Source organism: Citrobacter sp. Cpo126, assembly GCF_030332445.1.
GTDB classification, from domain to species: domain Bacteria; phylum Pseudomonadota; class Gammaproteobacteria; order Enterobacterales; family Enterobacteriaceae; genus Citrobacter; species Citrobacter portucalensis.
Genome location: NZ_JAOWHT010000035.1, coordinates 1 through 48,452, shown reverse-complemented (window position 1 = coordinate 48,452; position 48,452 = coordinate 1). Strand labels below are relative to the sequence as shown.

46 protein-coding genes are annotated in these 48,452 nt (G+C 53.4%); 9 read left to right on the top strand and 37 right to left on the bottom strand.

Translation table 11 applies throughout. The features are described 5' to 3' along the window. From OGY17_RS14285 to OGY17_RS14260, 6 genes are all read right to left on the bottom strand, one after another. Positions 1 to 463 (bottom strand): carbohydrate kinase family protein (locus tag OGY17_RS14285; RefSeq protein ID WP_286607638.1); only part of this gene is annotated, 463 nt, incomplete at its 3' end. Beyond that, on the bottom strand, positions 460 to 1,320 hold the full coding sequence (locus OGY17_RS14280; protein ID WP_008786944.1) for a ketose 1,6-bisphosphate aldolase: 861 nt from the start codon (positions 1,318 to 1,320) through the stop codon (positions 460 to 462). The genes OGY17_RS14280 and OGY17_RS14285, both read right to left, overlap by 4 nt. Positions 1,321 to 1,334: 14 nt before the next feature. Next, positions 1,335 to 2,018 carry a D-lyxose/D-mannose isomerase gene (locus OGY17_RS14275; RefSeq protein WP_204558765.1) on the bottom strand — a complete coding sequence of 228 codons (684 nt, stop codon included), beginning with the start codon at positions 2,016 to 2,018 and terminating at the stop codon, positions 1,335 to 1,337. Between the two features lie 119 nt (positions 2,019 to 2,137). Next, complete coding sequence (locus OGY17_RS14270; protein WP_204558766.1) at positions 2,138 to 3,079, bottom strand: ABC transporter substrate-binding protein; 942 nt, start codon at positions 3,077 to 3,079, stop codon at positions 2,138 to 2,140. 88 nt (positions 3,080 to 3,167) lie between these two features. Next, positions 3,168 to 4,163, bottom strand: coding sequence for an ABC transporter permease subunit (locus OGY17_RS14265; protein WP_008786947.1), 996 nt, complete (start codon positions 4,161 to 4,163; stop codon positions 3,168 to 3,170). Next, positions 4,156 to 5,679, bottom strand: a complete 1,524-nt coding sequence (locus OGY17_RS14260) for a sugar ABC transporter ATP-binding protein (RefSeq protein WP_204558767.1) — start codon at positions 5,677 to 5,679, stop codon at positions 4,156 to 4,158. Before OGY17_RS14260 ends, OGY17_RS14265 begins: the two co-directional genes overlap by 8 nt. A gap of 114 nt (positions 5,680 to 5,793) precedes the next feature. On the opposite strand from OGY17_RS14260, the gene OGY17_RS14255 reads away from it, so the two are divergent. Continuing rightward, positions 5,794 to 8,058, top strand: coding sequence for a hybrid sensor histidine kinase/response regulator (locus tag OGY17_RS14255; protein WP_057068382.1), 2,265 nt, complete (start codon positions 5,794 to 5,796; stop codon positions 8,056 to 8,058). Positions 8,059 to 8,127: 69 nt separating this feature from the next. Beyond that, positions 8,128 to 8,457 (top strand): DDRRRQL repeat protein YjdP, encoded by a 330-nt coding sequence (gene yjdP / locus OGY17_RS14250; protein ID WP_003031807.1) that lies wholly within the window; start codon positions 8,128 to 8,130, stop codon positions 8,455 to 8,457. Here yjdP and OGY17_RS14245 read toward each other — a convergent pair. The 18 genes from OGY17_RS14245 to OGY17_RS14160 all read right to left on the bottom strand — a co-directional run bounded on the left by OGY17_RS14245 (position 8,454) and on the right by OGY17_RS14160 (position 21,004). After that, positions 8,454 to 8,741 carry a type II toxin-antitoxin system RelE family toxin gene (locus OGY17_RS14245; protein ID WP_048227467.1) on the bottom strand — a complete coding sequence of 96 codons (288 nt, stop codon included), beginning with the start codon at positions 8,739 to 8,741 and terminating at the stop codon, positions 8,454 to 8,456. The genes yjdP and OGY17_RS14245 overlap by 4 nt on opposite strands. Next, the gene (locus OGY17_RS14240) at positions 8,738 to 8,989 is read right to left on the bottom strand and encodes a type II toxin-antitoxin system Phd/YefM family antitoxin (protein ID WP_006688247.1); all 252 of its coding nucleotides are present in this window, start codon (positions 8,987 to 8,989) and stop codon (positions 8,738 to 8,740) included. Before OGY17_RS14240 ends, OGY17_RS14245 begins: the two co-directional genes overlap by 4 nt. A 78-nt stretch (positions 8,990 to 9,067) precedes the next feature. After that, positions 9,068 to 9,826 (bottom strand): phosphonate metabolism protein PhnP, encoded by a 759-nt coding sequence (gene phnP, locus OGY17_RS14235; RefSeq protein ID WP_048227466.1) that lies wholly within the window; start codon positions 9,824 to 9,826, stop codon positions 9,068 to 9,070. A gap of 8 nt (positions 9,827 to 9,834) precedes the next feature. After that, a complete protein-coding gene (gene phnO, locus OGY17_RS14230) occupies positions 9,835 to 10,269 on the bottom strand; it encodes an aminoalkylphosphonate N-acetyltransferase (protein ID WP_048215113.1) in 435 nt (144 codons plus the stop codon). Beyond that, positions 10,256 to 10,810: a ribose 1,5-bisphosphokinase gene (gene phnN, locus OGY17_RS14225; RefSeq protein WP_286607629.1), complete on the bottom strand. Its 555-nt coding sequence runs from the start codon at positions 10,808 to 10,810 to the stop codon at positions 10,256 to 10,258. The genes phnO and phnN overlap by 14 nt, the downstream gene beginning before the upstream one ends. A 2-nt stretch (positions 10,811 to 10,812) precedes the next feature. Then, positions 10,813 to 11,949, bottom strand: coding sequence for an alpha-D-ribose 1-methylphosphonate 5-triphosphate diphosphatase (gene phnM / locus OGY17_RS14220; RefSeq protein WP_286607626.1), 1,137 nt, complete (start codon positions 11,947 to 11,949; stop codon positions 10,813 to 10,815). Beyond that, complete coding sequence (gene phnL / locus OGY17_RS14215; RefSeq protein ID WP_003826708.1) at positions 11,946 to 12,632, bottom strand: phosphonate C-P lyase system protein PhnL; 687 nt, start codon at positions 12,630 to 12,632, stop codon at positions 11,946 to 11,948. Before phnL ends, phnM begins: the two co-directional genes overlap by 4 nt. Positions 12,633 to 12,753: 121 nt before the next feature. After that, positions 12,754 to 13,512, bottom strand: coding sequence for a phosphonate C-P lyase system protein PhnK (gene phnK, locus OGY17_RS14210; protein ID WP_003844769.1), 759 nt, complete (start codon positions 13,510 to 13,512; stop codon positions 12,754 to 12,756). Then, positions 13,509 to 14,300 carry an alpha-D-ribose 1-methylphosphonate 5-phosphate C-P-lyase PhnJ gene (gene phnJ / locus OGY17_RS14205; protein WP_049259807.1) on the bottom strand — a complete coding sequence of 264 codons (792 nt, stop codon included), beginning with the start codon at positions 14,298 to 14,300 and terminating at the stop codon, positions 13,509 to 13,511. Before phnJ ends, phnK begins: the two co-directional genes overlap by 4 nt. A gap of 46 nt (positions 14,301 to 14,346) precedes the next feature. Further along, positions 14,347 to 15,414, bottom strand: coding sequence for a carbon-phosphorus lyase complex subunit (locus tag OGY17_RS14200; protein WP_125363588.1), 1,068 nt, complete (start codon positions 15,412 to 15,414; stop codon positions 14,347 to 14,349). Next, positions 15,414 to 16,010: a phosphonate C-P lyase system protein PhnH gene (gene phnH / locus OGY17_RS14195; protein WP_008786957.1), complete on the bottom strand. Its 597-nt coding sequence runs from the start codon at positions 16,008 to 16,010 to the stop codon at positions 15,414 to 15,416. The genes OGY17_RS14200 and phnH overlap by 1 nt, the downstream gene beginning before the upstream one ends. Beyond that, a complete protein-coding gene (gene phnG, locus OGY17_RS14190) occupies positions 16,007 to 16,459 on the bottom strand; it encodes a phosphonate C-P lyase system protein PhnG (protein WP_008786958.1) in 453 nt (150 codons plus the stop codon). Before phnG ends, phnH begins: the two co-directional genes overlap by 4 nt. Next, on the bottom strand, positions 16,460 to 17,185 hold the full coding sequence (gene phnF, locus OGY17_RS14185; RefSeq protein WP_020996086.1) for a phosphonate metabolism transcriptional regulator PhnF: 726 nt from the start codon (positions 17,183 to 17,185) through the stop codon (positions 16,460 to 16,462). Positions 17,186 to 17,205: 20 nt separating this feature from the next. Next, complete coding sequence (gene phnE / locus OGY17_RS14180) at positions 17,206 to 17,985, bottom strand: phosphonate ABC transporter, permease protein PhnE (RefSeq protein WP_016155398.1); 780 nt, start codon at positions 17,983 to 17,985, stop codon at positions 17,206 to 17,208. 133 nt (positions 17,986 to 18,118) lie between these two features. Further along, positions 18,119 to 19,135, bottom strand: a complete 1,017-nt coding sequence (gene phnD, locus OGY17_RS14175; protein WP_060683108.1) for a phosphonate ABC transporter substrate-binding protein — start codon at positions 19,133 to 19,135, stop codon at positions 18,119 to 18,121. Positions 19,136 to 19,158: 23 nt separating this feature from the next. Beyond that, positions 19,159 to 19,947 (bottom strand): phosphonate ABC transporter ATP-binding protein, encoded by a 789-nt coding sequence (gene phnC / locus OGY17_RS14170; protein WP_125363590.1) that lies wholly within the window; start codon positions 19,945 to 19,947, stop codon positions 19,159 to 19,161. A gap of 132 nt (positions 19,948 to 20,079) precedes the next feature. Next, positions 20,080 to 20,529 (bottom strand): VOC family metalloprotein YjdN, encoded by a 450-nt coding sequence (yjdN, locus tag OGY17_RS14165; RefSeq protein WP_032942129.1) that lies wholly within the window; start codon positions 20,527 to 20,529, stop codon positions 20,080 to 20,082. Positions 20,530 to 20,668: 139 nt separating this feature from the next. Then, entirely contained in the window at positions 20,669 to 21,004 is a 336-nt protein-coding gene (locus tag OGY17_RS14160; RefSeq protein ID WP_003031835.1) for a zinc ribbon domain-containing protein YjdM, read from the bottom strand. 541 nt (positions 21,005 to 21,545) lie between these two features. Here OGY17_RS14160 and crfC point away from each other — a divergent pair. Together crfC and OGY17_RS14150 are read left to right on the top strand one after the other, a co-directional pair. Further along, on the top strand, positions 21,546 to 23,903 hold the full coding sequence (gene crfC / locus OGY17_RS14155) for a clamp-binding protein CrfC (RefSeq protein WP_286607623.1): 2,358 nt from the start codon (positions 21,546 to 21,548) through the stop codon (positions 23,901 to 23,903). After that, complete coding sequence (locus OGY17_RS14150) at positions 23,900 to 24,793, top strand: diguanylate cyclase regulator RdcB family protein (protein ID WP_003826733.1); 894 nt, start codon at positions 23,900 to 23,902, stop codon at positions 24,791 to 24,793. The genes crfC and OGY17_RS14150 overlap by 4 nt, the downstream gene beginning before the upstream one ends. A gap of 30 nt (positions 24,794 to 24,823) precedes the next feature. On the opposite strand, the gene kdgT is transcribed toward OGY17_RS14150, so the two are convergent. Further along, on the bottom strand, positions 24,824 to 25,822 hold the full coding sequence (gene kdgT, locus OGY17_RS14145) for a 2-keto-3-deoxygluconate transporter (protein WP_128317538.1): 999 nt from the start codon (positions 25,820 to 25,822) through the stop codon (positions 24,824 to 24,826). Positions 25,823 to 26,521: 699 nt separating this feature from the next. Here kdgT and proP point away from each other — a divergent pair. After that, positions 26,522 to 28,024, top strand: coding sequence for a glycine betaine/L-proline transporter ProP (gene proP / locus OGY17_RS14140; RefSeq protein ID WP_003826737.1), 1,503 nt, complete (start codon positions 26,522 to 26,524; stop codon positions 28,022 to 28,024). A gap of 149 nt (positions 28,025 to 28,173) precedes the next feature. Next, a complete protein-coding gene (gene pmrR / locus OGY17_RS14135; protein ID WP_003826741.1) occupies positions 28,174 to 28,263 on the top strand; it encodes an LpxT activity modulator PmrR in 90 nt (29 codons plus the stop codon). Here pmrR and pmrB read toward each other — a convergent pair. The 7 genes from pmrB to melR all read right to left on the bottom strand — a co-directional run bounded on the left by pmrB (position 28,257) and on the right by melR (position 37,775). Further along, entirely contained in the window at positions 28,257 to 29,339 is a 1,083-nt protein-coding gene (gene pmrB / locus OGY17_RS14130; RefSeq protein WP_071445611.1) for a two-component system sensor histidine kinase PmrB, read from the bottom strand. The two genes, pmrR and pmrB, sit on opposite strands and share 7 nt — an antisense overlap. Further along, complete coding sequence (gene pmrA / locus OGY17_RS14125; RefSeq protein ID WP_008786966.1) at positions 29,340 to 30,008, bottom strand: two-component system response regulator PmrA; 669 nt, start codon at positions 30,006 to 30,008, stop codon at positions 29,340 to 29,342. It lies immediately after the preceding gene. Positions 30,009 to 30,012: 4 nt separating this feature from the next. Beyond that, complete coding sequence (gene eptA / locus OGY17_RS14120) at positions 30,013 to 31,650, bottom strand: phosphoethanolamine transferase EptA (RefSeq protein ID WP_048236317.1); 1,638 nt, start codon at positions 31,648 to 31,650, stop codon at positions 30,013 to 30,015. A gap of 146 nt (positions 31,651 to 31,796) precedes the next feature. Next, positions 31,797 to 33,134 carry an arginine/agmatine antiporter gene (gene adiC, locus OGY17_RS14115; RefSeq protein ID WP_234103561.1) on the bottom strand — a complete coding sequence of 446 codons (1,338 nt, stop codon included), beginning with the start codon at positions 33,132 to 33,134 and terminating at the stop codon, positions 31,797 to 31,799. Between the two features lie 127 nt (positions 33,135 to 33,261). Beyond that, a complete protein-coding gene (locus OGY17_RS14110; protein WP_008786968.1) occupies positions 33,262 to 34,023 on the bottom strand; it encodes an AraC family transcriptional regulator in 762 nt (253 codons plus the stop codon). Between the two features lie 314 nt (positions 34,024 to 34,337). Next, positions 34,338 to 36,605, bottom strand: coding sequence for an arginine decarboxylase (gene adiA / locus OGY17_RS14105; RefSeq protein WP_286607636.1), 2,268 nt, complete (start codon positions 36,603 to 36,605; stop codon positions 34,338 to 34,340). Between the two features lie 237 nt (positions 36,606 to 36,842). Beyond that, entirely contained in the window at positions 36,843 to 37,775 is a 933-nt protein-coding gene (gene melR / locus OGY17_RS14100) for a transcriptional regulator MelR (protein ID WP_048227451.1), read from the bottom strand. 269 nt (positions 37,776 to 38,044) lie between these two features. On the opposite strand from melR, the gene melA reads away from it, so the two are divergent. From melA to OGY17_RS14085, 3 genes are all read left to right on the top strand, one after another. Then, complete coding sequence (gene melA / locus OGY17_RS14095; protein WP_008786970.1) at positions 38,045 to 39,400, top strand: alpha-galactosidase; 1,356 nt, start codon at positions 38,045 to 38,047, stop codon at positions 39,398 to 39,400. Positions 39,401 to 39,492: 92 nt separating this feature from the next. After that, entirely contained in the window at positions 39,493 to 40,923 is a 1,431-nt protein-coding gene (gene melB, locus OGY17_RS14090; protein WP_032942138.1) for a melibiose:sodium transporter MelB, read from the top strand. 2 nt (positions 40,924 to 40,925) lie between these two features. Beyond that, entirely contained in the window at positions 40,926 to 41,180 is a 255-nt protein-coding gene (locus OGY17_RS14085; protein ID WP_032942140.1) for a SemiSWEET transporter, read from the top strand. A gap of 20 nt (positions 41,181 to 41,200) precedes the next feature. Here the strand turns inward: OGY17_RS14085 and OGY17_RS14080 are convergent, their stop codons facing one another. The 5 genes from OGY17_RS14080 to OGY17_RS14060 form a co-directional block, all read right to left on the bottom strand. After that, positions 41,201 to 41,824 (bottom strand): DUF2238 domain-containing protein, encoded by a 624-nt coding sequence (locus tag OGY17_RS14080; protein ID WP_234103563.1) that lies wholly within the window; start codon positions 41,822 to 41,824, stop codon positions 41,201 to 41,203. 147 nt (positions 41,825 to 41,971) lie between these two features. Further along, positions 41,972 to 43,618: a class I fumarate hydratase FumA gene (fumA, locus tag OGY17_RS14075; RefSeq protein WP_057068411.1), complete on the bottom strand. Its 1,647-nt coding sequence runs from the start codon at positions 43,616 to 43,618 to the stop codon at positions 41,972 to 41,974. Between the two features lie 96 nt (positions 43,619 to 43,714). Continuing rightward, positions 43,715 to 45,055 carry an anaerobic C4-dicarboxylate transporter DcuB gene (dcuB, locus tag OGY17_RS14070; RefSeq protein ID WP_003031873.1) on the bottom strand — a complete coding sequence of 447 codons (1,341 nt, stop codon included), beginning with the start codon at positions 45,053 to 45,055 and terminating at the stop codon, positions 43,715 to 43,717. A gap of 717 nt (positions 45,056 to 45,772) precedes the next feature. Next, positions 45,773 to 46,492: a two-component system response regulator DcuR gene (dcuR, locus tag OGY17_RS14065; RefSeq protein WP_008786975.1), complete on the bottom strand. Its 720-nt coding sequence runs from the start codon at positions 46,490 to 46,492 to the stop codon at positions 45,773 to 45,775. Continuing rightward, a complete protein-coding gene (locus OGY17_RS14060) occupies positions 46,489 to 48,120 on the bottom strand; it encodes a sensor histidine kinase (protein WP_191226516.1) in 1,632 nt (543 codons plus the stop codon). The genes dcuR and OGY17_RS14060 overlap by 4 nt, the downstream gene beginning before the upstream one ends. Positions 48,121 to 48,452: the final 332 nt, after the last annotated feature.

Genomic DNA, 48,452 nt, shown 5'->3' with positions numbered 1-48,452 from the left:
ACTCCTCATCCGGCATGTCCAGACTGTCGAGCAGCAGCAGATATCCCAGATGGAAGATTTTCATCGAGGTATCCAGTTGCTCAAACGCAGGCAGATCGAGTAGCCGATTGGCCCCGGGCGAGTGGAAAAAGGTGCGCTGACCGCTGGGATCGGTCATCACCTGCGACATCGACGTGGGGGCGAATGTGGTGCGCTGCACGTGTTGGCGATTAACGTGATACTGCTCCAGCATCGCCATGATGTAGTCGCCGTCGCTGTCCTGACCGATTAACCCCACCGCCTGCAACGGCAGCCCAGTGTGCATTTTTGCCAGCGTCAGCAGCACATTAAGCGGCGCACCGCCCGTGGCGCGTTCGCTACGGGTGATTTCCGCCAGCCAGCCACGTTCCGGCCACTGCACAATTTGATGCACGTGATCGACCAGCATGTTGCCTGCGGCGATAACGCCTTTGCGTTCCATCAGACCCGTCCCGCGCTGCCAAAAATGCGCATCTGTTCCGAAACGGTATCGGTAATGGCCTCTTCAATGCCGAGCAGCAGTTCGGCGAATTCGTCGTACAGCGGCTGGCGATTCGCCATCCGTGTTTCTACCGCCGACAGCGCCGCCTGCGACATGCCGGTATAGAAGTTGATTTTGTGAATGCCGAGTTCAATCGCGCGCTTGAAATCGTCGTCGCTGATACCGGAGCCGCCATGCAGTACCAGCGGGATTGCCGCCTGCTGGCGAATGGCGTCCAGACGCGGGAAGTCGAGCAGCGGTTCGCCTTTGTATTTGCCGTGGGCATTGCCAATGGCGACCGCCAGCGCGTCAATCCCGGTTCTGTCGACGAAATCACGCGCCATCATTGGGTCGGTAAATAGCGACTCGTCGGCATGACCGTACAGCGCGCCGCCCTCATCACCGCCCACCGCACCCAGTTCGGCTTCCACCGACACGCCGACGGCGTGGCACATCTTTACCACTTCGCGGGTCTGGCGGATATTTTCTTCATACTCCAGCGTGGAGCCATCGAACATCACTGAACTGAACCCTAAGCGTAGTGCCCGAACTACCGACTCAAAGTGCAGGCCGTGGTCAAGGTTTAGCACCACCGGAATGTCATGCCGCGCGGCTTCGAACTTGACCGCCTCGACCAGAGAATCCAGCGAGATATATTTAAAATGTACTTCGGCGATATTGATGATAAACGGCGAACGTTCCTGCTTTGCCGCGGCAAACAGCGCGCGCAGGAAGTGTGAATCCAGAACATTAAATGCCCCTAAGGCATAGTGATGCTCACGGGCATGTGCAAGGCCATCAGCGAGAGATATCAACGGCATAATGCGCTCCTTGGTTAGCGGAACAGGCGATATTCGTTACACAGCACCAGCTGCGCCGGCTCGTCTTCTTCAATGTCGTTATAGCGGGCGATCGGTTGCAAAAAGTGGTTATCGTGGTCGTCGTCATTAACAGAAGAAACCTCGCCGACCAGCACGTCGCCAAAACCTTCTTCCGCCCAGAAGCTGTGATACAGGCCCGGCGGCAGGCAGATGCTTTCACCCGGCGTCAGGCGTAACTGACAGCCCGCTGCATGGGTTTGCCGACAGCCGTCAATTACCACGCTGACGTCGGTCTCCTCCGTTTGTTCCCGGATCCCCGCATTCCACAGTTCCACAATTAAATTGCCGCCGCCGCGATTGATAATGTCTTCGCGTTTGCGCCAGTGAAAATGCATCGGCGTGACCTGCGCATCGCGAACATGCATGATTTTCTCGGCGTAGCATTTCTCGTAAGGCATGCCTTTCGGCGAGCCATTACGCAGAGTGAACAGCGTTAACCCTTGCGCGGCGAAATTGTTGCCGCCAAATGCGGTGACATCCCAACCGAGCTTAAGGTCGAACACTTCGCTCCAGGCTGTGGCATCAAGCTTGCGCCATTGGGTCGGGGGGAAGCTGGCAAAAGGGGGGAGATGCACGTCGTGCTGAGAGAAAAACTGGCGCGTGTGGCCAAGGATCTCGTTTATTGCGGAGCGTTTCATCGGCTGAATCCTCCTTAATATAATGCCGGATGGGCCGCGCTTATCCGGCCTACAAATTCATAGCGATCTTGTAGGCCGGATAGGGCATTTTCGCCGCCATCCGGCGTTGTTGTAGCGGGCTATTTAACCGTCCAACCCTTATAACTGCCGACGTTGTTTTTATCGATCATCGTCACCGGGATCAGCACGGGTTCTTTCGGAGCGGGTTTCCCCTGCAATATGTCATAGCCGATTTCGACCGCTTTGGCAGCCATCACCTGAGGATCTTGTGCCGGAGTCGCCACAAATAGTGAGTTTTCGCGCTTCAGCGCTTCTTCACCGTCCGGGGATCCATCTACGCCGACAATAAAGAATTCGCTACGCTGCGCCTGTTTTGCCGCCAGATCGGCACCGATCGCCGTCGGATCGTTAATGGCGAATACGCCGTCGATCTTCGGATTCGCCGCCAGCAGCGCGGTCATGATCTCCAGCCCGCCTTCGCGACTGCCTTTGGCGTTTTGGTTATGCGACAGCACCTTGATGTCCGGGTGGCGTTTGAACTCAGTCTGGCAGCCTTCCACGCGGTTCTGGACGGCGGAAACCGGCGGCCCGTTGATGATGACGACGTTGCCTTTGCCTTTCAGGCGGTCGGTAATGTATTTACAGGCTATTTCACCTGCCTGGGTGTTATCGGAGGTAATGGTCGCGTCTGCGCCTTCCGCTGCCACGTCAACGGCAACCACCACGATCCCGGCGTCTTTCGCGCGTTTTACCGCCGGGCCGATGCCTTTGGAGTCGGCAGCGTTAAGGATAATCATGTCGACTTTGGCGGCAATAAAGTTGTCGATCTGCGACACCTGTTGCCCCAGATCGTAGCCGCTGGAAACCAGCGTTACTTTAACGCTATCACCTGCCAGCTTGCGTGCTTCCAGCTCCGCGCCTTTGGTGATCTGCACGAAGAACGGGTTGGCCAGATCGCCCACCGTAACGCCGATCGATTTCAGTTCTTTTGCCTGCACAAACGGAGCTGCAGCAAGCAGGGCGCCAGCACAGAGCGCGGTTACTAATGGCTTCAAACGCATACTCGTTTCCTCACGTAGGGTATTGTTGTTATACGCCTGATGGCGCTGCGCTTATCAGGCCTACGAATGAGTAGGCCAGTAAGCTTGTCTATGCACTTTGATGGTGTCGGGTACGGTATTTGTCGATCAGCACCGCTATGATGATCACCGCCCCTTTGATCACCAGTTGCCAGAAATAGGAGACGCCCATCAGCGTCATACCGTTATTGAGCGTGGCGATTATCAACGCCCCCACCAGCGTGCCGGTGATGGTGCCGATCCCGCCAACAAAGCTGGTGCCGCCGAGGATCACCGCCGCGATGGCGTCCAGCTCGTAACCCATGCCTAAGTTGCCGTTGGCGCTATACAGCCGCGAGGCGCTCATCACCCCGCCAAGACCTGAGAGCAAACCGCTCATGCCGTAGACGAACAGCAGCACCAGCCACACTTTGATGCCGGTTAAACGTGCGGCCTGCATATTGCCGCCGACCGCGTAGATATGAACGCCGAGCGTGGTGCGGCGCAGAATGAACCAGCACACCACCACCACCGCCAGCGCAATGACCACCAGCCACGGAACCGGGCCGAGATAGTTGTTACCGATCCACTCAAAGCTGATATTGGAGTTAATCACCGTTGTACCGTCGGCCAGCAGATAGGCCGCACCGCGCAGCGCCGTATAGGTTCCAAGCGTGACGATAAACGGCGGTAGTCCGGCAAAAGCGACCAGCGCGCCGTTAAACAATCCCAGCACCAGACCGAGCATCAGCGCCGCCGGAATCGATAGCATGGCGAGCTCAGGAATAAGAGAAACGACCATGGCTGCGACAGCGGTGGTACCGAGAATCGAGCCAACCGAGAGGTCGATCCCGCCGGTCAAAATAATGAAGGTCATGCCAGCCGCCAGCACGATGTTGATCGAGGCCTGACGGGTAATATTCAGCAGGTTACTTTCGGTAAAAAAGTTAGGCGCGATAAAGCCAAATACCGCCACAATCAGGATGAGAATCGGTAAGATGCCGACCGTTTGCATCAGATCGCTCATCAGCATTTTTTTTGCGGAGGCGGATTTTGCCACCTGCTGGGGAGTGGTTGGATTATTCATGGGGTACCGCCTGATGGTGGGAGTCGTTCACGCCGGTTGCCAGCGTCATAATATTTTCCTGGGTAATACTTTGTCCGTTCAGCTCGCCGGCAATACTGCCTTCCCGCATGACGTACACGCGATCGCTCATACCGACGACTTCCGGCAGCTCGCTGGAGATCATCAGGATCGCTACGCCTTTGCGCGCCATATCGTTCATGATCCGGTAGATCTCGCTTTTGGCACCGACGTCCACGCCGCGCGTGGGTTCATCGAGGATCAAAATACGTGGGCCGATCGCGACCCAGCGTGAAATCAGCAGTTTTTGCTGATTTCCGCCGGACAGCCCGCCCGCGCGTACCTGTGCGTGCGGCACGCGGATGTTGAGCAGCTTGATGGCGTCATCGGAAATAGCCTGCGCCTTTTTGCGATCGAGCATGCCCCAGTTGGCGTCACGCTCCAGAGTCGCCATGGTGATGTTTTCTGCCGCTGCCAGCTCTAAAAATAATCCCTGTTCTTTGCGGTTTTCCGTCAGAAAGCCAATGCCGTGGTCAATCGCCTCGCGCGGGGAGTGGATCACTACCGGTTCACCGTCTACTTCAATCATGCCGCCGATGGCTTTACGCACGCCAAAAATAAGCTGAGCCAGTTCAGAACGCCCGGCACCGACTAGCCCGGCCAGGCCGACGATCTCCCCGGAGCGCACCAGCAAGCTGCACGGCTGGACTTTATGGCCGTCGGTCAGGTGATGAACATTGAGGCGTGCTTTACCTAAGGGAATGTCGCGCTCTTTGTTGAACAGATCGCTCAACGGACGGCCCACCATCATGCGTACCAGCTCCGAGGCGTTGAGCTTGTCGCGGGTCAGGCTGCCAACATATTGCCCGTCACGCAGGACGCTGACGCGGTCCGAAAGTTCGTACACTTCCGCCATGCGATGGCTGATGTAGATAATCGCCATCCCCTCATCGCGCAGGCGCATGATCAGTTCAAACAGGCGGTGGGTTTCACGTGAGGAGAGGGCGGCGGTGGGTTCATCCATTACCAGAATGCGGCTGTTACGGTGCAGGGCGCGGGCAATTTCCACCTGCTGCTGTTCGGCGATGGTCAACGTCATCACACGGTCGCTGGCCTTAAACTGGGCGCCGAGTCGGTCGATGACTTTCTGCGACTGCATGACCATCTCTTTACGCTGGACCAGCCCGCCGTGCGACAGCTCGCTGCCAAGAAAGATATTTTCCGCTACCGTCAGGTTCGGCGCGAGCTGCATCTCCTGATAAATCAGCGTGATGCCTGCGCTAAGCGCATCTTTAGGACCGCGAATATGGAACGGCTGACCGTCAATCAGGATCTCACCGCTGGTGGCGGTATAGGCGCCCGCGAGGATCTTCATCAGGGTGCTCTTCCCCGCGCCATTCTCGCCCATCAGGGCATGAATCTCGCCCGGCCAGACCGTTAAATCGACCCCTTTCAGCGCGTAAAATTTGCCAAACGCTTTAGCAATGTTGCGCATCTCCAGAACCGGTGTCCTGCTCATGGCGGATCTCCTGTGGGGTGGCCGATATCAGCAGTCCATCACAGGAATGTAAATGCAAAATGTCAGAAGCCGTTCATATTTGTCATATTGCGATTTTTCTTCACGGAGCGTGATATGCCGCAACCGGGACGTCACTTTCTCGCCAGTGCGCGCGGACGATTGCTGTTCTTCAATCTGCTGGTGGTGGCTGTCACGCTGATGGTGAGCGGCGTGGCGGTGCTGGGTTTTCAGCATGCCAGTCAGATTCAGGAGCAGGTGCAGCAGCAAACCGTTGACGACATGACCGGCAGCATGAACCTGGCGCGGGATACGGCGAACGTGGCGACGGCGGCAGTGCGGTTGTCGCAGGTGGTCGGGGCGCTGGAATACAAAGGGGAAGCGGAGCGGCTGCAGGAGACGCAAAGGGCGCTGAAGCAGTCGCTGGAACAACTGGCTACCGCGCCGCTGGCACAACAAGAGCCGGTGCTGGTCGAGCGTATTATCCAGCGCAGTAATGAACTACAAAGCAGCGTAGAAGGGATGTTGCAGCGCGGGCAGCGGCGACACCTGGAGCGTAACGCGTTGCTCAGTTCGCTGTATCAAAATCAAAGCTATTTACGTCATCTGCAAAAGTTGACCGGCGCGCAGGATGATGCGCTGCTGGGGCAGATGGACCGCTTAATTGTTGCCGCCATCGACACGCCCACGCCGCGTTCGGTGGTGAAACAACTGGATGCGGCGATGCCTGCGCTTCCCTTGCGCCATGCTAGTCCGCTGATTAGCGGTATCCTCAACGACTTCAACCAGGAGCTGCATAAGCTGGAGCCGCTCTCTTCCGCGCTGGAGCAGAGCGATTTGGCCATCAACTGGTATATGTTTCATATCAAAGCGCTGGTGGCGATCCTCAACAGCGATATCAATCAGTATGCCTCGCAGGTGGCGCTGATCTCAGAGCAACGGGTGGCGCAAAGCCATCAGGAACTGCAATCCGGCGCGTTGTTTATTTTAGTGTTTGCGCTGCTGGCGGTGGTGATCACCGGTTTTGCTGGGTGGTATATCTACCGTAATCTCGGTTCCAACCTGACGGCCATTTCACGGGCGATGACCCGGCTGGCGCACGGTGAATCAGACGTCAGCGTCCCGGCCCTGCAGCGTCGCGATGAGCTGGGCGAGCTGGCCCGCGCCTTTAGCGTCTTTGCCCGGAATACGGCGTCGCTGGAGCACACCACCCGACTGCTCAAAGAAAAAACCAGCCAGATGGAAATCGATCGCACCGAACGTCAGGGGCTGGAAGAAGCGCTGTTGCACAGCCAAAAGCTTAAGGCGGTGGGGCAACTGACGGGTGGATTAGCACATGATTTCAATAACCTGCTGGCGGTTATTATTGGCAGTCTGGATCTGGTGAATCCGGAGTCGCCCGATGCGCCACGGGTAAATCGGGCGCTAAAAGCCGCCGAGCGTGGGGCGTTGCTTACCCAGCGACTGCTGGCCTTTTCGCGCAAACAGTCGTTGCACCCTCATGCGGTGGAGCTGAAAACGCTGCTGGAAAATCTGGGCGAACTGATGCGCCACTCTCTTCCGGCCACGTTGACGCTGGAGATTGAAGCCCAGTCTCCCGCCTGGCCCGCGTGGATTGACGTCAGCCAACTGGAAAACGCCATTATCAATCTGGTGATGAACGCCCGTGACGCCATGGACGGGCAGGCGGGCACGATTAAAATCCGTACCTGGAATCAGCGGGTCACGCGCAGCGATGGGCGCAAGCAGGATATGGTGATGCTGGAGGTTGCCGACCAGGGAAGCGGGATGTCACAGGAAGTGAAAGCCCAGGTCTTCGAGCCGTTTTTCACCACCAAACAGACCGGTAGCGGCAGCGGACTGGGGCTGTCGATGGTTTACGGTTTTGTGCGCCAGTCCGGTGGTCGGGTGGAGATTGAAAGCGCTCCCGGGCAGGGAACGACGGTCAGGCTACAACTGCCTCGCGCCGTTGTGCCGGTGCAGGCTCAGGCAGAACCGGTGGCGGTACATGCGGCGAACAGCGGTGAAAAACTGGTACTGGTGCTCGAGGATGAGGACGATGTACGCCAGACGTTGTGCGAGCAATTACACCTGCTGGGCTACCTGACGTTAGAGGCCGCAAACGGGGAACAGGCGATGCATATGCTGGCGGCTTCATCCGAGATTGATATTTTTATCAGCGACTTAATGCTGCCAGGTGGTTTAAGCGGCGTGGATGTGGTTAACCATGCTCAGGCACATTATCCGCAGTTGTCCATCCTGCTGATAAGCGGTCAGGATTTACGTCCGGCGCATAACCCGGCGTTGCCGGATGTGGCGCTATTGCGTAAGCCTTTTACTCGGGGAGAGCTGGCGCAGGCGCTGCGGCATTCGCGTAATTGAGATTCCTCCGCTACCCGCGTAAATACGCTTTGATTACCGTGGGGCGAGTTTCTTGATGAGGCTGGTTTTATGCAACGCTCCGCGACATTCCTTCTTTTTAGTTTGCTAATGCTGACCACCGTATCGGCACAGGCGGATATTATCGATGACGCCATTGGTAATATTCAGCAGGCGATTAACGACGCATACAAACCGGACAACGGGCGGGATTATGATGACTCCCGTGATGAAAGCTGGCAGCGCCAGATGAGTGACGACCGGCGCAGGCAATATGACAATCGCCGCCGCCAGTTTGAAGATCGACGTCGCCAACTGGATGACCGCCAGCGCCAGCTCGATCAAGAACGGCGTCAGTTAGAAGACGAAGAGCGCAGAATGGAAGAAGATTACGATCGTTAGCGAAATCTTTCGCTGGCAAGATTATAGACTTCACTACGCTCGCGTTTACCGACGGCAACGACCACGATGACCAGGGTGTCGTCAATGACTTGATAAACAAGACGAAACCCTGATGTTCGTAGTTTGATTTTGTAGCAATCTTTTATTCCCCTGAGCTTTGCTGAAGGAATATGCGGATTTTCACAGCATTTCTTTAGTTTTTTGGCAAATTGCTGCTGAATAGCTTTATCAAGTTTTTGCCATTCTTTCAGCGCATCTTCCCTGAACTTTACCGTATAACTCATAAGTAGCTGTCCAGATCCACATCCACCAGGGGTTGTTGGCTACGTTCATGGACTAATTTAACCAGCTGTTGATCGTCCAGCGCATCGAGCATTTTTTCGTAAAGCTCTGCTGGCACGCAATAAAAAGCGGGCTGGTTACGGTTCAGAATTGCGACCGGAAACCCATCTCCTGCGCTAACAGTCGCCATCGGGTTCTTTTTTAGCTCACTCACACTCGCGGTGGTATCGCTTAAAATGATATGCGGCATAACCTCTCCTAAAGACCATTTAACTGGTCTTAATATAGGATTTAAGAGACCTGTTAACAAGTCTTATTGTCCGGGAAATTACTCCAGCACAATCTCCATTCCGTCATATCCTGCCTCAATCCCTACTGGTAGCGGATGTTCCATCATCCACAGGTCAAACTGATGGCTGATATGCGTCAGGATCACCCGTGGGCAGCGGATAACTTCGTTTAAGGCGATAACGGTGTTTAAATCACAATGATTGCGCGGTGGCTCGGCGCGCGGGGCATGGCTGCAGTCGATGATAATCACCTGAGGCTGGTTATTGTGGAGAAACTTCAACGTCTTGTCGGGAAGTACGGCGGTATCGGAGAGCCACGCCACGCGGCTATGTGCGGTCTCCAGCAGATAACCAAACGTCAGCTTTGAATGGTTGAGCGGTAGCGGCGTTACCTGCAATCCTTGCAGGTCGAACACCACGAACGGTGCCACGGTATGGCTAAAATCGAGGATGCCGGGATGCTTAAACAGATCGTCGCAACCCTGTTCATCCGACGGACCGTACACCGGGATAGTCGCCCCCACACCCCAGCGCAACGGAAACAGCCCTTGCACATGATCCATATGATAGTGGGTCAGTAGAAACTGCTGGAAGCTGCCCGCTGGCCAGTCGTCCATCAGATGTGGGAGCCCCGCGTCCAGCAGCGTCACCGTATTATTGAACTTGACCACCCCGCTACAAGGGCGTCGACGGTATTGCGCCTGTAAGCGTGCTCGTTGGCAGGCCGCACAGTCGCAGCCATATGTCGGCACCAGCTGCGCGCCGCCCGTTCCCGTCAGCGTAATGGTCAGACTCATGGCTCCCCCTACAACGGTTTAGTGAAGCGAAAATGGCTCTGGGTATAGCCTTCGCGCTGATAAAAACGGTGAGCGTTAAGGCGTTGAGTGCTGGTGGAAAGCTCGGTCATCTCTGCACCCGCTTCGCGCGCGGTGGCTTCGGCCCAGGCCAGTAACTGACTGCCTACCGTTAATCCTCGCGCCTGCGGCATCACCACCAGTTCCTGTATTTCGCCAATCCAGTTAGCGTGGTGCAGATGAAACTGCAGGTGCAGACCGATCAAGCCGACGACCTGTCCGTCGAGCAGCGCTAGTTGGTAGTGCATATTGGGATCTTGCAGATTTGCGGCGTATCCGGCACTAAAGGCCTGCAGGTCGAATTGACCCTGTTTCAACTCACAGATGAGCGCATAAACCGCATCGGTATCGTATAGCGTTGCGCGGCGTAATTCACAGACAGACATGTTTCTTCTCCTTGCGTCCCATCAGTGTGAGTAGTGTATCGACAGACTGTAGCAAACTTCCATCGTTGTTCAGGACGTGGCAGTCATACGGGGCGTAGCGGGCTGCGCGCTCAAGACGGGCGGCGATTTCCGTTTCGCTCTCCCGTCCACGAGTCTGCAAGCGCTGGCGTAAAATCGCCGGAGAAACCTGTAAGCAAATGGGGAGTAAAGATGTGCCGTAACGGGCCTGCGCCTGGGGCAGATGCGCCCGTGAGCCGTTGACCACCACATCAAAACCGGCGTGTAGCCAGAGGTCAATCTCCACGCCAACGCCGTAGTAGAAGCCATTGGCGTGCCAGCTCAGTGCCAGCAGGTTCTGCCCGGCGCGGGTAAAAAATTCTTGTTCGCTCAGCGCAATATGATTTTCATTCCCGGCGTTGGCGGCGCGGGTGATGTAACGGTGCGCCACCAGCAGTTGCGCCGGTTCCTGCTGGCGGAGTTCGGCCAGCAGACTGTCCTTACCGGAGCCGGATGGCCCCATCAGCCAGATCAGTTTACCCATAGTCAGAATACCCTTTTGCCCTGACGCCAGACGTGGTCGATATGGATGTTGCCGCCTTTGCGGTGTGCCAGCACCAGATCCGCGCGTTTGCCTTCGGCTACAACGCCACGATCGTCGAGATTTAATGCCCGCGCCGGATTGCGGGTCACCATGTGAATGGCCTGCGGCAGGGTAAAGCGGTTGGCGTCGTCATCCGCCACGCGAAATGCCGCGTCGAGCAGGCTGGCGGGGTAGTAATCGGAAGAAAGAATATCCAGTAGCCCCAGCTCAGCCAGCTTATGCGCCGCCACATTGCCGGAATGAGATCCTCCGCGCACGATGTTCGGCGCGCCCATCAGCACGTTCATACCATGCTGGCGCGAGGCTTCAGCTGCTTCGAAGGTGGTGGGAAATTCGGCGATCACGCTGCCAAGCTGGTGCGATTCCAGCACATGATCATGGGTGGCATCATCATGGCTCGCCAGCGCAATCTGGCGCTCACGACACATCTGGGCAATCGCCGTGCGATTGGGCTGTGACCAACGCGCCGCCAGCGCTAACTGTTCTTCTTCATAGCGGGCCATCTGCTCGTCGGTGAGCGAATACTTGCCTTGATAATACTCGCGGTACTTCTCACGATTGGCGAACTGACGCTGGCCTGGCGAGTGATCCATCAGCGACACCAGCGTTACCGGCTCGCGGCTGACCAGTTTTTCAAACAGCGGCAGGGTAGTGTGATGCGGCAGCTCACAGCGCAGGTGCAGGCGATGCTCGGCGCGATTGACCCCGCGCTTTTGCGTCTCTTCGACCGCATTGATCATCTTCTCCAGATTTTCCAGACGGTCGCCGCCGTCGCGCACATCGCCAATTGCCACCGCGTCCAGCACGGTGGTAATGCCGCTGGCGACCATTAGCGCGTCGTGGCTGCTCATCGCCGAGTGGGCAGGCCAGTCTACCTTCGGGCGCGGGGTGAAAAATTTGTCGAGATTATCGGTATGCAGCTCGATAAGCCCTGGTAGCAGCCAGCCGCCTTCGCCGTCCAGCGCCTCAGGTAGGCTGCTCGGACTTTCTGCAAAGGTGCGAATGACCCCGCCCTCGATTTCCAGCGATCCTTGCACCACTTCATCTTCCAGTACCAGCTTTACATTATTGATAATCATGCTGTTGTTCCCATCAGATGCAGACGATCCGCTACGCGGTCGCGCACGGTTTGATCGTGAAAAATGCCGACAATTGCTGCGCCGCGGGCTTTCGCCTCTTCAATTAATGCGACGACGGCGGCGCTGTTTTTGGCGTCCAGCGAGGCGGTAGGCTCATCGAGCAGCAGAATTGGGTAATCGACGATAAACCCGCGGGCGATGTTGACGCGCTGCTGTTCGCCGCCGGAAAAGGTCGACGGCGCCAGGTGCCACAACCGCTCCGGCACGTTCAGGCGGGTAAGCAGGTTAGCTGCTTTGGCTGCACACTCCTCACGGGAGACCCCCAGATCCAGCAGCGGTTGCATCACCACATCCAGCGCGGAAATCCTGGGGATCACGCGCAGGAACTGGCTCACCCAGCCGATGGTTGAACGGCGAACCTCCAGTACTTTGCGCGCCGGGGCCTGCACCAGATCGACCCATTCATCGCTGTGGCGGATGTGGATGTGTCCTTCATCCGGCAGGTAGTTGGCGTACAGCGAACGCAGCAATGTGGATTTGCCGCTGCCCGAGTGACCGTGCAGCACCACGCATTCGCCGCTTTTAACGTCCAGAGTGGCGTTTTGCAGCACCGGCAGACGCACGCCGTTTTGCTGATGCAGGACAAAGGTTTTACTGACATTTTCAACGCGGATCGCGTTCATTTTTAGCCTCTTTAGACATTTTTGCGTTCGATTGCCTGATGGCGCTTCGCTTATCAGGCCTACAACCAATGCCGCTCCGTAGGCCGGATAAGGCGTAGCCGCCATCCGGCACAACAAAAAATCAGTTCTGCAACACCGACGACACCAGCAGCTGGGTATACGGATGATGCGGATCGTCGAGCACGCGGTCGGTTAACCCACTTTCCACCACCTGACCTTGCTTCATCACCAGCAAGCGGTCGGCCAACAGGCGCGCGACGCCCAAATCGTGGGTGACAATCACTACCGCCAGATCCAGTTCCACCACCAGGCCGCGCAGCAGGTCCAGCAGTTTGGCCTGTACCGAAACGTCCAGCCCGCCGGTAGGTTCGTCCATAAACACCAGTTTGGGATGGGTGACGAGGTTGCGGGCAATCTGCAGGCGCTGCTGCATGCCGCCGGAAAAGGTGGTGGGCAGATCGTCGATACGCGAGGCAGGGATCTCTACCTCCTCCAGCCAGCGCTGCGCGGTGGCGCGGATGTCGCCGTAGTGACGTGCGCCGGTGGCCATCAGACGTTCGCCGATATTGCCGCCTGCGGAGACCTGACGGCGAAGGCCATCCAGCGGATGCTGATGCACCACGCCCCATTCGGTGCGCAGCAGACGGCGACGGTCGGCTTCGTTCATGCCGTACAGCGAACGGTTCTGATACAAAATCTCACCGCTCTGCGGCGTCAGCCGTGAAGAGATCGATTTCAGCAGCGTGGTTTTGCCGGAACCGGACTCGCCGACGATACCCAGCACTTCGCCTGGCCACAGGTCAAAAGAGACATCGCTGAAGCCCTTGCCCGGCGCGTAGAGATGGGTCAGGTTGTTGACTGAAAGCAGCGGTTGCGTCATTTGCTGAGGGCCTCGCTCTGTTGGCGGCAGTAGTCGGTGTCGGAGCAGACAAACATGCGTTTGCCGGTGTCATCGAGCACCACTTCATCGAGATAGCTGTGGGTTGAGCCGCAGATGGCGCAAGGCTCATCCCAGCTCTGCACGGTAAACGGGTGATCGTCGAAATCGAGGCTTTCCACGCGGGTGTAAGGTGGAACGGCATAGATACGCTTTTCGCGGCCAGCGCCAAACAGTTGCAGGGCTGGCATCATGTCCATCTTTGGATTGTCGAATTTCGGGATGGGCGACGGGTCCATGACGTAGCGGTCATTGACCTTCACCGGATAGGCGTAAGTGGTGGCGATATGGCCGAAGCGGGCGATATCTTCATACAGTTTCACCTGCATGATGCCGTACTCTTCCAGCGCGTGCATGGTGCGAGTTTCCGTTTCACGCGGTTCGATAAAGCGCAGCGGCTCAGGGATCGGTACCTGGAAGATGATTATCTGATCTTCCACCAGCGGCGTTTCCGGGATGCGGTGGCGGGTCTGGATCAGCGTCGCATCTTCCGTACGCTCAGTGGTATTCACCCCGGTCACACGCTTGAAGAAATTACGAATCGACACGGCGTTGGTGGTGTCATCCGCGCCCTGGTCAATCACCTTCAATACGTCCGGCTCGCCAATCACGCTGGCGGTGAGCTGGATGCCGCCGGTTCCCCAGCCGTAGGGCATCGGCATTTCACGTCCGCCAAACGGGACCTGGTAACCCGGGATTGCCACCGCTTTCAGAATGGCGCGGCGGATCATGCGTTTGGTCTGCTCATCAAGATAGGCAAAGTTGTAGCCGGAGAGGTTAGTGGTCACGGGTGGCCTCCTGTTGCAGGCGTTTGAGCAGTTCCAGTTCGGCCTGGAAATCGACGTAATGGGGAAGTTTGAGGTGCGAAACAAAACCCGCCGCCTCGACGTTATCCGCATGCGCCAGCACGAACTCTTCGTCCTGCGCCGGTCCTGTGACCGTTTCATCGTATTCGGCTGCCTGTAGGGCGCGGTCCACCAGCGCCATCGCCATCGCTTTACGTTCGCTCATACCGAACACCAGCCCGTAGCCGCGGGTAAAATGGGGGGATTCGTTTTCTGGTGCGACAAACCCGTTCACCATTTCACATTCGGTCATCAGCAGTTCGCCGACGTTAACCGCAAATCCCAGCTCTTCCGGTACGGTTTCCAGTGCCACATAGCCGCTGCGGATTTCGGCGGCAAACGGGTGATTGCGCCCGTAGCCGCGCTGGGTGGAGTAGGCCAGCGCCAGCAGATAGCCTTCGTCGCCGCGCATCAGCTGTTGCAGGCGTGAAGCACGTGAACAGGGATAAACCGGCGGTGTGCGGGTGATGTCGTCGGGTGTCGCGCCATCATCCTCTTCACGCTTTGCCAGTCCCTGGTTGGCCAGCAGGGAAAAGACGTGCGGGGAGGCATCCTGTACGGCGTCTGCGCTGCGCAGGGGCGGCGTTTCGCCATTGGCCAGCAGGGTAAAATCCAGCAGGCGATGGGTGTAGTCATAGGTTGGACCCAACAGTTGCCCGCCGGGAATATCCTTGTAGACCGCCGAGATTCGGCGCTCAAGGCGCATTTCTGCGCTGTTAACCGGTTCACTGACCGCCACTTTTGCCAGCGTAGTGCGGTAGGCGCGGAGCAAAAAGATGGCTTCGACGTTATCGCCGCTGGCCTGCTTCAACGCCAGTGCCGCCAGTTCACGGTCGGCAATACCGCCTTCGGTCATCACCCGGTCAACGGCCAGGTTCATCTGCTGTTCGATTTGCGCCACGCTCAGTTCAGCAATGGTTTCATCGCCCCGGCGTCGGTTTTCCTGTAGGGCGTGGGCGTTGGCTATCGCCTTTTCGCCCCCTTTGACGGCGACGTACATCAGCACACCTCCACATGGGTGGTTCGCGGAATAGCCAGCAGGCGTTCGCCGCAGGTGAGGATCAAATCGACCCCCAGTGGGAACGGGTGCGGGCGTTCGGTGAGTTCGTGAATCAGGCATTCCGGCAGCTGTGGCGCGATCATGCGCTCTTCGGCAATGCCCGCGCCGGTCAGACGCAGCATGCGTCCGCCGCTTAAGCCAGAGACCTGCACAATCAGCGTGGCGCTGGTCTCTGGCGCGACGGCTGAACCGGCGGAGAGGGCGTTAAGCTGTTCGCTGCTGATGCGCTCGTCGGCGACGGCAAAGGCCGCCAGCTGCGGCTGATCCACCAGCGGCGCGTTGGTATGAAAACGCAGGTTCTGGCGGGCAATATCGTTATCCATCGACGGCGCCAGCCAGACCGGCGTGTCGCCATCGACCAGGGTCAGCAGCACGCTGGTGGTTGCCAGGCCCAGCGGCTGCCAGCCGTGTTTCAGTTGATGCAGGGCAACGATTACGCCCGGCTCGCTCATGGCCTTCAGCAGGCGACGAAAGCTCTGCTGAGCATCCTGAACGGGTAAATTAAAAGCGGTCAGAAGTGCTGTAGATCGTGTCATGCGTTATCTCCGCGTACCAGCGTGAAGAAGTCGACCCGGCTGGCGTTGACTTCGGCACGGCGTGCGTTAATCAGCGCATCGCGTTCCGCTTCCAGCGGGGCAATTAAGGTTTCCATTAGGTTCTGGAAATGCGTTTGTTCCTGCAGCAGCGCGTCAATCACCGCGCACTGCTCGGCATGTTGTTTATTGCGTCCCAGCAGGTAGCTGTAACCCAGCGTGCCGCTCTTCAGGCGTACCACTGCGCGGGTAAGCGTGGTGTCGCCAGCAAAGAAGCGGTTGCCGGTACCGCCCATACGGGCCTGGATCTGCATCAGTCCGCTTTCCGGGGCGCGGATAAGTTCATAGTCCGGCGTCAGTTTGAGCGCGGTAATGCGGGCGTTCAGGGCATCGGCATTGCTGTAAGCCAGCGCGCGCATCCAGCGCTGGCGGGTGGCGGTATCGAAATGCATTCAGTGCTCCATAGTGAATTCGATCATGTCGGCGCGGGTCAGGCTGACGGAGTATTCCGCCGCGTGTTCTTCGCCTTCACGGTGGTTCAGGGTGCGCACGCACAGCAGCGGCGCCATATTGGGGATTTCCAGTACCTTGCTCTCTTTGGCCTGCGCGCGGCGGGCGCTGATGCGCGTTTGCGTGCGTAGCAGCGTCAGACCGGACTGTTCGCGCAGGTAGTCATGCAGCGAACCGCTGTTGAAGCCTTGCAGCAGCGGCCACAGCGAGAGGTCGGAAAAATAGTGGTCGATCTGGCACAGTGCGATGCCGTTAACCCGGCGCAGGGTGCGCAGGTGAATCACGTTATCGCCCTCGTTTATGCTGAGCGCATCGGCAATGTGGCTGGAGGCCGGACGCAGCACCGCCAGCAGTTTTTCGCTGGTGGGATGGCTGCCCTGGTCCAGCAGATTCTGACTAAAGCGCGCCTGGGCATTAAGCGGGTAATCGAACGGGCGCATCAGCACCAGCACGCCGACGCCCTGACGACGCTGAACCCAACCGCGTTCAACCAACTGGTCAATGGCGCGGCGCAGGGTGTGGCGGTTTACCTCGTAGCGCGCGGCAAGCTGATGCTCGGCAGGCAGATAGTCACCGCAGCGATAATGTTGACGTAGCTCCTGCTCAAGTCTCGCGGCAATTTCCTGATAACGCGTTGGATAACTGGTCGGATGTGTAGACAAGTGCATAGCAATCAATGCCTCGCTAATCAGATAAAGTGCTTACGCAAACGCTGGGAAAGGAAATCCAACAGGCTGACGGTGACGATGATTAACACCATCAGGGCGCAGGTTTGCTGGAACTGAAAGCCGCGAATCGCTTCCCATAAGGTCACGCCAATACCGCCTGCACCCACCATTCCGACCACCGTGGCCGAGCGAACGTTGGATTCAAAGCGATACAGCGAGTAAGAGATAAGCAGCGGCATGACCTGTGGCAGAACGCCGTACAGAATCTCTTCAATTTTGTTGGCACCGGTGGCGCGAATGCCTTCTACCGGACCTGGCTCAATAGCTTCTACCGCTTCGGAAAGCAGCTTGGAGAGCACCCCGGTAGTGTGGATAAACAGCGCCATCACCCCGGCGAATGGGCCTAACCCGACGGCGACCACGAACAGCATGGCGAAGACCATTTCATTGATGGCGCGGCAGGCGTCCATCAGGCGACGCATCGGCTGGTAAATCCACCACGGCACGAGGTTATCGGCGCACATCAGGCCGAAGGGAATCGACAGCACAACGGCGAGGGCAGTCCCCCAGACGGCAATTTGCAGGGTGACGGCCATTTCACCGAGATAGTCCTGCCACTGGCTGAAGTCCGGCGGGAAGAAGTCGGCGGCGAAGGTCGCCATATTGCCGGAATCCTGGATCAGCGTGAGCGGGGCCATTTCGGCACCTTTCCACGAGACCACCAGCACGGCGAGAAGAATGGCCCAGCTCAGCAGCGAGAACCAGCTACGTTTGGGCGGGGCGACGGTGATGGTTTGCATGTTTAGCTCCTGGGTGTCGATGTTTCGGGTCTGTTGTAGGCCGGATAAGGTGCTGGCACCGCCATCCGGCATGGAATCCCTTGCATTGCCTGATGGCGCTGCGCTTATCAGGCCTACAATTTGGTCACCAGGTTTACTGCACCGCTTTGGTGACGCTGGTCATAGCGCCCAGTGCGGCGGTCAGACGGTCAAGGTCATCGAGCTGCGCTTTCAATGCCGAGGTTTTGCTGGTTTTCTCTTCCTCGTTCAGCCCTTTGTTGTCCTTCACACCCTGCATCTCTTTAAACAGTGCCAACTGGCGAATCGGCACCAGTTGCAGATCGCTGGAGGCGCGGAACGGTGCCCATCCCAGGCGTTCCAGTACGGTTTTCTGTTCCGGCGTTTTGCCGTAATTCATAAAGAAGTCGTACACCTTGTCCTTGGTGGTTTCGGAGAGGTTTTTACGCCAGACGATCGGATCGCCCGGGATCAGCGGCGACTTCCAGATCACCTTCAGTTCTTTCAGTTTTTCCGGCGCGGAAGTTTTCAGCTTGTCGAGGTTTTCGGTGTTGTTGGTGGCGACATCGACCTGCTTGTTGGCGACGGCCAGCGCGTTGGTTTCGTGTCCGGCGTTAACGGTGCGTTTGAAGTCGCTGGCGGAGATGTTGTTTTTGGCGAAGACGTAGTAGCCGGGGACGAGGAAGCCTGACGTTGAGTTGGGATCGCCGTTGCCGAAGGTCAGATCCTTACGTTTGGCGATCAGATCGTTCAGGTTATTGATCGGACTGTCTTTGTTAACGATCAACACGCTCCAGTAACCTGGGGATCCGTCGGCGGCGACGGTCTGGGCAAACACTTGCCCGTTAGCGCGATCCACCGCTTCCATTGCCGAGAGGTTGCCGTACCAGGCGATATCAACTTTGTTAAAGCGCATTCCCTGGATGATCCCGGCGTAGTCCGGGGCGAAGAAGGCGTTCACTTTCACGCCCAGTGATTTTTCCATGTCCTTCAGGAACGGTTCCCACTGCGGTTTCAGGTTTTGCTGTGATTCGGTCGAAATAATGCCAAAGTTCAGCGCTTTTTCTTGCTCTTCGGCATGGGCCGGGGTGAGCAGTGTGCTGAGACTAAACATGCTGGTGAAAGCCAGCGCGGCAATTGTTCTATAACTCATTTCCATTCCTCATTGTGGGGATGTCAGGCAGCCTGCGCGCTCTGTTCGATGCGGTTCATGCTGCGGTAGAGATGGTCAAAACGATCGTTATCAAAATGCTGGCTGCTGCCATCAAAGAAGACGTTGCCCTGGCGCAGCGCGACGATGCGTTCGCAGTAGCGCAGGGCGTAATCCACCTGATGCAGCGTGACGACCACGGTGATGCCGTCGGTCTGGTTTATGTCGCGTAGGGTGTCCATCACGATGCGGGCGGATTCCGGGTCCAGCGAAGCAATCGGCTCATCGGCGAGGATCACTTTGGCCTGCTGCATCAGTGCGCGGGCGATTGCAACGCGCTGCTGCTGACCGCCCGAAAGCGTGGAAACGCGCTGGTATGCAAAGTGCGCCATGCCCACGCGGGTCAGCGCCTGTAATGCACGCTGTTTTTGTTCCTGGCTAAACCAGCTAAAACAGGTACGCCAGAACGGCGTGCTGCCGAGCGCGCCAATAAGGACGTTCTCCAGCACCGTCAGGCGGTTCACCAGATTGAACTGCTGGAAGATGTAGCCGGTGTGGGCGCGGCTTTTGCGGATATCGCGCGCCAGGCGGCCTTCATGTTGAACGGTGCGGCCCAGCAGCTCGACGCGGCTACCGGGGGATTTATCACCGGTGATCAAACCGCTTAAATGACGTAAAAGGGTGGATTTGCCGGAGCCAGACGGCCCAAGCAGAGCCACCATCTCACCGGAACAGATGTTCAGATCAACCGCATTGAGCGCCTGATGTTGATTGAAGGACTTGGAGAGTTTCTCGACGCGAATAATCGTTTGCATGATGCGGCCTCCCTAAAAAAGTGGCCCCATCGTGGCGGATCAATGTGACGTTTTCGTTAAGGGATGGTTACTCGACGATGAAGAGTTGAGCGCTGTTTGATGACAGTACGGGAGGGCTGGCCTCCCGTTGGATTACTCTGTAGGGGGTTGCTGTTGTTTGACGACGTTGATCATCCACGGCACGCCATACTGGTCGCTCACTTTACCGAAACCGTGGGCCCAGAAGGTTTCCTGCCAGTCCATTTCGATTTTTCCGTTTGCTGCCAGGTTATCAAACCAGCGTTTGCCTTCATCGACGTTTTGCGTGTCGAGCACCAGCGTGAAGCCAGAGTAGTGAGCATTTCCGTCCGGGGCGCTATCGCTCATCATGATGTCACTGCCCGCAACGCGCAGGTTGGCGTGGGCGATGGCGGTGTCGGGGAATTTCAAGCCTGAAGGGCAACCATCTTCGCTATCCTGCGCCGATTTGGGCATTTCACCGAAGTTGATTTTGTAGAGTAGCTCAGCGCCTAGCGTTTTTTGATAGTAGGCGATAGCGTCAGCGCAGTTGCCTGCAAAGGAGATATAGGGACTTAACGGCATAATCTTTACCTCAGGTAAAAGAAGCCAATTAAGTGTAGTTAGCGTCTGCAAAAATAAACCAGGCGGGAAGTATGAGCTTCCCGCCTGGCAGATGAGCTGGAGTTGACCTGATTAGCGTCGCTCTATCAGGCAATTGGCATCAGTTCTTTTTCACAAACTCAGATTTCAGCTTCATTGGGCCAAAGCCATCGATTTTGCAATCGATGTTGTGGTCACCTTCAACCAGACGAATGTTTTTCACTTTGGTACCAATCTTCAGCATGGAAGAGCTACCTTTTACCTTCAGGTCTTTCACGACGGTAACGCTGTCGCCGTCAGCCAGCAGGTTGCCGTTGGCATCTTTAACGATCAGTTCGTCGCTGTCCTGCGCCGGTTCAGCATCGTTCCATTCGTGAGCGCATTCCGGGCAGATGAACATGCCGTTATCTTCGTAAGTGTATTCGGAGTTGCATTGCGGGCAGTGTGGTAATGACATGTGGATTTCCTCAAAAGTCAGCAGGGGCAAATGCGCCCAAAAAATGGCAGATTGCCGAAAAAGGCCGCAATTATACATAAAATCCCTGCATTTGTCGGGACTACTGCGCGATTACGCAAAATGATCTGCTGTAAAGACCCTCTGCTTTCACCTCAATGAAAGTATGGCGGAATATTTTTTAAGGGAAATTGCTACGCTTAGATATTTAAGATAAGGTGAGGCGAAATATCTGATATTCATAGGTAACATTGCTTAGAAATGCCTAAGTCATTGTGATTGAATATCATTGAACCCCTTAAATTTAGTAGGGGGATTCCGCTGGCATTTTTTAAAACTGAACTACGCTGTCTATCTTTCTTACTTATTTTCATAAGTGAGAGGCATCAGGCCAGCGGTTATACACCAAATTTATTTTAATAATATCAATTGGTTGTTTTGATTTTAATTATTTCTATACGTAATTATAAAAGCCAAAAAATCTATAAATAAAACGATTGGGCTAAATAAAAGCAATGCCATTTGCGTTAAGGAAAAATTTTCCATGCACACACAGACAATATATGAATTAAGTCAGGAAGCGGAACGCTTGCTGATGCTCTCGCTTGAACATCTCAGGCAATTGCAAAAATTGCCTATGACGTCGTTGGATGATGTCGCGCTAAAACAAGGAGAGCATAGCAGTCAGGTTGTTCAGCCCCTGCATTTCAGCGCGCGTGGCATGGATGTCCAGCAAGCAACGCTCAATAATGAGCTGCGCAAGATTACGCGTCTGGAAATGGTGCTGGCGATTGTTGGCACGATGAAAGCGGGAAAATCGACGACGATTAACGCGATTGTGGGGACAGAGGTGTTACCTAATCGTAATCGCCCCATGACGGCGTTACCAACGCTAATACGCCATACGCCGGGGCAGAAAGAGCCGGTGCTGCATTTTTCACATGTCGCGCCGATCGATGCCTTAATGAAGGTTTTGCAGCAGCGCGTGCGCGAGTGCGATCGCCTGCGTCTTACGCAGACCCTCGAAATTGACAAGGATATGAATGTCCTGCTGCAACATATTGAAAATGGTGTGGCATTTGAACGGTATTATCTTGGCGCACAGCCTATTTTCCATTGCCTTAAAAGCCTGAACGACCTGGTGCGCCTGTCAAAAGCATTGGACGTTGATTTTCCTTTTGCTGCCTATGCTGCGATTGAGCATATTCCGGTTATTGAAGTTGAATTTGTCCATTTGGCCGGACAGGCAAGCTACCCAGGGCAATTAACGCTGCTGGATACGCCGGGGCCGAACGAGGCGGGACAACCGCACTTACAAAAAATGCTCAATGAACAGCTGGTGCGGGCCTCTGCGGTGCTGGCGGTGTTGGATTACACCCAACTGAAATCGATTTCCGATGAGGAAGTGCGTCAGGCGATTATGGCGGTCGGCAAGTCAGTTCCTCTGTATGCGCTGGTGAACAAGTTCGATCAGAAAGACCGCAACAGTGACGATGAAGACCAGGTGCGGGCGTTGATTTCCGGCACATTGATGCAAGGCGGAATCGCCCCTGAAAGAATTTATCCGGTCTCCTCAATGTGGGGCTATCTGGCAAACAGGGCGCGTCATGAGCTGACGACGCGCGGGCGACTGCCGGATCATCAGGAGCAACGTTGGGTGCAGGATTTTGCCGAAGCGGCGCTTGGCAGACGCTGGCGCACCACCGATCTTGACGATACGGAACACATCCGCCATGCCGCCGACCTGTTGTGGGAAGACTCGCTGTTTGAACAGCCAATTCAGAAAGTGATCCACGCCGCTTATGCTAATGCTTCGCTGTATGCGCTTCGCTCTGCGTCACATAAGTTATTGAACTATGCACAAAGCGTGCACGAATATCTGGAATTTCGCGCCCACGGGTTAACGGTCGCCTATGACAAACTGCGGCTGAACATCACGCATATTGAAGAGGATATGCAGCAGTTAGAAGTGAGCCAGGGGCGGGTGAGCGATGAAGTCAGCCATGAAGTAGAACTGGCGCTGGAGGCTGCCGCTGCCTATCTCAGTGAGCAACAGACTGAGATTCTTTGCGGTATCAACACGTTCTTTGTCAAAGAAAACGTCCTGATGATGTCACAACACGGTCTGGGGAATGCTGTGAATACGGCAGAAATGGCCGGAGAGATGTTGGTGCTGCATGATGAAGGGCAGGCAAAAATTGTGTTAGATAAAATCCGCTCGTCCTGTGAGGGGGTATTGCTGGCGGCGCAGGAAAGCATCAGCCGGGACTTAGCCCTGCGTTTTGAACAGCTTGAGTCGACGCTCTCCCGGGCGCTAAATGACGCGATGCGGCCAATTGAGCAAAGGGTGAAAGAGGAGCTAAACCACGCCGGTTTTCGTGCGCGGATCCGTTTTCCAGCGTTCCATACGGCGATGTTTAATTTCAATACCCGCCAATTGTTTAACGAGGCCATTGAGCAGGATATTCCGGCAGAAAATGTGCCGTCTACTGGCGGTGTGGTGCGTGACACTTTCTCTCGTTGGCTAAATCAACCCAACTGGGGATGGAATGATTACGTCGAAACAAAAACGCGTTATCTCATTGATATGGGCGCATTGCATAAAAACCTTGTGCAGTACGTCTCCCAGTTTTGCCAACAAATTCGTAAAGCTTTAGCTGCTCAGGTCGATATCTCCGTTACGGCTGGCATGGCCACATTTTTTGCTGATTTCTCTCTGTGCCTGGCGCAATTGCAGGCGAGTCTGAGTGAGAGTCTGACGCTACGCCAACAAAATGAATCCGCGGTGAATGCAATGAATGAGCAATTGCAGCAGCGCATTACGATTGCGGCATGGCTTTATGAAGATTCCCGATTGCTGCGTGACGATATCAATACCCTTTTTGCAACCGAGCACACATGACTAACGTTTTACTGGAAGGCCCCGGGAGGACGCTGGAGTGTGTCTACCCGAAGTTTATGGTCGATCTGGTTCAGGGAGATGAAACCAAACGTTCCGGCGGTTTTCTGCAACAGCAGCAGCGGCTGCGTGCGCGTCTGACGCAGGAAGTGTTATCCCAGACGCAACTGCGTGCGTGGGTGATGGCGGGAGTGTCCAGCGAGCATCTGGTGATGCGCCTTAAGCTGGTGGAGAAGCTGGCAGGCATGATTGACCCGGGTCATCTGGCGCTGGTACGGATCGCCGAAGGGCTGATGTTTTTGCAACAAACAGAACACCCGCGTGGGCTTTCAACCCCCGGTCTTTTACAGCAAATAAATTCACTGACTGACTGGTTTACCCAACGCGCGGCGTATAAAGAGAAGGCGCTGACCCAGCGCGGCCTGACGGTTCAGGCGGGCGAGCATAGCGAACAAATTTTTACCCGCTGGCGGGCTGGCGCGTATGACGGCTGGTCGTTACCAGGACGCTGTTTTGTCGCGCTGGAGGAGCTACGTTGGGGAGCTTTTGGTGATGCCTGCCGGTTAGCGAATGCCGATGTGGTGTTAATGCTAAAAGACAACCTGCGAACCATGGCGGCTCAGGCGTTGGCGGATAGCGTGAATGCAGCGCCTGCTACGCGTCATTACTATCATCATTGGCTCAGCACCCCAGCTGTCGGCGGATCGGGCGAGTATAACGATATGCTGAGCTGGCTGGGGAGCTGGTGCGATGCGCAACGTCATCCTGTGAGCTGGTCGGTGACGCAGCGTTGGCAAAATGTGGCGCTGGGGATGCCGCGATTGTGTTCGGCAAAGCGGCTGGTCGATGCGATGGTTGAGGAGATTTTTGCACCGACCCTGCTCGTCAATTGAGCAGGGCTGGTGAGTAGGATAAAGGCAGGTTTAGTGGTGCAGAGAGTCTGCCGGGGTGGCCACCGCTTCGTTGGCGACCAGGTTTTTATTAAAACGTTTGGCGTACAGCGCGGTGATAATCGGCACCAGAATGGCGGTGACAATTACGCTGGCGGCAACCAGCGCCGTAGCGGATGCGGCAACCGGTTCGAACGCTGGGTTAATCTGGGCGATAATCACCGGGTTTGCTACCGCAGCGCCTGCTGCTGAAGAGGCTGCGACGCCTGCCGTACCGTTCCCGCCACCAATAACACGGTCAGCAATAATCAGCGGGATACCGGTGATGACGATAACCGCGACACCCAGCATGATACCCAGCAGACCGGTATCAACGATCACGCTCAGGTTAATAGTGTTACCCAACGCGAAGCCGAAGAACGGGATCAGCACCGGTGTGGCTTTGCTGAAGAAAGAACGCAGGTCGTGATCCAGGTTGCCCAACGTAAAGCCAATCAGGAACGGTAATACCGCGCCGATGAAATGGTGTGGCTCGAAGGAGGCCAGACCCGCAGAGCCGAGGATCACCATGGTCATTAACGGACCGGATTCCAGAGACATCAACACAAATGCGCCGGACTCTTCTTTGGTGCCGTACTGGTTCATCAGGCTGGCGTACAAACCACCGTTGGTCATGTCCATTGCGGAGACAATTGCCAAAACTGAGAGGCCTGCAAAGAACCCAGTTTGAATACCGGTATCAGGAATAAATGAAGCAGCAATCATTGCCACTACCCACGCCACGGCTATTTTGGTTATTACCAGCGTACCGGACTTGCGTAATACCGTACCGGTTGCCCGCAAATCAATAGATGCGCCGATACAAAAAAACCACACTGCCAGAATCGGTACCGTTCCGCTGATCATTCCTTTGGTAAACGAACCAAAATACGCACCGGTATCCGGAGCTAACGTATTTAACACTGCGCCTAATAACAGAGGAATCAACATCATTCCGCCGGGGATGCGTTCAATCGTGGCTTTAATTTTCATAAACGTCCTCATGTCTTGTCGCTGCTAAAACTCGCGCAAGAGGGTAAAAATTAATAAATTCAAATGGTTACTGGTATTTCTTAACAAAGAAAATCGCTATCTCTTTGTTTTATAAAATCTAACGCGGCATACGTTGAGCGTGTTGCTGCTCCCAGGGATATTGCGTCTGGAATTAGTTTGCATTCATGGGAACATTGATTCAATCAAAATAAAACGATGTTTTAGTTATCTTCATCACATATTCCGAGCAAAAGTTCCAGGTCGGTCTGATTATTAAAAAAGCTGTGATCTTTTTGTGAAGGGATTAGGTGGTTTTTTTGCTAGCAGAATAATAGTGACCGCTGTGATTGTTGGTGCAATAAAGCGATTTATTCTTGTATTTAATTGTCAGTAAATCGCAAGCATTACATGTAAAAAAGCTGACTAAGAATGACCTAATTTACGCATGTTGACGAAATGAAAAACTATATGTGAAGTTGATCACAAATTTAAACGCTGTTAGGGTAAAGAGGTCATTAACCGCCCAATCAGGCGTCAACAGGTTCGGTTGTACTGTGCGTTTCTCGTCAGTGTAAGTAAACCTGCTACGCTTGTTACAGGGAATGCGCCTGTGCATTCCCCGCTCGGTGATGACCCTGACGCATAGGCGTTAGGGGACTCGAACTGGAGCGTGACAGGGCTAAGTCTATGAGGACGAGTATGCTAAAAAGGAAAAAAATAAAACCGATAACGCTGCGCGACGTTACCATCATTGATGACGGTAAATTGCGAAAAGCCATTACCGCAGCGTCGTTAGGTAATGCGATGGAGTGGTTCGATTTTGGTGTTTATGGATTTGTTGCTTACGCATTAGGTAAAGTGTTCTTCCCGGGGGCTGACCCCAGCGTGCAGATGGTTGCTGCACTCGCCACCTTCTCTGTTCCCTTTCTGATTCGACCGCTTGGCGGATTGTTCTTCGGTATGCTCGGCGATAAATACGGTCGTCAGAAGATACTCGCTATCACCATCGTGATCATGTCGATCAGTACATTCTGTATCGGTCTTATTCCCTCTTATGCCTCAATTGGTATCTGGGCACCGATTCTGCTGTTGCTGTGTAAGATGGCGCAGGGGTTCTCGGTCGGCGGAGAGTATACCGGGGCATCGATTTTTGTCGCAGAGTACTCGCCAGACCGTAAGCGCGGATTTATGGGCAGTTGGCTGGACTTCGGCTCGATTGCCGGGTTTGTGCTGGGCGCGGGCGTGGTGGTCCTGATCTCAACTATCGTCGGCGAGGATAACTTCCTTGAGTGGGGCTGGCGTATTCCGTTCTTCCTGGCGCTACCGTTAGGGCTGATTGGTCTGTACCTGCGCCATGCGCTGGAAGAGACGCCGGCGTTCCAGCAGCACGTGGATAAACTGGAGCAGGGCGATCGTCAGGGTCTGCAGGAAGGTCCTAAGGTCTCGTTTAAAGAGATTGCGACTAAGCACTGGCGCAGCCTGTTGGCATGTGTTGGTCTGGTGATTGCCACCAACGTCACCTACTACATGCTGCTCACCTATATGCCGAGCTATCTGTCGCATAACCTGCATTACTCTGAAGACCACGGCGTGTTGATTATTATCGCCATCATGATTGGTATGCTGTTTGTGCAGCCGATTATGGGGTTGCTCAGCGACCGTTTCGGGCGTCGTCCGTTTGTGATCATGGGCAGTATTGCGCTGTTTGTGCTGGCGATTCCGGCATTTATTCTGATTAACAGTAATGTTATCGGCCTGATTTTCGCCGGGTTGCTGATGTTGGCGGTGATCCTCAACTGCTTTACCGGGGTGATGGCGTCAACGTTACCGGCGATGTTCCCGACGCATATTCGCTACAGTGCGCTGGCCGCCGCGTTTAATATCTCGGTATTGATCGCCGGTCTGACTCCGACATTGGCCGCATGGCTGGTGGAAAGCTCGCAGAATCTGATGATGCCTGCTTATTATCTGATGGTGATTGCGGTAGTAGGTTTAATTACCGGCGTGACCATGAAAGAGACGGCTAATCAGCCGCTGAAAGGAGCGACACCTGCTGCTTCGGATATTCAGGAAGCGAAAGAGATCCTCGGCGAACACTACGATAACATTGAACAGAAAATCGAAGATATCGATCAGGAAATTGCTGAGCTACAGGTTAAGCGCACGCGTCTGGTGCAGCAGCATCCGCGTATTGAAGAGTAACGGTGTTATTGCCTGATGGCACTACGTTTATCAGGCCTACGGGCAGCATTGTACTCAGTAGGCCGGATAAGGTGTCTTATGATATCAACTTAAGGTTGGCTTAATCTGTGTCAGGCAAACTCTCCTCCATAGTTTCGGAGGAGAGTGTCATGAAAACCCGTATTTATGAAAGTTTGACCACCGTGTGCAGCGTGCTGATCGTCAGCAGCTTTTTGTATGTGTGGGTGAGCTCTTACTGATTTTTCGCCAATTCCACCCATGCGCGAGTGCCGCTGGCTCCCTGGCGATTTTGCAGATAGAAATGACCCTGATGTAACTGGGTGATACGACTGACAATACTCAGCCCCAGCCCAATCCCACCAAAACGGCTGTCCATTCGGACGAATGCTTTACTTAACTCCCCGCATTTACTTTCATCAATGCCCGGCCCTTCATCTTCGACGGCCAGGACGGCATCATGCTCAGTGTTCAGGCTAATCGTAATATGGGTGCCTTCCGGGCTATAACGATGCGCGTTTTCCACCAGATTTCGTAGCAGCATCCGCAACAGCGTAGCATCGCCACGCACGACAACGTCCGCCGCGCTTTGTGGCAGGAGCAGCGTCTGTTTACGTTGGTCCAGCATGGTGCTGAGTTCATCGTAAGAGGGCAGAATAACGTCCTCCAGCAGTTTGACATGCTGATAGCTCCCGGCCGAAAACGACTGTCCGACGCGGGCGAGTTGCAGCAGCTGCGATACGCTGTCCATCATTTGATCAAGGCGGGCAATCAACGGCGTAACGTCGACCTTATGGGTTTTGGATAATAATTCCAGATGCAGGCGAACGCCTGACAGCGGTGTGCGCAGTTCGTGGGCGACATCGGCGGTAAATAAACGTTCGTTTTCAATAGTGCTGGTCAGCCGCGTTACCAGGTCATTGAGCGCTGAGACAACGGCCTGGATCTCAACGGTTGAGCTGTGAATTTCAATCGGGGCCAGGTTATCGGCTGCTCGCGCCTCTAACTCTTTTTGCAGATCTGCCAGCGGGCGGGTTATTCGTCGCACCGCCTGATAGCAAATTAGCAGCGTCAGGCTGACCATAAAGATGCCGGGGACGATCAGGCTGGCGATAGCCTCGCGGATCTCATGCATGATGTGGCGATCGTTGTTACGGTTATCGCGCAGCGCCTGTTCGAATAACTGTATTTGCTCGGTACTTTCGTGCCACAACCAGAAGGTGCTAATGAGCTGAAAGACCAGCAGAATTAGACCGATCGTCAGTATTAACCGTTGGCGAAGAGGGAGAGGTCGTTTTAGATATTGCAGCAGCTTCACTTAGCTTTCCTCAGTGGCGACCAGCATATAGCCAAATCCCCTGACCGTGCGGATACGTGATTTCCCCACTTTATCGCGCAGATTATGGATGTGGACTTCCAGCGTATTGGTCGACGGTTCGTTATCCCAACTGTAGATGTCGTTATACAGAATTTCCCGGTGAACAGGACTGCCTGCCTTGAGCATCAGACGCGACAGGAGCGCGTATTCTTTCGGCGTTAAGATAACCTCTTGTCCGTCCATCCACACCTGGCGACGACCGATATTCAGCGTCAGATTGCTGACAATTAATTCACTTTCACCCTGATTGTTGTGGCGACGCAGAAGTGCCCGGATGCGGGCGTGCAGTTCTTCCAGTGCGAACGGTTTGACCAGATAGTCATCGGCACCCACGTCCAGCCCGCTGACCCGGTCTTTGAGCGTGTCACGGGCGGTGAGGATCAGCACGGGGAGAGAGTATTTCTTCTGTCTGATGCGGGTCAGGAAGTGCAAGCCGTCTTCATCCGGCAAGCCCAGGTCCAGAACAACCAGACTGTAATGTCCGGTCTCCAGACACTGCTCGGCTGCACGGGCGGTTGACACGCCATCACAGGCGTAGCCTTCTGTTTGTGCAGCGAGTATCAGTCCCTGTAGTAACAACGTGTCGTCTTCAACAATCAGAATTTTCATTCTTTTAGCCTCCCCGGCAGGGTTGCAGAATATCATCTGCCGCCTGATATTTCTGTGTTTGCACGCCCGTTAATCCCAGCAGAGTTGAGAAGAGATTATCCTGCGAGAAGTCTTCTGAGCTTGCCCGTTTTTGCAAACATGTCTGAGAGACCTGATAGCGTTGCTGATAATCCTCGGAGAGCCACAGCAGCATCGGCACATGTTTTTGCGTATCTGGTGCAATCGAATACGGCAGGCCGTGCAAATAGACGCCATTTTCCCCTAAGGATTCGCCGTGATCGGAAAGATAGACCAGGCTGGTGGTGAAATTATCCTGATGCTCTTTCAGTATATTGATCGCTTTATCAACAATATAGTCAACGTAAAGAATGGTGTTGTCGTAAGTATTGACCAACTGTTGCTGCGAACAGGTCTGGATTTCGTTGGTATCGCAGGTTGGCGTAAATTTCTTAAACTGCGCAGGATAGCGGTTGTAATAGGTCGGACCGTGGCTGCCGATGGTATGCAGCACAATCACGCCGTCGCCTTGCAGATTATTAATGTACTCTTCCAGCCCGTGGAACAGGACTTCATCGTAGCATTCGCCGTCAATACACTGCCCTGGCAGGTTCAGCTTAGTCATATTCTGGTGTGGAACCCGGTCGCAAGCCCCTTTGCAGCCGCCGTCGTTATCGTTCCACAGAACGTTAATTCCCGCCCGCTGAATGATGTCGAGTACGCCTTCCTGATGCTGTGCCAGTTCTTCGTCGTAGTGCGCGCGTGGCATATCCGAGAACATGCAGGGTACTGATACTGCCGTTGCCGTTCCGCAGGATGTGGTGCGGGGGAAATAGACCACATCATCTTTTTCCAGCAGCGGGTTGGTCTGGCGCGAGTAGCCTGACAGGGAGAAGTTATCGCCGCGCGAGGTCTCGCCGAGAACCACAATCGTCAGGTTCTTACGCTTTTCTTTCACCATCAACGGATTGCGATGTGCATCCTCGCCAATGCGCACCAGCGGCAGGTGGGCCAGTCGCTGGTGTGAATACCAGGATGACGTCGCCACAATGCTGTTGGATGGACTGAGGGATTTCACCAGTTCTTTGTTGTTGCGAAACAGTGAGGCGTAATCTTTATAGAAGAACGCAGCGACCAGCACGATCAGCAGCGCGGAGATCAGAATGTTCGCGCCACGAAACAGTATGCTGCGCATGACTGGCGTGATCGGTTTGATTTTTACCCAGCAGGCAATGAGCGCGGCCAGAATGCCGCTCACCCCGAGCGTGATGAGCATTTGCGGCGTCAGCAAAGCAAAGGTTTCGGCGGGCGTAGTGTCCATCATATTAGCGATCATCGAGCGGTCGATGATGATGCCGTAGGTCATGATGAAATATTGGGCCGATGCGCCAACCAGAATGAAAATGCACGCCACCAGGCGATTAAGCCACAGGAATGAGGCCAGCGTCAGCACGATGTTCATGACGCTGAACGCGACGACCGGCATTGATAAAAACACCAGCACGTTACGCACAGAGTCCAGAGGCAGGTCTTGCAGCACTTGTTTATAGAACGCAATGTTCAGGAAGGTCGCAAGATAAAATGAGATCAGCAGAAGCCAGCTGATTAGCCCGAGAGTGGGCCTTTTAAACAAGAGCTTTAACATTAAGGGGGTTCCATCGACTATGTGGCGCAAATCCTCTCAAAGTAAAATTAAGCCAACCTTAAGTTCTTAATGTTGATTTTTCGAATATCAGCGAGGCAGCGGAGGCCCGATGAACTGACGCCATCGGGCAATGACGATTGCTTAAGTTAGTTATTGTTCACTGGTGCATCCAGTGGATACGGGTTTTTATGGATCCGGTTGTAGTTCAGTGCGTACAGCGCGGTGATGATCATCAGCGTGACGAACGACCACATCACTTCTTTGGCGCCGGAACCGACAACCGCCCAGATGCAGTAGACAAAGGCGATAAAGGTCACCAGTAAGTACATCGGGCGTGCTTTACCAAAGTGACCATGGCCGAGCAGCAGCAGCGCGGCGCAGGTATACAGATACGGCACCAGGGTGAAGATAACGGAGACCGAAGAGACCAGACCAAACTCTTTCGCTGCGTTCGGCGACATGCTGCTGAACTGGAAGATGGTCATCAGGATGCCGACGATAATTAACCCGGCCACTGGCGTACCGGCTTTGTTCACGCGGGCAAAAATTGGTGGGAACAGGCCGTCATCGGCTGCGGCTTTGGCGGTTTGCCCGGCAAGCAGCGTCCAGCCGCCCAGAGAACCAAGACACCCGGCAGCAGCACAGAAGGAAACTATCGCCCCAGCGGTGTCACCCAGCGCTATACGTGCGGCATCACCGAACGGAGAGGCTGATACACGCAGCGCCGCGTTAGGGATCATACCCATGATTGCGGTGGTGGAGAGCACGTAACAAACAGCGGCAATCAGCACGCCGCCCATGGTGGCGATAGGTACGTTACGTTTGGGATTTTTAACCACGCCAGCCGCAACGGAGGCGCTTTCCACCCCGATAAATGACCACAAGGTGACGTTCAGAGTGCTTTGAATCGCGCCGAAGGTGTTCATCCCGCTGACGTTCCAGGCTGCCATATAGGTTTCACCGCGGAACCAGAACCAGCCGAAGACGGCAATCCCGACAATTGGCACCAGTGCCAGTACCGTTGCGACGGCCTGCACGCGGGTGATCATTTTCGGTCCGACAATGTTCAGTAATACGAAGATCCACAGCACTACGACGCAGGTTAGCGTCAGGACCAGCGGATCTTTTAAGATGGGGAAGAAGTAGCTCAGATAACCGACGCCAATGACCACCATGGCGATGTTACCAATCCAGCAGGCCAGCCAGTACAGCACGTTGGTCTGGTAGCCCAAAAAAGGACCGAAGCAGCGGCGGGCGTAAGCATAAGAACCACCGGGACTGGAGTCTAAGGACGACATTTTGGCGTACACCATCGACAGTGCCAGAGCACCGATAATCGTGACCAACCATCCGTAGATTGCAATCCCGCCAGTTGACGCAAGGTTTGCGGGTAGCAGGAATACACCGGAACCCATAATATTCCCCGACACCATAAGGGTGACGGGGATTAAGCCCACTTTGTGAGCATCAGCATCCGTCGACATATTTTTTAACTCCTGATAAGGATAAATGACGCCTTATCATACCTCGTCAAAAGTCTATTTAATGATGACGGAGCTGGGGTATCGCTAATGCTGATATTATTATGGCTTATCGCTAACTGATTAAAAATCAGGCGGCGGATGGCTCCCTATGTTGGCTAACATAATGCAGAGGCGTCATCCCATAGAACTCTTTGAATACGGAGATAAAGTATGAGGTACTGTTATATCCACACAGTTGAGAGACCTGAGAAATGTTTTTGCCGTCCATCAGTAATTGATTGACGGCATATCGCATGCGACATGTGGTAATTATTTGGCTGTAACTTGTATTTTCACTTTTGAGCTTTTTCTTTAACAAACTGGGACTCAGGCATAAGCAACTGGCAACCATGCTTAAATTCCAGTCTTTATGTATATCGCTCTCAATAATGTGATAAACGCTATCGCTGATACAGTTGCGCAGCATATACATGAGCAAAGAAATAAACTTTTTGCTGTCGAGAAAGCGTGATAACACCGTGAACAGTAGCGAGCGCGTACGCTCTCTTTCAGCTTCGTTCACTGTGTCCATTACGCTGTGTTGGGCAGCCACCCTGAAGACATCCGGCGTCAGACACGCGGCGGTCATCACTGGGCTGGCACTGCGTTGCCAGAGTGGGATCTGTGAAAGGTCTTTATTTAAAAAGCGCAGATAATCTTTAATGATATCGCGGCTGATATGTACGACCAATGCGTTATTAAGTGATGAGAAATCGATAATATTATTATCGCATGCCACCAGCGCCATATGATTAGCTTTTAAACTGATGGCTTCTTTACCGTTAATCCTTAACCAAACATCCTTCTCCGTTAATACAACAACACAAGCTTCTTTGCTGCAAAGCCTCATACCCAACTCCAGGAATATGAACATAAAACACCGTAGCTCAACATCAGATGAGCCAAATCGGCTAAATTGAAATTGTATGATGAAACCAGGACTGCAATAAAATAACGTGTCTGAAATTAATTACAATGTTTGGCGGGATTTTTCTTATGTACACATTTTTGTACGCAAGTGGAAAGGCGCTATTTGCGTATAAAAAAAGCGCGGGGTGGTCCCGCGCAAAAAGGTATGACAATGTTATTGTTTTGCAGCAATACTCAGGAATTACTCAAGCATGACATGTCTACCTTAAACATCGGACTATCTATAAAACGACATTATGCTTTCACGCACATAACGTGGTACACACCGTCAATAATTTCCGTTCCTTCGGTTTCATGTTCAAATCCAGGGAAGTGGTGGTCCCAGGACTGCAACGAACGTAGATAACTAATCTGCGGGCTATTGGCGTCGCCAAAGTTTTCCCCGGACAGCAGCATCGGAATTCCTGGTGGGTAAGGAATAACGGAATTCGCGGCTATACGACCCGGCAGATTTTCAATGGCCACCATCTCAACGTTATCGCTGACTATCGCGTTATAGGCTTCACGCGGGGTGATTTCAGCAACAGGCAGGCCGGAGTAAGCCGCGTTAAGACGTGCGCCTGGGTTGTTCTCTTTCAGCCAGGCGAACATGGTGTCGCCCAGATCGTGAATGCCCATGTTGACGTAAGTGTCTGGATGTTCCTCAACCAGTTCTGGCATCACCTGTGCCAGCGGGGTATTGGCATCGTAATGGTGTTTGAAAGAGCACAACGTGTTGATCAGTGTGCCCCATTTCCCGCGGGTAATCCCCATGGAGAACAGGAACATAATCTGGAAATCGGTGGTACGGGTCGGCACGATGCCGTGACGGCCAAGCCAGGCGGTGACCAGTGCAGCCGGTACGCCGTTCTCTTCCAGTTCACCATCGTCGCCCATCCCCGGAGCCAGAATGCTGACTTTGATCGGGTCCAGCATGCTCCAGTTATCCGGCAGGTCTTTAAATCCGTGCCAGGATTCACCCGGGCGCATTACCCAGCAGTTCTGGTCGGTGGTCAGGAGTTGGGTTGGCGCATCGGCAAAGTCATAGGTTTTGCCGGTCTGCGGATCGGTCACAATCTCTTTGTTCCACGGTTTGAAGAACCAGTCGCCTTCGGCGGTGAATTCTTTGTACAACCGTGCCATGGCCTGACGGAAATCGACCGCTTCGTCGATCACTTCTTGGGTGAGCGACAGGCCGCTGTTACCGTCCATCATGGAGACCGCCACGTCGTTTGAAGCACAGATGGCATACAGCGGAGAGGTAGTGGCGTGCATCATGTACGCCTGGTTAAAGCGGGAGAAGTTCACGGCCCCACGACCTTCACGAACGTGAATGTAAGATGCCTGAGAAAGCGCATTCAGCAGTTTGTGGGTCGAGTGGGTGGCAAAAACGGTAGGACCGTTATGATCGCCCGGCGCGCCACGCATGGCGTAGTGATCGGCGTAAATTGGGTTGAAGCGAGCATAGCCATACCAGGCCTCATCGAAGTGGATGCGATCGCTGGTTTGCGCGAGCAGGTCCTGGGCCTCTTTGGCGTTGTAGCAAACACCGTCGTAGGTACAGTTGGTCACAACGCTGTAAGACGGTTTTTGCCCGGCTTTACCTTTGGTCAGCGGGCTTTCGCTGATCTTTTTCTGCAATGTTTCAGGCTGCATTTCCTGCGGGTAGATAGGCCCGATAATGCCGTACCGGTTGCGGCTTGGCACCATGTACACCGGTTTTGCCCCGGTGAGGATAAGCCCCTGCTCGATGGATTTATGGCAGTTACGATCCAGCACCACGACGTCGTTGTCGGTCATACAAGCCTGCATGATGGTGCGGTTAGAGCCGGAAGTCCCGACCACCACGGACCAGGAGCGATCAGCGCCAAACACGCGGGCGGCATATTTTTCGCTCTCGCCAAACGCGCCGGTATGATCCAGCAGCGAGCCGAGCGATGCACGTTCAATACCCATGTCGCTACGGAATAAGTTTTCACCATAGTAATCATGGTAGAAACGACCGGCCGGTGTTTTGGTGAATCCGACGCCGCCCTGGTGACCCGGTGCTGCCCAGGAGTATTCATGGATGTCGCCGTACTTCATCAGTGCGCTGAACAGCGGTGGCAGAAGTTGTTGGCGGTAGCGGGTCATCGCCGCAACGGCGCGACCGGCGATAAAGTCTGCGGTATCTTCCAGAATCCAGGCGAATTCATCGACAAGCTCCAGCAGGTCGCGATCCAGCGATGCGGTGGCTTTTTCGCGATCGCCCAGCAGGAAAACGGGAACGTTTTGCTGGCGCTCGTGGAGCTTGCCGATCAATTGCCTGACGTTCAGGTGCTCGTCTTGTTGTTCCATTTGATAGCTGAACATCAGGCAATCAATGGCTTCATTGGCGGCGAGGATTGCGTAACCATCGTCGAATGAGGTGGACTTAATGACGGTAACATTTTGGCGGCTTAATGCGTCAGCCAGACGTTCGACAGCGCTACCGACCCAGGTGTCCTGATGCAGAAACTCACTTTCAACAATTAATACTTTCATCATCTTTTACCCGGTTGTGGAAAGGTTGCAATCTATGAATTGCAGACACACCGTATGAATGTGACGCAGGCAAGTATTATCCTGTCAAAATGGGCTGTAAAGCGGGTGAAAAATAGTCTGATTTGTGTTTAATTTGTTTTTAAACAGTAGGTTATGTTTGCTTGTTGGCGGTTTTTCACCACCGTTTATCGACAGGGGGAATATTTTTTTGGCTGATACTGATATTGCCGAATGATATCAACCAGCGATTGTTTGCCGATGCTGCTGGCTTAGTTTGCGGTACTGCTGCGGCGACATGCCGACAAACTTGCTGAAGGTGTCATAAAAACGGCTGCTGGATCGGAATCCGGCGGTCAACGCAACGTCGAGAATGGTTTTATCGGTATCGCTAAGCAATGCGCGGACGTGATTGATCCGCATTGCCGTGATGTACTGCTTCAGGGTGAGTTGCATTACGCGTTGGAAAATCCCCATCGCGTAGTTGGCGTTGAGCTTCACGTGTTCCGCGACGTCGTTGATGGTGAGCGCCTGATCGTAGTTGTCGGCAATAAAGCTCAGCATTTGGCTGACGTAAAACTGGGCGTGCCGCGACACGCTGTTTTTGTGGGTCCGCGAGGTTTTATTGACCAGGATAGGCTGCCAGCCGGAAAGGCTAAACCGCTTGAGCATCAGACCAATTTCATCAATGGCGAGCTGGCGAATTTGTTCGTTCGGGTTGCTCAGTTCCTGTTGCCAGCGCTGAACCTCAAAGGTGCTCAACTGCTGCGACGCCAGCGATTTGATGACCATTCCATGGGTAACATGGTTGATCAGCTCGCGATCCAGCGGCCAGGAGAGGAAAAGGTGCATCGGTAAATTGAAGATAGCCATACTTTGGCAGTTGCCCGGACGCGTGAGCTGATGCGGTGTACAGGCCCAGAATAGCGTGATGTGTCCCTGTTTTATCTGCACGACTTCGTTGTTGATAAGGTACTCGACGTCACCATCAAACGGGACATTGATCTCCACTTGCCCATGCCAGTGGCTGGCAGGCATAGCATGCGGTGAGCGCAACTCGATATCCATCCGTTGATATTCTGAGTACAGCGATAGCGGGCTGCGGGTTTGTTCTTCATCGCTACTGCACATGTGCGGATCGGGAGGGAGGGGCGATGTCGGTAATGTACTCATGGTTGCTCCATTTCCTGAATTATCAGAATCATGTCATTTAACACGTATTAAGGCTGAGAATCAGGACACAAATTGGACCGTTACCATTGAGCATAGCGACATTTTGCGGTCGCATACTCTGCTTTTTGGGTAATTTTGTCCCATAAACTCAGATCCAATAGGGCGCAGAGTGATGATCTGAGTTTATGGGAATGCTCAGCAGGGAAGTCGGAGGTTTTCATCTATGGGCTGTGCCACCATGACTGTGTTCACTAATGTTCTGGAGAGTCATGATGTCTGCACCCAAAATTACCTTTATCGGCGCCGGTTCCACGATTTTCGTCAAAAATATTCTTGGGGACGTCTTTCACCGCGATGCGCTTAAATCTGCGCATATCGCCTTGATGGATCTCGATCCTACGCGTCTGGAAGAATCACACGTTGTTGTGCGCAAGTTGATGGATTCTGCGGGCGCGTCTGGACGAATCACCTGCTATACCGATCAAAAAGCAGCATTACAGGATGCTGATTTTGTGGTGGTCGCTTTCCAGATCGGCGGCTATGAACCTTGTACCGTCACCGATTTTACGGTGTGTAAACGCCATGGCCTGGAGCAGACGATTGCCGACACGCTGGGGCCGGGCGGCATCATGCGCGCGCTGCGCACCATCCCGCATTTATGGCAGATTTGTGAGGATATGACCGAAGTCTGTCCGCAGGCCACGATGCTTAACTACGTTAACCCGATGGCAATGAACACCTGGGCAATGTATGCGCGCTATCCGCATATTAAGCAGGTTGGGTTGTGTCATTCGGTGCAGGGGACGGCGGAGGAGTTGGCCCGCGATCTGAACATCGACCCTGCTTCTTTGCGCTATCGCAGTGCCGGGATCAACCATATGGCGTTTTATCTGGAGCTGGAGCGCAAAACGGCGGACGGTGCCTATGTGAATCTCTACCCGGAGCTGCTGGCGGCCTATGAATCCGGTCAGGCGCCGAAACCAAATATTCACGGAAATACCCGTTGCCAGAACATTGTGCGCTATGAAATGTTCAAAAAATTGGGGTATTTCGTCACCGAATCGTCGGAGCACTTCGCCGAATATACGCCGTGGTTTATCAAACCGGGGCGTGAAGATCTGATTGAGCGCTATAAGGTGCCATTGGATGAATATCCGAAACGTTGTGTGGAACAGTTGGCGAACTGGAAAAAAGAGCTGGAAGAGTACAAAACGGCTGAGCGGATCGACATTAAACCGTCGCGCGAATATGCCAGCACTATCATGAACGCTATCTGGACCGGTGAACCGAGCGTCGTGTATGGCAACGTTCGCAATGACAATCTGATCGATAACCTGCCGCAAGGCTGCTGCGTTGAAGTCGCTTGTCTGGTAGATGCGAATGGTATTCAGCCAACGAAAGTCGGGACTCTCCCGTCACATTTGGCGGCCATGATGCAAACCAATATCAATGTTCAGACCCTGCTAACGGAAGCCATCCTGACGGAGAATCGCGATCGCGTTTATCACGCGGCGATGATGGATCCGCATACCGCCGCGGTACTGGGGATTGAAGAGATTTATGCGCTGGTGGACGACCTGATCGCGTCTCACGGCGACTGGCTGCCGGCCTGGCTGCACCGTTAATACACAATCACGCCGGGCATTGTATCCGGCGTTTAACCTCTGACGTTTCCTCTTACAGAAGGCGGGCGCTGGTAACAGCGACCCGATACCCTATGAGCATATCTCTGACAACAAAACTCAGTTATGGATTTGGAGCGTTTGGTAAGGATTTCGCCATCGGTATTGTGTACATGTACCTGATGTATTACTACACCGACGTAGTGGGATTATCGGTGGGGCTGGTCGGAACGTTGTTCCTGGCGGCAAGGATCTGGGATGCGGTAAACGATCCCATCATGGGTTGGATTGTGAACGCCACCCGATCGCGCTGGGGAAAATTTAAACCCTGGATCTTGCTCGGTACGCTGGCGAACTCATTGGTGCTGTTTTTGCTTTTTAGCGCACATCTTTTTGAGGGTACTGCGCAGGTCGTATTTGTTTGCGTGACGTATATATTATGGGGAATGACCTACACCATTATGGATATTCCATTCTGGTCACTGGTGCCAACCATTACGCTGGATAAACGCGAGCGTGAACAACTGGTGCCGTACCCCCGTTTCTTCGCCAGCCTTTCTGGGTTTGTTACCGCAGGCGTGACGCTGCCTTTTGTGAGCTATGTTGGCGGAGCCGATCGTGGTTTTGGTTTTCAGATGTTTACGCTAATTCTCATCGCGTTCTTTATCGTTTCCACCGTTGTGACGCTACGGAATGTGCATGAGGTTTATTCGTCAGACAGTGAAGCCACGGCAGACAGCAGTCGTCTTGGGTTGAAAGCGATCGTTGGGCTTATCTATAAAAATGACCAGCTATCCTGCCTGTTAGGTATGGCACTGGCTTACAATATTGCATCCAATATCATTGCTGGCTTTGCCATTTACTATTTTACCTACGTGATTGGTGATGCAAGTCTCTTCCCGTACTACATGTCTTACGCAGGTGCGGCAAACCTGTTGACGCTGATTTTCTTTCCTCGGCTGGTAAACGCGTTGTCACGACGGATCTTGTGGGCTGGGGCATCGGTGTTGCCGGTGCTTAGCTGTAGCGTACTACTGGTGATGGCGCTGGCAGATTTCCATAATATCTTACTGATTGTTATAGCGGGTGTTTTACTGAATATTGGTTCGGCGCTTTTCTGGGTGTTGCAGGTCATTATGGTGGCAGATACCGTTGATTACGGCGAATACAAACTTAATGTTCGTTGTGAAAGTATCGCTTATTCGGTGCAGACAATGGTGGTAAAAGGTGGGTCAGCATTTGCCGCTTTCTTTATCGCGTTAATACTCGGGGTGATTAATTACGCGCCAAATGTCGCGCAGTCTGCCGAAACTATCGTTGGCATGCAGTTTATTATGATAGCGCTACCCGCACTCTTTTTTGTGGTGACCTTAGTCCTGTATTTCCGCTTTTATCGACTGAATGGCGACACCCTGCGCAGGATCCAGATCCATTTACTGGATAAGTATCGCAAGGTGCCGCAGCACCATGAGCAACCGGATATCCCGGCTATTGCGGTAGTGGCTCCAGGCGATGTGAAGGCGTAGCGATGGAATGGCATTCGTTGATTGGATATTTGGCGGCCAGCCTGACGACGCTCTCTTTCTTGCCGCAAGCCATTAAGGTTATTACCACCCGCAATACGCAAGGCATCTCCGGTTTGATGTATGTGATGTTTGTGTGCGGGCTGGTTTTGTGGCTGATTTACGGATTATTGATTGAAGATACTGCCGTCAGCATGGCGAACTTTCTGACACTGTTGTTCGCCTTGCCGATTCTGGTTATCAAGTATCGCAGTAGGTAATGTAGATTGCCGGAGAAGCGTTAGCGCTCTCCGGCCATTTTCAACTGCCGATTGTGCCAGGCCGCCAGTGCGAGGACCGTTGTTAACGCACCGAGCAGGGCGCAGAACATGTCCGACTGGGTATCCCACGGGTCACCCTGCGTGCCAAGGAAGTCATCCGCACCTTGTCCCATTGCCAGCGCAGCCCACCATTCGATCAGTTCATACATTGCGCTAATCGCCAGTGCTACGCAGCAGACCAAAAATGCCAGCATCTTACGACCACGGACAATATTGCCGCGCACTAAAATCTCTCTTGCCGTCAGGGCTGGTACCAGCCCCTGGAAGAAGTGGCCCAGCTTGTCATAGGGGTTTCGACTGAGATCCAGCCATTCCTGAACCTGAAAACCAACGGGGACTTTGGCGTAGGTATACATCCCGCCTACCATCAGAATGATGGCGTGCAAGAAAATCAACGTATAAAGCAGCGGCGTCAATGGGTACTGCTTCATGGTTGCCAGCAACAGCGGGACGACAATAATGACTGGCGTGACTTCCATCAGCCAGGTGATTTTCTCAGAGGCAGAGATACCGGTGTAGATAAGAATCAGCGCCAGGATCAATGCGCCGGTGCGCAAGATTGTGGGGTTCAGAGTGCGGAGCATTGCGAATTCACACGTAATGGAAAAGGTCACTATTCCCTGTGAACGGCAAAAATTCAATACCAGTAAATGGGGGGATAAAGTTGGCCCGGGGGGATCGCTGGACTGACGCCAAAAATTTAGTGCCAGTCCAGTGCCGGGCCGAATGGGTTACTTCGCGCAGTTAGCGCATTGTTTGCTGACGATTTGCTGGAAGAAATCGTTGCCTTTGTCATCGACCAGAATGAAAGCCGGGAAATCTTCTACTTCGATTTTCCAGATAGCTTCCATACCCAGCTCCGGGTATTCCACGCATTCCAGATGCTTAATGCTCTGCTGCGCCAGTACCGCTGCCGGTCCACCGATGCTGCCTAAGTAGAAGCCGCCGTGTTTGTGGCAGGCGTCAGTCACCTGCTGGCTACGGTTACCTTTTGCCAGCATGATCATGCTGCCGCCGTGAGACTGCAACAGGTCAACGTAGGAGTCCATACGACCCGCGGTGGTTGGACCTAAAGAACCGGACGGGTAGCCTGCAGGGGTTTTGGCCGGACCCGCGTAGTAGATCGGATGATCTTTCACGTACTGCGGCAGACCTTCGCCGGACTCAATACGTTCTTTTAACTTCGCGTGGGCAATGTCACGACCAACAATGATAGTACCGCTCAGTGACAGACGAGTAGAAACCGGGTACTGAGAGAGCTGGGCGAGGATCTCTTTCATTGGGCGGTTAAGGTCAACTTTAACCACTTCGCCTTCGCCCGCCTGGCGCAGAGATTCCGGAATGTACTGACCTGGGTTATGTTCCAGTTTTTCAATCCAGATCCCTTCGCGGTTGATCTTGGCCTTAATGTTACGGTCTGCGGAGCAAGAAACACCCATACCAACCGGGCAGGACGCGCCGTGGCGAGGCAGGCGGATCACGCGGATATCATGTGCGAAGTATTTCCCGCCGAACTGAGCACCAAGGCCGAGTTTCTGCGCTTCTTCCAGCAGTTCTTGTTCCAGTTGCAGATCGCGGAACGCCTGGCCGTGAGCATTACCTTCAGTCGGTAGCGCGTCATAGTAGTGTGTGCTGGCCAGCTTCACCGTTTTGAGGGTGCTTTCCGCTGACGTGCCGCCAATAACGAATGCGATGTGATACGGCGGGCAGGCTGCGGTACCCAGCGTGCGCATTTTCTCAACCAGGAAGTTTTTCAGTTTGCCGGGAGTCAGCAGCGCTTTGGTTTCCTGATACAGATAGGTTTTGTTGGCTGAGCCGCCGCCTTTGGCCACGCACAGGAATTTGTATTCGTCGCCGTCCACGCTGTACAGATCGATCTGTGCGGGCAGGTTGGTGCCGGTATTCACTTCTTTGTACATATCCAGCGCCGCGTTTTGCGAGTAGCGCAGGTTATCTTCGATATAGGTATTAAATACGCCTTTGGAGAGCGCCGCTTCATCGCCGCCGCCGGTCCAAACACGCTGACCTTTTTTACCCATGATGATTGCCGTACCGGTGTCCTGGCAGGTTGGCAACACGCCTTTGGCGGCGATTTCGGAGTTTCTCAGGAACTGCAGCGCCACGTACTTATCGTTTTCGCTGGCTTCGGGATCATGGAGAATTGAGGCGACTTGCTGTTGGTGTTCTGGGCGGAGCATGAAGGAGGCATCGTGGAAGGCTTGCTGGGCCAGTAGCGTAAGTGCTTCAGGGGCTACTTTCAGGATTGTTTCGCCTTCAAACTCGCCGACGCTGACGTGTTCGGATGTCAGCAGGTAGTACTCAGTTTTGTCTTCCCCCAGTGGGAAAGCCGCCTGGTAAGTGAATTCAACTTTTGACATTTGCTTCCAGCCTTTTCATTTTTCTCAGGAATTTTAAAATTCTCTGTGTCTTCATGGTGGCGTGCCGTACCAACGTGGACGGCACGCGAACTGTGATTACAGGAAACCGTACATTGCGGCGAAGATCCAACCAAAGACACAGGATACGCTTACGCCGATCAAGCCAGGCAGAATGAAGCTGTGGTTGATAACGAAGCGGCCGATGTGGGTGGTGCCGGAACGGTCAAACTGGATAGCAGCCAGATCGCTCGGGTAGGTCGGCAGAATGTAGTAACCGTAACATGCCGGAGCAGAAGCCACGATGTACGCGGGATCAACCCCGATTGCCAGAGCGACCGGAACAATCGCTGCCAGCGCCGCTGCCTGGGAGTTTACAAATTTGGATACCAGCAGCAGAACAATTGCGTAGGCCCACGGATACTCTTTCACCATATTGCCCAGCACACCTTCGATTTCTGTCATGTGCGCGCCGAACATTGTTTCGGCCATCCAGGCAATACCGTACACCGCCACAATCGCGATCATACCGGAACGGAAGACTTCGTTTTTAGATATTGAAGCGGGATTGGTCTTCGTCAGGATAATAATCAGCGCACCGGTCAGCAGCATGAACATCTGGATAACCAGCACCATTGACAGCGGTTTGCCGCTAAAGGTAGGACGCAGCTCAGAGAACGCGCCAAGCACGGCAACAACGGCGATAGCGGCCAGGAAGATCCACATGGCCAGCCAGTTGCTTTTCGGCAGCTTTTTGTCTAACAGCGTGGCGGTATCGCCATACACATAGTTGTGGTTTTCAGGTACGGAAATGAACTTCTGGAACTCTTCATCTTTATCCAGATCCTTACCACGGAACCAGCTGAAGATACCGATCGCCAGGATACCCAACAGGGTAGACGGGATGGTGATGCTGAGCAGGTCGAGGAATTCGAGATGCTTGCCTTCAAACGTTACGTTACCCAGCATTGCCACCAGTGACACCACGGCTACAGAAACCGGGCTGGCGATAATCCCCATCTGCGCGCCGATAGAACTCGCCGCCATCGGACGTTCCGGGCGAATATTGTTCTTAATGGCAACGTCATAAATGATTGGCAGGATGGTGTATACCACGTGCCCTGTACCGCAGAGAATCGTCAGGGTGCAGGTAACGAAAGGTGCGACGATGGAAACGTATTTTGGGTTACGGCGCAGCAGCTTTTCAGCGATTTGCAGCATAACGTCAAGGCCGCCGGAGGCTTGCAAGGTTGCCGATGCGGCCACCACGGCAATAATAACCAGCATTACATCTACAGGTGGTTTACCCGGCTGGAGATGGAAAACGAAAACCAGAATGACCAGGCCGATACCGCCTAATAAACCCAGCGCGATACCGCCCTTTCTGGCACCATAAAACAAACATATTAATATTATGAGAAGTTGTATACTAAATAACATTTTATTTACCCTCGCGAAAAACCCAGTCAATTTTTTGAAAAATGGATCTGTGCCACATTCTTTTTTGCCAGAATAAGCATCAAAAAATGGTCAGTATTCGATATGTCCGTATTTGCGATTAATGTTCAAATGTCTTGCTAGAATGTTTTTTTAAAGTTATGGCGATATTTAGTTTTTTTCTGTGGCTTTGATCAGAGGAGAGAATCCTCAGGCGATGGGAAGCAGAGCTGAACATGGAGAGCCGCGGTTGACGCTGTAATTTATCTGTTTTGCGTTTTCCGCTATTACATGAACCACCGACAGAATGAGTGAGTGGGTTATTTATGTGATCACGGTCACGCCATTTCATGATGTGATGAAGTTGGCGTGGGGATACTTTTATTTGCTCACAAAAATGTACGGTGTCCATGGTACGTAGCATGGTCTCCATTGCTACCAGTCTAGATTTTGTATGTCTGGTTAATTTCAGACTAATCCTTTATGGGTAAAAATACACACTCTGCGAGTTAGATAATACTTAATTAACTTTTGTTAGCGATTTTGAAATTAAAAACAGTGTGATGTTTGTCAATATTAAAATAATACATTTAACATGCCGGATACAAATATATTTGATCTAACGCAAATTTATAATTTTACAGTGCCAGCTGGTGAAATTGGGATTTTTCATTATTTTAATAATTGTTACTTTCAAATAACAAATAATCCCAAGTGTATTTATTGGCAATATTGTTTAAGCAATGAGTAGTGTTCAGCCTGCACGCGATAACGATAAACAGGTCTGCCGGTCACGCCATAATGGATGCTAGTAAATAAGATGTGACAATTGACGAGCCAGATAAGGTATTTACGGCAAGAGACGCGCGAGATATTGACCTCGTTGGCCAGCTCATCCGTGGAGAACTCCTGATCCTGGTGCTCATCAATCCACTGACACAGCGTGCGTAACGTTTGTGGCGTTAACCCTTTAGGTAAGCGCCGTGCTTCCTGTTCATTGGAAGAGCTGCCGTGAATCAGCTGGTCAAGCTCAGACTGTTCATAGTACTGATGCTTGTCCATCTCATTTTTCTTGTGCAGCCAGCCGGTGAGTGCCTCTTCAAACCGGGAAGCCTGGAAAGGTTTGATCAGGTAGTCAACAACACCGTAGTGAAGTGAATCTTTGATGGTGGTGGCATCAGCGGCGGAAGAGATGACGATGACATCACACTTGCAACCTTCGCTGTGCAGAACCGGTAGCAGGTCCAGACCGTTTTCTTTTTGCATATAAATATCTAGCAAAATCAGATCGATATGATGACCGCTATGAAAGATTATCTCTTTTGCTTTCTCCAGCGTGGAGGCTGTGCCGCAGCAGTGAAAACCGGAGAGTTGCGCGACATAACGGCGGTTTAATTCCGCTACCATTGCATCGTCATCGACAATTAAGACATTGATCATCTGCTGGCCCTCTCACCATTCCACGGTAACTGTACAAAAAATTGGGTGAAGATCCCTGGTTCAGACTCGACGGAAATATTACCGCCAACGTTTTCAACCTGTTGTTTAACAAGCGCTAAACCAACGCCCCGTTCGGTTCCTTTTGACGAAACGCCCTTCTCAAAGATGTGCTCAATGTTTTCGGGGGCAATCCCCGGACCATCGTCATTCACTTCGCAATGCAACCAGCCGTGTCGATAATGCAAGGATACGCTGATCTCACCACCAGGTTCTTGACCTAGCGCTTCCAGGGCGTTTTCAATCAGATTCCCCAGAACGGTAATCAGTACCGCCACCTGATCTTCGTTGCTATTTTCCGGTAACTGGCTTTCATTGCTAATGACCAGACTATGGCCTAAATCAGATGTGCGATTAATCTTACTGAGTAAAAATCCTGCGATCACCGGTGATTTTATTTTTCCTAACAGTGAGCCAATTTCTTCCTGATAATTGTTTGCGGTCTTCAGGATGTAATTTTCAAGCTGCTTATAACTTTTCAGATGCAATAATCCCAGAATCACGTGCAATTTATTCATGAATTCGTGGGATCGTTCACGAAGTGCGTCGGCATAGTTGACCATACCATCCAGACGTTGCATTAGTTTTCGGACTTCAGTCTTATCTCTGAAGGTTGAAATGGCACCGATGATTTTACCGTTGCTGAGTACCGGGACCGTGTTAATTAAGAGTAGCCGATCCTTCACCATGATCTCTTCATCGCGGCGCGGCGTTCCGTCATGTAGTACCTGTGAAAAATCGACCACTTGTGACCACGCATGGCTGAGTGTGGAGAGCTGGGCATCATCTTGTGATTTGTGATAATCCAGCAGCTCCTGCGCCGCCTGGTTAATCAGCGTCACTTCACCGCACTCGTCAACGGCAATAACACCTTCCTTTATAGAGTGCAGCATCGCCTGGCGTTGTTCGAACAGATTGGAGATTTCATAAGGCTCCAGGCCAAACAGAATGCGCTTGAGGACTTTGACTAATACCCATGTGCCGAGTAGCCCAACCAGCACGCCAAATAAGATTGACCAGATGATGCTGCCGCGGCTGTTATTGATCTGCTCAGTCACCCGGCTTAGCTCAAGGCCGATCGACACGACGCCAATCTGCCGGTGATGTTCGTCATAGATAGGAGTAAATACACGTAGAGCTTTAGCCAGGAATCCGCGATTAATGGCGACATTCTCTTTACCCTGCAGGGCCAGCAATATGTCATCACCTTTAAATGGCTGACCGATTCGCTGCGCTTCGGGATGGGAGTAACGAATGCTTTGCATATCAGTGACGACGATGAACAAAAAGTCGTTGCTCTTATTCACCGCCTGGGCAATCGCCTGAATGCCGCTTTCCTCGGGCTTTTTCATTAGTCCCTGGCGGATCTCCGGAGAGTTGGCTAGCGTTCGCGCGACCGCAAGCGCTTTACTCGCTAATGCATCGCGCGTCATGTTGCTGATCTGCGAGAAATAAATCAGATGAACGACAAGCAGCACGGAGAAGAGTACTGCACTAACCATGAGGATCACGGTGGTGCCAAGCTTCATCGGGCGTTTACGTATAGCAGTACGTTGCAGGGAGTATCTCATCACGGTCCTGAAATCACGGTTTGTGCGGGTATTATTGCCTGATGGGGTGCGTAATTCAAAGGTGGTAGGGATTATGGCGCTTAAGTTGTCAGTCCTTCTTCTTTATATAGCGTAGAGTGAATTTCTTTCTATATAGAGGTTTTCATAATAGAGGTTTTCATACCGATTCTCTCCCTTTTTAGGGACGCTTACAGATAATTTCCTTACGATTGTGGATAACTCTGTGTGTAAATGGGTATAAGGCGGGGTTTTGCTGTGGAATGCAGCAGTCAGTCATTTTTCTGTCATTTAAGGGTTGCGGGCCGCAGGAAACTCCCTATAATGCGCCTCCA

What these genes read in the sequence shown, in the direction of transcription:
- OGY17_RS14200 (WP_125363588.1), bottom strand. Translation starts at nt 15,414, where the DNA reads ATGTACGTCGCCGTCAAAGGGGGCGAAAAGGCGATAGCCAACGCCCAC.
- proP (WP_003826737.1), top strand. Translation starts at nt 26,522, where the DNA reads ATGCTAAAAAGGAAAAAAATAAAACCGATAACGCTGCGCGACGTTACC.
- OGY17_RS14150 (WP_003826733.1), top strand. Translation starts at nt 23,900, where the DNA reads ATGACTAACGTTTTACTGGAAGGCCCCGGGAGGACGCTGGAGTGTGTC.
- OGY17_RS14270 (WP_204558766.1), bottom strand. Translation starts at nt 3,079, where the DNA reads ATGCGTTTGAAGCCATTAGTAACCGCGCTCTGTGCTGGCGCCCTGCTT.
- phnM (WP_286607626.1), bottom strand. Translation starts at nt 11,949, where the DNA reads ATGATTATCAATAATGTAAAGCTGGTACTGGAAGATGAAGTGGTGCAA.
- yjdN (WP_032942129.1), bottom strand. Translation starts at nt 20,529, where the DNA reads ATGCCGTTAAGTCCCTATATCTCCTTTGCAGGCAACTGCGCTGACGCT.
- kdgT (WP_128317538.1), bottom strand. Translation starts at nt 25,822, where the DNA reads ATGAAAATTAAAGCCACGATTGAACGCATCCCCGGCGGAATGATGTTG.
- phnC (WP_125363590.1), bottom strand. Translation starts at nt 19,947, where the DNA reads ATGCAAACGATTATTCGCGTCGAGAAACTCTCCAAGTCCTTCAATCAA.
- OGY17_RS14280 (WP_008786944.1), bottom strand. Translation starts at nt 1,320, where the DNA reads ATGCCGTTGATATCTCTCGCTGATGGCCTTGCACATGCCCGTGAGCAT.
- OGY17_RS14240 (WP_006688247.1), bottom strand. Translation starts at nt 8,989, where the DNA reads ATGCCGCATATCATTTTAAGCGATACCACCGCGAGTGTGAGTGAGCTA.
- dcuB (WP_003031873.1), bottom strand. Translation starts at nt 45,055, where the DNA reads ATGTTATTTAGTATACAACTTCTCATAATATTAATATGTTTGTTTTAT.
- melB (WP_032942138.1), top strand. Translation starts at nt 39,493, where the DNA reads ATGAGCATATCTCTGACAACAAAACTCAGTTATGGATTTGGAGCGTTT.
- OGY17_RS14265 (WP_008786947.1), bottom strand. Translation starts at nt 4,163, where the DNA reads ATGAATAATCCAACCACTCCCCAGCAGGTGGCAAAATCCGCCTCCGCA.
- pmrA (WP_008786966.1), bottom strand. Translation starts at nt 30,008, where the DNA reads ATGAAAATTCTGATTGTTGAAGACGACACGTTGTTACTACAGGGACTG.
- adiC (WP_234103561.1), bottom strand. Translation starts at nt 33,134, where the DNA reads ATGTCGACGGATGCTGATGCTCACAAAGTGGGCTTAATCCCCGTCACC.
- phnH (WP_008786957.1), bottom strand. Translation starts at nt 16,010, where the DNA reads ATGACACGATCTACAGCACTTCTGACCGCTTTTAATTTACCCGTTCAG.
- melA (WP_008786970.1), top strand. Translation starts at nt 38,045, where the DNA reads ATGATGTCTGCACCCAAAATTACCTTTATCGGCGCCGGTTCCACGATT.
- phnF (WP_020996086.1), bottom strand. Translation starts at nt 17,185, where the DNA reads ATGCACTTGTCTACACATCCGACCAGTTATCCAACGCGTTATCAGGAA.
- fumA (WP_057068411.1), bottom strand. Translation starts at nt 43,618, where the DNA reads ATGTCAAAAGTTGAATTCACTTACCAGGCGGCTTTCCCACTGGGGGAA.
- melR (WP_048227451.1), bottom strand. Translation starts at nt 37,775, where the DNA reads ATGAGTACATTACCGACATCGCCCCTCCCTCCCGATCCGCACATGTGC.
- OGY17_RS14085 (WP_032942140.1), top strand. Translation starts at nt 40,926, where the DNA reads ATGGAATGGCATTCGTTGATTGGATATTTGGCGGCCAGCCTGACGACG.
- OGY17_RS14060 (WP_191226516.1), bottom strand. Translation starts at nt 48,120, where the DNA reads ATGAGATACTCCCTGCAACGTACTGCTATACGTAAACGCCCGATGAAG.
- eptA (WP_048236317.1), bottom strand. Translation starts at nt 31,650, where the DNA reads ATGTTAAAGCTCTTGTTTAAAAGGCCCACTCTCGGGCTAATCAGCTGG.
- phnG (WP_008786958.1), bottom strand. Translation starts at nt 16,459, where the DNA reads ATGCATTTCGATACCGCCACCCGCCAGCGCTGGATGCGCGCGCTGGCT.
- OGY17_RS14275 (WP_204558765.1), bottom strand. Translation starts at nt 2,018, where the DNA reads ATGAAACGCTCCGCAATAAACGAGATCCTTGGCCACACGCGCCAGTTT.
- phnL (WP_003826708.1), bottom strand. Translation starts at nt 12,632, where the DNA reads ATGAACGCGATCCGCGTTGAAAATGTCAGTAAAACCTTTGTCCTGCAT.
- OGY17_RS14160 (WP_003031835.1), bottom strand. Translation starts at nt 21,004, where the DNA reads ATGTCATTACCACACTGCCCGCAATGCAACTCCGAATACACTTACGAA.
- yjdP (WP_003031807.1), top strand. Translation starts at nt 8,128, where the DNA reads ATGCAACGCTCCGCGACATTCCTTCTTTTTAGTTTGCTAATGCTGACC.
- OGY17_RS14245 (WP_048227467.1), bottom strand. Translation starts at nt 8,741, where the DNA reads ATGAGTTATACGGTAAAGTTCAGGGAAGATGCGCTGAAAGAATGGCAA.
- adiA (WP_286607636.1), bottom strand. Translation starts at nt 36,605, where the DNA reads ATGAAAGTATTAATTGTTGAAAGTGAGTTTCTGCATCAGGACACCTGG.
- phnK (WP_003844769.1), bottom strand. Translation starts at nt 13,512, where the DNA reads ATGACGCAACCGCTGCTTTCAGTCAACAACCTGACCCATCTCTACGCG.
- phnN (WP_286607629.1), bottom strand. Translation starts at nt 10,810, where the DNA reads ATGGGTAAACTGATCTGGCTGATGGGGCCATCCGGCTCCGGTAAGGAC.
- phnJ (WP_049259807.1), bottom strand. Translation starts at nt 14,300, where the DNA reads ATGATCCGCCGCGCCATTCTGAAAGCGGTGGCAATCCCGGGTTACCAG.
- OGY17_RS14110 (WP_008786968.1), bottom strand. Translation starts at nt 34,023, where the DNA reads ATGAGGCTTTGCAGCAAAGAAGCTTGTGTTGTTGTATTAACGGAGAAG.
- phnO (WP_048215113.1), bottom strand. Translation starts at nt 10,269, where the DNA reads ATGTCTGTCTGTGAATTACGCCGCGCAACGCTATACGATACCGATGCG.
- OGY17_RS14260 (WP_204558767.1), bottom strand. Translation starts at nt 5,679, where the DNA reads ATGAGCAGGACACCGGTTCTGGAGATGCGCAACATTGCTAAAGCGTTT.
- phnP (WP_048227466.1), bottom strand. Translation starts at nt 9,826, where the DNA reads ATGAGTCTGACCATTACGCTGACGGGAACGGGCGGCGCGCAGCTGGTG.
- dcuR (WP_008786975.1), bottom strand. Translation starts at nt 46,492, where the DNA reads ATGATCAATGTCTTAATTGTCGATGACGATGCAATGGTAGCGGAATTA.
- OGY17_RS14080 (WP_234103563.1), bottom strand. Translation starts at nt 41,824, where the DNA reads ATGCTCCGCACTCTGAACCCCACAATCTTGCGCACCGGCGCATTGATC.
- phnD (WP_060683108.1), bottom strand. Translation starts at nt 19,135, where the DNA reads ATGAGTTATAGAACAATTGCCGCGCTGGCTTTCACCAGCATGTTTAGT.
- pmrR (WP_003826741.1), top strand. Translation starts at nt 28,174, where the DNA reads ATGAAAACCCGTATTTATGAAAGTTTGACCACCGTGTGCAGCGTGCTG.
- phnE (WP_016155398.1), bottom strand. Translation starts at nt 17,985, where the DNA reads ATGCAAACCATCACCGTCGCCCCGCCCAAACGTAGCTGGTTCTCGCTG.
- OGY17_RS14255 (WP_057068382.1), top strand. Translation starts at nt 5,794, where the DNA reads ATGCCGCAACCGGGACGTCACTTTCTCGCCAGTGCGCGCGGACGATTG.
- crfC (WP_286607623.1), top strand. Translation starts at nt 21,546, where the DNA reads ATGCACACACAGACAATATATGAATTAAGTCAGGAAGCGGAACGCTTG.